Source organism: Nakamurella sp. UYEF19 (assembly GCF_040546275.1).
GTDB lineage: Bacteria > Actinomycetota > Actinomycetes > Mycobacteriales > Nakamurellaceae > Nakamurella.
Window position 1 is genome coordinate 57,672 of sequence record NZ_JBEPNO010000009.1, and the last position, 56,892, is coordinate 114,563.

General features: G+C 68.5%; 51 protein-coding genes, 1 pseudogene and 1 riboswitch (2 of these 53 running past the window's edge). Of the genes and pseudogenes, 28 read left to right on the forward strand and 24 right to left on the reverse strand.

The genetic code is table 11. From position 1 onward, the window contains the following. Together pknB and ABIB25_RS14165 are read left to right on the forward strand one after the other, a co-directional pair. A protein-coding gene (gene pknB / locus ABIB25_RS14160) for a Stk1 family PASTA domain-containing Ser/Thr kinase (RefSeq protein ID WP_354529106.1) crosses the window boundary here: on the forward strand, window positions 1-1,632 show its 3' portion. 735 nt of this gene lie to the left of the window's left edge; 1,632 of the gene's 2,367 nt are visible here — the last part of the coding sequence; the start codon falls outside the window, past its left edge; its stop codon occupies window positions 1,630-1,632. A gap of 125 nt (window positions 1,633-1,757) precedes the next feature. Then, window positions 1,758-3,602 carry a S1C family serine protease gene (locus ABIB25_RS14165; RefSeq protein ID WP_354529107.1) on the forward strand — a complete coding sequence of 615 codons (1,845 nt, stop codon included), beginning with the start codon at window positions 1,758-1,760 and terminating at the stop codon, window positions 3,600-3,602. Window positions 3,603-3,683: 81 nt separating this feature from the next. Here ABIB25_RS14165 and ABIB25_RS14170 read toward each other — a convergent pair whose 3' ends face one another. Continuing rightward, window positions 3,684-4,328: an aminodeoxychorismate/anthranilate synthase component II gene (locus ABIB25_RS14170; protein WP_354529108.1), complete on the reverse strand. Its 645-nt coding sequence runs from the start codon at window positions 4,326-4,328 to the stop codon at window positions 3,684-3,686. Window positions 4,329-4,366: 38 nt separating this feature from the next. Between ABIB25_RS14170 and ABIB25_RS14175 the strand changes: the two genes are divergently transcribed. Next, window positions 4,367-4,939: a TetR/AcrR family transcriptional regulator gene (locus ABIB25_RS14175; RefSeq protein ID WP_354529109.1), complete on the forward strand. Its 573-nt coding sequence runs from the start codon at window positions 4,367-4,369 to the stop codon at window positions 4,937-4,939. Here the strand turns inward: ABIB25_RS14175 and ABIB25_RS14180 are convergent. From ABIB25_RS14180 to ABIB25_RS14190, 3 genes are read right to left on the reverse strand one after another with little or no spacing between them, the layout of a single operon-like run. Next, window positions 4,921-5,076: a hypothetical protein gene (locus tag ABIB25_RS14180; RefSeq protein WP_354529110.1), complete on the reverse strand. Its 156-nt coding sequence runs from the start codon at window positions 5,074-5,076 to the stop codon at window positions 4,921-4,923. The genes ABIB25_RS14175 and ABIB25_RS14180 overlap by 19 nt on opposite strands. 5 nt (window positions 5,077-5,081) lie before the next feature. Further along, complete coding sequence (locus ABIB25_RS14185; protein WP_354529111.1) at window positions 5,082-6,008, reverse strand: class E sortase; 927 nt, start codon at window positions 6,006-6,008, stop codon at window positions 5,082-5,084. Next, complete coding sequence (locus tag ABIB25_RS14190; protein WP_354529112.1) at window positions 6,005-6,733, reverse strand: DUF881 domain-containing protein; 729 nt, start codon at window positions 6,731-6,733, stop codon at window positions 6,005-6,007. The genes ABIB25_RS14185 and ABIB25_RS14190 overlap by 4 nt, the downstream gene beginning before the upstream one ends. Before the next feature lie 157 nt (window positions 6,734-6,890). Between ABIB25_RS14190 and crgA the strand changes: the two genes are divergently transcribed. Then, on the forward strand, window positions 6,891-7,178 hold the full coding sequence (gene crgA, locus ABIB25_RS14195; RefSeq protein ID WP_354529113.1) for a cell division protein CrgA: 288 nt from the start codon (window positions 6,891-6,893) through the stop codon (window positions 7,176-7,178). A gap of 115 nt (window positions 7,179-7,293) precedes the next feature. Beyond that, window positions 7,294-7,740 (forward strand): PH domain-containing protein, encoded by a 447-nt coding sequence (locus ABIB25_RS14200; protein ID WP_354529114.1) that lies wholly within the window; start codon window positions 7,294-7,296, stop codon window positions 7,738-7,740. A 21-nt stretch (window positions 7,741-7,761) separates the two neighbouring features. Here the strand turns inward: ABIB25_RS14200 and ABIB25_RS14205 are convergent, their stop codons facing one another. The 3 genes from ABIB25_RS14205 to ABIB25_RS14215 all read right to left on the reverse strand — a co-directional run bounded on the left by ABIB25_RS14205 (window position 7,762) and on the right by ABIB25_RS14215 (window position 10,309). Beyond that, window positions 7,762-8,745, reverse strand: coding sequence for a rhomboid family intramembrane serine protease (locus ABIB25_RS14205; protein WP_354529115.1), 984 nt, complete (start codon window positions 8,743-8,745; stop codon window positions 7,762-7,764). Window positions 8,746-8,806: 61 nt separating this feature from the next. Next, entirely contained in the window at window positions 8,807-9,346 is a 540-nt protein-coding gene (locus tag ABIB25_RS14210) for a peptidylprolyl isomerase (RefSeq protein ID WP_354529116.1), read from the reverse strand. Between the two features lie 138 nt (window positions 9,347-9,484). Beyond that, window positions 9,485-10,309 (reverse strand): DUF2020 domain-containing protein, encoded by an 825-nt coding sequence (locus ABIB25_RS14215; protein ID WP_354529117.1) that lies wholly within the window; start codon window positions 10,307-10,309, stop codon window positions 9,485-9,487. A 118-nt stretch (window positions 10,310-10,427) separates the two neighbouring features. On the opposite strand from ABIB25_RS14215, the gene ABIB25_RS14220 reads away from it, so the two are divergent. The 5 genes from ABIB25_RS14220 to ABIB25_RS14240 all read left to right on the forward strand — a co-directional run bounded on the left by ABIB25_RS14220 (window position 10,428) and on the right by ABIB25_RS14240 (window position 15,376). Then, the gene (locus ABIB25_RS14220; RefSeq protein ID WP_502919817.1) at window positions 10,428-10,832 is read left to right on the forward strand and encodes a Fur family transcriptional regulator; all 405 of its coding nucleotides are present in this window, start codon (window positions 10,428-10,430) and stop codon (window positions 10,830-10,832) included. A 103-nt stretch (window positions 10,833-10,935) separates the two neighbouring features. Beyond that, window positions 10,936-12,375, forward strand: coding sequence for a cytochrome c biogenesis protein/redoxin (locus tag ABIB25_RS14225; protein ID WP_354529118.1), 1,440 nt, complete (start codon window positions 10,936-10,938; stop codon window positions 12,373-12,375). 108 nt (window positions 12,376-12,483) lie between these two features. Next, window positions 12,484-13,659 carry a cytochrome P450 gene (locus ABIB25_RS14230; protein ID WP_354529119.1) on the forward strand — a complete coding sequence of 392 codons (1,176 nt, stop codon included), beginning with the start codon at window positions 12,484-12,486 and terminating at the stop codon, window positions 13,657-13,659. A gap of 303 nt (window positions 13,660-13,962) precedes the next feature. After that, window positions 13,963-14,607 carry a ferritin-like domain-containing protein gene (locus ABIB25_RS14235; protein ID WP_354529120.1) on the forward strand — a complete coding sequence of 215 codons (645 nt, stop codon included), beginning with the start codon at window positions 13,963-13,965 and terminating at the stop codon, window positions 14,605-14,607. 19 nt (window positions 14,608-14,626) lie between these two features. Further along, window positions 14,627-15,376: a ferritin-like domain-containing protein gene (locus ABIB25_RS14240; protein ID WP_354529121.1), complete on the forward strand. Its 750-nt coding sequence runs from the start codon at window positions 14,627-14,629 to the stop codon at window positions 15,374-15,376. A 265-nt stretch (window positions 15,377-15,641) separates the two neighbouring features. On the opposite strand, the gene ABIB25_RS14245 is transcribed toward ABIB25_RS14240, so the two are convergent. Further along, window positions 15,642-16,280, reverse strand: coding sequence for an N-acetylmuramoyl-L-alanine amidase (locus ABIB25_RS14245; RefSeq protein ID WP_354529122.1), 639 nt, complete (start codon window positions 16,278-16,280; stop codon window positions 15,642-15,644). On the opposite strand from ABIB25_RS14245, the gene ABIB25_RS14250 reads away from it, so the two are divergent. The 4 genes and pseudogenes from ABIB25_RS14250 to ABIB25_RS14265 all read left to right on the forward strand — a co-directional run bounded on the left by ABIB25_RS14250 (window position 16,273) and on the right by ABIB25_RS14265 (window position 19,220). Then, entirely contained in the window at window positions 16,273-16,746 is a 474-nt protein-coding gene (locus tag ABIB25_RS14250) for a hypothetical protein (protein ID WP_354529123.1), read from the forward strand. The genes ABIB25_RS14245 and ABIB25_RS14250 overlap by 8 nt on opposite strands. A gap of 450 nt (window positions 16,747-17,196) precedes the next feature. Further along, window positions 17,197-17,904 (forward strand): annotated as a pseudogene (locus tag ABIB25_RS14255) (fasciclin domain-containing protein); the annotation flags it as partial. A 15-nt stretch (window positions 17,905-17,919) separates the two neighbouring features. Then, window positions 17,920-18,540: a fasciclin domain-containing protein gene (locus ABIB25_RS14260; RefSeq protein WP_354529245.1), complete on the forward strand. Its 621-nt coding sequence runs from the start codon at window positions 17,920-17,922 to the stop codon at window positions 18,538-18,540. 110 nt (window positions 18,541-18,650) lie between these two features. Further along, window positions 18,651-19,220 (forward strand): alpha/beta hydrolase family protein, encoded by a 570-nt coding sequence (locus tag ABIB25_RS14265; protein WP_354529124.1) that lies wholly within the window; start codon window positions 18,651-18,653, stop codon window positions 19,218-19,220. Here the strand turns inward: ABIB25_RS14265 and ABIB25_RS14270 are convergent. Next, window positions 19,175-19,999 (reverse strand): hypothetical protein, encoded by an 825-nt coding sequence (locus tag ABIB25_RS14270; RefSeq protein WP_354529125.1) that lies wholly within the window; start codon window positions 19,997-19,999, stop codon window positions 19,175-19,177. The genes ABIB25_RS14265 and ABIB25_RS14270 overlap by 46 nt on opposite strands. 478 nt (window positions 20,000-20,477) lie before the next feature. Between ABIB25_RS14270 and ABIB25_RS14275 the strand changes: the two genes are divergently transcribed. Together ABIB25_RS14275 and ABIB25_RS14280 are read left to right on the forward strand one after the other, a co-directional pair. Beyond that, a complete protein-coding gene (locus ABIB25_RS14275) occupies window positions 20,478-22,829 on the forward strand; it encodes a putative bifunctional diguanylate cyclase/phosphodiesterase (RefSeq protein ID WP_354529126.1) in 2,352 nt (783 codons plus the stop codon). After that, the gene (locus ABIB25_RS14280) at window positions 22,829-23,530 is read left to right on the forward strand and encodes an SGNH/GDSL hydrolase family protein (protein WP_354529127.1); all 702 of its coding nucleotides are present in this window, start codon (window positions 22,829-22,831) and stop codon (window positions 23,528-23,530) included. The genes ABIB25_RS14275 and ABIB25_RS14280 overlap by 1 nt, the downstream gene beginning before the upstream one ends. Window positions 23,531-23,584: 54 nt before the next feature. On the opposite strand, the gene ABIB25_RS14285 is transcribed toward ABIB25_RS14280, so the two are convergent. Both ABIB25_RS14285 and ABIB25_RS14290 read right to left on the reverse strand, forming a co-directional pair. Then, on the reverse strand, window positions 23,585-24,328 hold the full coding sequence (locus tag ABIB25_RS14285; RefSeq protein WP_354529128.1) for a lysophospholipid acyltransferase family protein: 744 nt from the start codon (window positions 24,326-24,328) through the stop codon (window positions 23,585-23,587). A gap of 106 nt (window positions 24,329-24,434) precedes the next feature. Next, on the reverse strand, window positions 24,435-25,472 hold the full coding sequence (locus ABIB25_RS14290) for an aldo/keto reductase (RefSeq protein ID WP_354529129.1): 1,038 nt from the start codon (window positions 25,470-25,472) through the stop codon (window positions 24,435-24,437). A gap of 70 nt (window positions 25,473-25,542) precedes the next feature. On the opposite strand from ABIB25_RS14290, the gene ABIB25_RS14295 reads away from it, so the two are divergent. Both ABIB25_RS14295 and ABIB25_RS14300 read left to right on the forward strand, forming a co-directional pair. Next, entirely contained in the window at window positions 25,543-26,358 is an 816-nt protein-coding gene (locus tag ABIB25_RS14295) for an SGNH/GDSL hydrolase family protein (protein ID WP_354529130.1), read from the forward strand. 20 nt (window positions 26,359-26,378) lie between these two features. Beyond that, window positions 26,379-26,669, forward strand: coding sequence for a DUF2277 domain-containing protein (locus ABIB25_RS14300; protein WP_354529131.1), 291 nt, complete (start codon window positions 26,379-26,381; stop codon window positions 26,667-26,669). 50 nt (window positions 26,670-26,719) lie between these two features. On the opposite strand, the gene ABIB25_RS14305 is transcribed toward ABIB25_RS14300, so the two are convergent. Then, window positions 26,720-29,980 carry a DEAD/DEAH box helicase gene (locus ABIB25_RS14305; protein WP_354529132.1) on the reverse strand — a complete coding sequence of 1,087 codons (3,261 nt, stop codon included), beginning with the start codon at window positions 29,978-29,980 and terminating at the stop codon, window positions 26,720-26,722. A 65-nt stretch (window positions 29,981-30,045) separates the two neighbouring features. On the opposite strand from ABIB25_RS14305, the gene ABIB25_RS14310 reads away from it, so the two are divergent. From ABIB25_RS14310 to ABIB25_RS14320, 3 genes are all read left to right on the forward strand, one after another. After that, window positions 30,046-31,740: a sensor histidine kinase gene (locus tag ABIB25_RS14310; protein WP_354529133.1), complete on the forward strand. Its 1,695-nt coding sequence runs from the start codon at window positions 30,046-30,048 to the stop codon at window positions 31,738-31,740. Window positions 31,741-31,772: 32 nt separating this feature from the next. Then, window positions 31,773-32,471, forward strand: a complete 699-nt coding sequence (locus ABIB25_RS14315; protein ID WP_354529134.1) for a response regulator — start codon at window positions 31,773-31,775, stop codon at window positions 32,469-32,471. A 102-nt stretch (window positions 32,472-32,573) separates the two neighbouring features. Beyond that, window positions 32,574-33,899 (forward strand): cation:dicarboxylate symporter family transporter, encoded by a 1,326-nt coding sequence (locus ABIB25_RS14320; protein ID WP_354529135.1) that lies wholly within the window; start codon window positions 32,574-32,576, stop codon window positions 33,897-33,899. On the opposite strand, the gene ABIB25_RS14325 is transcribed toward ABIB25_RS14320, so the two are convergent. Then, window positions 33,888-34,844 carry an SDR family NAD(P)-dependent oxidoreductase gene (locus ABIB25_RS14325; protein ID WP_354529136.1) on the reverse strand — a complete coding sequence of 319 codons (957 nt, stop codon included), beginning with the start codon at window positions 34,842-34,844 and terminating at the stop codon, window positions 33,888-33,890. The genes ABIB25_RS14320 and ABIB25_RS14325 overlap by 12 nt on opposite strands. A 25-nt stretch (window positions 34,845-34,869) precedes the next feature. Between ABIB25_RS14325 and ABIB25_RS14330 the strand changes: the two genes are divergently transcribed. Beyond that, window positions 34,870-35,670 (forward strand): PIG-L family deacetylase, encoded by an 801-nt coding sequence (locus ABIB25_RS14330; protein WP_354529137.1) that lies wholly within the window; start codon window positions 34,870-34,872, stop codon window positions 35,668-35,670. Here ABIB25_RS14330 and zwf read toward each other — a convergent pair whose 3' ends face one another. From zwf to ABIB25_RS14375, 9 genes are all read right to left on the reverse strand, one after another. Continuing rightward, window positions 35,671-37,170 carry a glucose-6-phosphate dehydrogenase gene (zwf, locus tag ABIB25_RS14335; protein ID WP_354529138.1) on the reverse strand — a complete coding sequence of 500 codons (1,500 nt, stop codon included), beginning with the start codon at window positions 37,168-37,170 and terminating at the stop codon, window positions 35,671-35,673. An 84-nt stretch (window positions 37,171-37,254) separates the two neighbouring features. Beyond that, a complete protein-coding gene (locus ABIB25_RS14340) occupies window positions 37,255-37,803 on the reverse strand; it encodes a hypothetical protein (protein WP_354529139.1) in 549 nt (182 codons plus the stop codon). Window positions 37,804-37,834: 31 nt separating this feature from the next. Further along, on the reverse strand, window positions 37,835-39,136 hold the full coding sequence (locus tag ABIB25_RS14345) for a glycoside hydrolase family 3 N-terminal domain-containing protein (RefSeq protein ID WP_354529140.1): 1,302 nt from the start codon (window positions 39,134-39,136) through the stop codon (window positions 37,835-37,837). Window positions 39,137-39,173: 37 nt separating this feature from the next. After that, on the reverse strand, window positions 39,174-40,952 hold the full coding sequence (gene recD, locus ABIB25_RS14350; RefSeq protein WP_354529246.1) for an exodeoxyribonuclease V subunit alpha: 1,779 nt from the start codon (window positions 40,950-40,952) through the stop codon (window positions 39,174-39,176). Window positions 40,953-40,978: 26 nt separating this feature from the next. Next, on the reverse strand, window positions 40,979-44,377 hold the full coding sequence (locus tag ABIB25_RS14355) for a UvrD-helicase domain-containing protein (protein WP_354529141.1): 3,399 nt from the start codon (window positions 44,375-44,377) through the stop codon (window positions 40,979-40,981). 16 nt (window positions 44,378-44,393) lie between these two features. Next, on the reverse strand, window positions 44,394-47,768 hold the full coding sequence (gene recC / locus ABIB25_RS14360; protein WP_354529142.1) for an exodeoxyribonuclease V subunit gamma: 3,375 nt from the start codon (window positions 47,766-47,768) through the stop codon (window positions 44,394-44,396). 53 nt (window positions 47,769-47,821) lie between these two features. Further along, a complete protein-coding gene (locus ABIB25_RS14365; RefSeq protein ID WP_354529143.1) occupies window positions 47,822-49,204 on the reverse strand; it encodes a L,D-transpeptidase in 1,383 nt (460 codons plus the stop codon). A 77-nt stretch (window positions 49,205-49,281) separates the two neighbouring features. Continuing rightward, complete coding sequence (locus tag ABIB25_RS14370) at window positions 49,282-49,656, reverse strand: hypothetical protein (protein ID WP_354529144.1); 375 nt, start codon at window positions 49,654-49,656, stop codon at window positions 49,282-49,284. A gap of 159 nt (window positions 49,657-49,815) precedes the next feature. Further along, window positions 49,816-50,643 (reverse strand): SDR family NAD(P)-dependent oxidoreductase, encoded by an 828-nt coding sequence (locus ABIB25_RS14375; protein ID WP_354529145.1) that lies wholly within the window; start codon window positions 50,641-50,643, stop codon window positions 49,816-49,818. A gap of 3 nt (window positions 50,644-50,646) precedes the next feature. Here ABIB25_RS14375 and ABIB25_RS14380 point away from each other — a divergent pair, with 3 nt between their 5' ends. Next, a complete protein-coding gene (locus ABIB25_RS14380; protein ID WP_354529146.1) occupies window positions 50,647-51,591 on the forward strand; it encodes a DNA-3-methyladenine glycosylase family protein in 945 nt (314 codons plus the stop codon). Between the two features lie 39 nt (window positions 51,592-51,630). Here ABIB25_RS14380 and ABIB25_RS14385 read toward each other — a convergent pair whose 3' ends face one another. Next, complete coding sequence (locus ABIB25_RS14385) at window positions 51,631-51,834, reverse strand: hypothetical protein (RefSeq protein ID WP_354529147.1); 204 nt, start codon at window positions 51,832-51,834, stop codon at window positions 51,631-51,633. A 490-nt stretch (window positions 51,835-52,324) separates the two neighbouring features. On the opposite strand from ABIB25_RS14385, the gene ABIB25_RS14390 reads away from it, so the two are divergent. The 4 genes from ABIB25_RS14390 (at window position 52,325) to ABIB25_RS14405 (ending at window position 56,012) form a co-directional block, all read left to right on the forward strand. Next, on the forward strand, window positions 52,325-53,962 hold the full coding sequence (locus tag ABIB25_RS14390) for an HNH endonuclease signature motif containing protein (protein ID WP_354529148.1): 1,638 nt from the start codon (window positions 52,325-52,327) through the stop codon (window positions 53,960-53,962). A gap of 66 nt (window positions 53,963-54,028) precedes the next feature. Continuing rightward, a riboswitch (adenosylcobalamin (AdoCbl) riboswitch) is annotated at window positions 54,029-54,188 on the forward strand. A gap of 4 nt (window positions 54,189-54,192) precedes the next feature. After that, complete coding sequence (locus tag ABIB25_RS14395) at window positions 54,193-54,420, forward strand: CbtB domain-containing protein (protein WP_354529149.1); 228 nt, start codon at window positions 54,193-54,195, stop codon at window positions 54,418-54,420. A gap of 28 nt (window positions 54,421-54,448) precedes the next feature. Continuing rightward, entirely contained in the window at window positions 54,449-55,312 is an 864-nt protein-coding gene (locus ABIB25_RS14400; RefSeq protein WP_354529247.1) for a CbtA family protein, read from the forward strand. Further along, complete coding sequence (locus ABIB25_RS14405) at window positions 55,287-56,012, forward strand: hypothetical protein (RefSeq protein WP_354529150.1); 726 nt, start codon at window positions 55,287-55,289, stop codon at window positions 56,010-56,012. The genes ABIB25_RS14400 and ABIB25_RS14405 overlap by 26 nt, the downstream gene beginning before the upstream one ends. Here ABIB25_RS14405 and ABIB25_RS14410 read toward each other — a convergent pair. After that, complete coding sequence (locus ABIB25_RS14410) at window positions 56,005-56,403, reverse strand: YhaZ family DNA alkylation repair protein (protein WP_354529151.1); 399 nt, start codon at window positions 56,401-56,403, stop codon at window positions 56,005-56,007. The genes ABIB25_RS14405 and ABIB25_RS14410 overlap by 8 nt on opposite strands. Before the next feature lie 3 nt (window positions 56,404-56,406). Here ABIB25_RS14410 and ABIB25_RS14415 point away from each other — a divergent pair, with 3 nt between their 5' ends. After that, window positions 56,407-56,892, forward strand: partial view of a sensor histidine kinase gene (locus ABIB25_RS14415; RefSeq protein WP_354529152.1) — the 5' portion only. It continues 753 nt past the right edge of the window; 486 of the gene's 1,239 nt are visible here — the first part of the coding sequence; its start codon is at window positions 56,407-56,409; the stop codon falls past the right edge of the window.

Here is a 56,892-nt window from a genome sequence, read left to right on the forward strand (position 1 = left end):
CTCGACTCGATCGTGCTCAAGGCGCTCAACAAGAACCCGCTGAACCGCTACCAGACGGCCGCCGAGATGCGGTCCGACCTGGTCAGAGCACTGTCCGGCCAGGCAGTGCTCGCCACGCCGTTGCTGTCCGACGACGAGCGCACCCAGCTGATGAGAGCCACCCCCGAGCGCGTCGGCGTCGGGGTCGTCCCCGGTCCCTCGCTGCTCGCCCCGCCCCGTCGTCCGCTTGCGGACGAGATGTGGGAGGAGGAGGAGCCGAACCGGACCAAGCGGGTCTGGGGCTTCGTCGGCATCGGGGCACTCTGCCTCGCCCTGCTCGCCGGCGCCATCTTCCTGACGCTCAAGGTCACCTCGACACCGCCGAAGACGCCCCAGGTCGCCACCCCGTCGGTGGAGAACCTGTCACTGGCCAGTGCGCGGAAGGCTCTCACCGACGCCGGGCTGATGGTGGGAACCACCACCAGCATCGAGTCCACCACGGTGCCCAGTGGCAGCGTCATCAGCCAGCGGCCGAGCAAGGGCACGCCCATCGATGTCGGCAAGCCGGTCGACCTCGAGGTCAGCAAAGGCGTCCTGACGGTGATCGTGCCGAACCTGGCCACGCTCGGTCCGGATCCGGCCAAGGCGCAACTCATGAGGCTCGGGCTCATTCTCAAGACGTCGCCGGCCGTCTCGACGGACGCCCAGAAGAACACCGTCATCGGTCAGAGCCCGAAAGCCGGTACCTCGGTGCGGCCGGGCACCTCGGTCAGCGTGCAGGTCGGCAGCGGCCCCACCTTCACGAAGGTGCCCACCAACCTCGTCGGTATGTCCTACGAGCAGGCCGTGGCAGCCTTGAAGGAGGCAAAGCTGCAGGCCACCCAGCAGATCATCAAGGGGACCGAACCCAAGGACCAGGTGCTCAAACTGGTCGGGGTCGCACCGGGGGCCGTCTTGCAGGCGGGTACGCCGGTCGCGCTCGCCACCTCGGACAACAGCCTGTTCAGCATGCAGAACCTGGCCAATCTCAGTCCCGATGACGCAGTGAGCGCCTTGCAGGCGGCTGGCTGGGGCGGCAAGTCGACCGCAGACTTCCAGGTCTACGACGTCCAATCCGTCGACTTCACAGTGATTGGCAAGATCGCCGGCAGTCCGCAGCAGGTGCCGAATGTCGGGACCGGCGGTACCACCGAACGTCCTGGTCAGGACCCGGCCGCCGGGGCCGTCATCGACAAGAACGCCCGCATCAGCCTGGTTGTGTACACCAAGAAGACGATCATCCTGCCGTCGTTCACGCCGGGGGTCACCACCACCGACCAGATCAGCGCAGCCTTCTCGGGGCTGAGCGCCTCGAGCGTAAAGCTCGTCCTGAAGACACCGGCCACGCCGCCAGCGGTGCCGTTCACCTTCATCTCCATGGATCCCGGGTACACCGGCGGGCCCATCGACTTCGACACGCCGATCACCGTCGTCGCCTGGGGCGCAGCGCCACCACCGCCGTCCACCCCGAAGACCACCCCGACGACACCCACGGCGCCCACCACACCCACCAGTTCGAGCGCACCGACCACGCCCACCGCGCCGACCACACCCACTGCGCCGACCACACCCACTGCGCCGACAACGCCAACCGCGCCCGCACCAGGAGGCTGACCCGCCGGTCAGGGCGCTGACCCGCCGGTCAGGGCGCTGACTTCACAGCGCCTTGACAGGCATTCACCCGCAGGGCCCAAGACGCGCTCAGATGTTCCACACGCGGGAGGGCGAACGTAGACCCCATGAGCGAGCAGGACTTCCCCAAGGCGCAGCAGCCCGGCAACGACGACACGGCCGGCAACCAACCCATCGAGTCGGGCCAGCACGAGAGCGAGACCCCGGCCGAGCAGACCTACCCGCGGGCGGGCTACCAGACCGGCGAATATCGTCAGGTGGTGACTCCCTCGCCCATCGACCGGGACCCGGTCGACAGCCAGCCGGTCGACAGCCAGCCGGCGGACAGCCAGCCGGCGGACAGCCGACCCGTCGACAGCGAGCCGAGCACCGGCCCGTTGCACACCGCCCAGCCGGTGTGGCAGCCCCGCCCGAGTGGTGCGCTGTCGGCCGAAGCCTGGTCCGCCCCGGCGTCCCCCTCCGCCACGTCCGCCTACCCGGGCGCCGGCGGATACGGCACCGGAAGCTACCCGGTGGACCCGTCGGGCATCTCCCAGCCGACCGGCCAGACCGGCCAGCACCAGACCGGCCAGCACCAGATCGGCCCGGGCCAGACCGGTCAGCAGTCGTCCGCCCCGAACGTCTGGGCGGCCCCGGGCAGCCCGTCGGCGATGGCCTCGAGCCCCACTCAGTACGCCGGATACGGACAGGGCTATGCGGGATACGGGCAGTCCGCCGGACCGACCTATGGGGCTCCAGCCGGCGGATCGGGCTCGCTCGCCACTGGTCTGCCCGTCGCCGGCAGTAGCACCGACACCCTGCCGCGCAAGCGACGCAAGTCCCCTGCACTCCTGGCTGCCGCAGTCGTCGTCCTGCTCGCAACCGCCTTCGGCGCCGGATACCTCGGCTCGCAGGTCGGCAGCAAGACCCTCACCGCCGACAGCTCGCTGAACCAGCAGGCCACCTCCCCGGTCGTCTCCGACACCCAGCCGGTGGTGTCCGGCAGCGTCGAGGCCGTCGCCGCGAAGCTCCTGCCCTCGGTGGTGTCGATCCTGTCGATCTCCTCCTCGGAGGAGGCGGAGGGCTCTGGCATCATCCTGTCGAAGGACGGCCTGGTCCTGACCAACAACCACGTCATCGCCGGTGCCACCGAGCTGACGGTGAAGTTCAACGACGGCACCACCGCGTCGGCGAAGGTGGTCGGGGCCGACGCCACCGACGATCTGGCGGTGATCAAGGTTTCCGGTGTCTCAGGCCTGACGGTCGCCACCCTCGGATCGTCGGCCAACGTGAAGGTCGGCGAGCAGGTCGTCGCGGTCGGATCGCCCCTCGGACTCTCCGCCACTGTCACCTCCGGCATCGTCTCGGCCCTGAACCGGCCGGTCCGCACGGCGGCCGAGCAGAGCCAGACCCAGACCCAGTCCTCGACCACCGCCCAGGACACGGTCCTGAACGCCATCCAGACCGACGCCGCGATCAACCCCGGCAACTCCGGTGGCGCCCTCGTCAACATGACCGGCGCCGTCATCGGGATCAACTCGGCCATCGCGTCGCTGTCCAGCGGGAGCTCCCAGTCCGGCTCGATCGGCGTCGGCTTCGCCATCCCGATCGACCAGGCCCACCGGATCGCGCAGGAGATCATCAACACCGGCCACGCCAATCACGCGGTGCTCGGCGCGTCGGTCGAGGACGCCCCGGACGGCAACACGGCCAACTCCGCCGCGGCGGCCCAGGCCGGACTGAGTGTCGGCGCGAAGATCGCCCAGGTCACCAACGGCGGGGGCGCCGCGGCCGCAGGACTCGCGACCGGCGACGTCATCACCAAGGTCGGCAATACGGTGGTCGGTTCGGCCGACGCGTTGATCGCGACCATCCGGTCGACCGAGCCGAGCAGCAAGGTGACCATCACCTACACCCGCGGGTCGGACACCAAGACGGCCAGCGTCACCCTCGGCACGGCGGTCTCCAACTGAGCCGAGTAGTCACAGCAGAAGGGCCCCGACCATTGGTCGGGGCCCTTCTGTCTGCCCAGAACCGTTGCAGTCGAGCGGCTTTCAGCCGGCCAGCACGCGCAGTCTCTCGACGTCCTCCTCGAGTGGCGGGACCAGCCGACGGGCGTCGTCGTCGCCGCAGAGCGCCAGCCAGTTCGCCAGGATCCGGTGACCCCCCTGCGTCAGCACCGACTCCGGGTGGAACTGCACACCCTCGATCGCGTACTCGCGGTGCCGCAGGCCCATGATGACGCCGCCCTCGGTCCAGGCGGTGACCTCCAGCGCATCAGGGACGGTGCTCTCGACGACGGCCAGCGAGTGGTAGCGGGTGGCGGTGAACGGCTGGGGGAGATCGGCCAGCACACCCCGCCCGTCATGCATGACGGTGGAGGTGCGTCCATGCAGGAGTTCCTCCGCCCGGTCGACGACGCCGCCGAAGACCTCGGCGATCGCCTGGTGCCCGAGGCAGACCCCCAGTACGGGAACACGGCCGGCGCACCAGCGCACCATCTCCTCGGTGATGCCGGCATCGGCCGGGACACCGGGACCGGGCGAGAGCAGCACGCCGTGGACGTCCAGCGCCTCCACCTCGTCGGTGCCCACCTCGTCGTTCCGGCGGACGATGCACTCCGCGCCGAGCTGCTGGAGGTACTGGACGAGGTTGAAGACGAACGAGTCGTAATTGTCCACGACGAGAATCCGGGTCACGGTGTTAGTTTGGCAGATCCCCGGCAGGAGGTGCCCCGATGGATCCGCGCGCACGACGGACCCGCGACATGGTCATGGACAAGGCACGCCTGCTGCTGGCCGAACGGGGCGTCGACGGCCTGACCTTCTCGAGTGTCGGCAAGGCTGCAGGCGTCTCCCGGCAGACTCTCTACCGGCACTGGGCGACCCGCGAGCAGCTGATCAACGACGTGGCCGTCACGATCAACGACCTCGGCTCCGCCCCGACGCCCAACGGCTCCGCGGAGTCGCACCTGCGGGCGTTCCTGATGAGCATGCGCGACCTCGCCCAGGCGCCCGCCATGGAGAGTGCCGGGACCCAGCTGGTGGCCAACGCGGCGAGTGATGCCGACAGCGCCGGCGTCCTCCGTGACGTGATGGACGACCGCATCGCGGTGCTGTCCACGGGCTGGGGACCGGTCGGGGACGACGAGTACGCCCTGATGGTCGGGCCTCTGATGTTCCGGATGCTCGTGCTGCGCGGCACCGTCACCGACGAGTTCATCGACACCATCGTGGCCGAGGCCATGATGCGGCGCGTGCCGACGCCCGGCGGCCAATCACTCCTGCCGGTTCAGCCCGTCGTCACGTGATCGAACGGCAGGTACGGCTCGAGCCAGGGGAAGATCACGAAGAACAGCAGCGCGACCACCGCGAGGAACAGGATCAGCACCTCGAGCAGTTTGACCGAGACCGATCCCGGCAGATGACGCCAGATCCAGGTGTACACGCGGCTCAGCTCTCGTTCAGTTCGGGCGGGGTACCGGCCGACTTCGGGTAGGTCTTGACCAGGACGCCGTGGATGATCATCCGCTGTGCGTCGGAGAACTGCGGGTGGCAGGTGGTCAGCGTGATGAGGCGTTCGGCACCGGCCGGGACGCTCGTCGACTCGACGTGCGGGACCGGGAGGACCTGGGCGTAGTCCGACGGCACGGTGATCTCCCGTCCGAAGGTCTGGGCGTAGGCGCCGGCCTGGGGCGCGACCCCCGTGCAGTGGGCGCGCTGGGTGGTGGTCCAGTTCGCCGCCTCGCCCTGCATCGGCAGCACACGGTAGACGTACCAGCTGGTCTCGGTCTCTATCACCATCGCGTCACACGAGTTCAACAGACCGAGCTCGTTGAACGGCGAGCCCTTGGAGACCCGGTGGCCTGCCACCGAGAAGTTGCCGGGCTCGCCGGGGTACTGGGTGTTCGAGTAGTGGCCGGGCCCGGTGTAGAGGTCCTCGGTCGAGGTGCCCTCGATGATGGTGAAGACGTAGTCGGGCCCGAAACTGGGCACGTAGATCTTCGCGAAGCCCTGACCGTCCGGATGGGCGAAGTTCGCCGTCCGGGTGGACGGGTTGGCCACCACGTTGGGGTCCGTGACGGTGATGACCTTGGTACTGCTGCCGGGCGCGGCACTCGACGTCGCACCGGACGCCGGCGCCGCCGAGAGGAGGGTCGGCGTGCCGGACTGGACCGCGCTGGAGTCGCGTTCCCACTGCTGGTCGAGGGCCGAGGTGGCCTTGTCCTGCTTCTCCTTGCCGAAGAGGTCGGTCACGTAGACCTCGTAGACGACGAAGAGCAGCACCACCACGCCCGCGGTGATCAGCGTCTGTCCGATCCCCCGGGCTGCGGTGCGCACCTTGTCCGCCTTCGGCCGGATCGGTGGTACGTCGGTCATTTCTTCTCCTGATGTGCTGCTGTCAAACGGATCAGACCCGCGTAGGCGGGTAGGTTCGCGTCCTTGACGGGGTCGATCTCGAACCCGAGCTGGAACTTCTGGACATAGGTCTGGAACAACGCGACTCCCGGTTCGGCGTCCAGCGACCTCTCCATCCTGGTCGCGTCACCGATCGCGGTGATGACGAACGGCGGCGAGTAGGTACGGCCCTGCAAGAGGAGGGTGTTGCCGATGCAGCGCACCGCGGAGGTGGTCACCACGCGTTGGTCCATGATCATCATCGCCTCCGCACCGCCCGCCCACATCGCGTTGACGACGGACTGCACGTCCTGTTGGTGCACGACCAGGTCGTCGGGATCGACCCCTGGCGGATAGTTGCCGTCGGAGTTGCGCTGGGCGTCGGACAGCGAGACACGGAGCGCCGGCCCGTGCACGGCGGTCAGGCCGGCGGGCGCACTCAGCCCGTTCGCGGTCTTGCGAGCCGTCGCGACCTGAGGGGACAGGTCAGAGCCTGCAAGCGCATCGATGCTCTGCTGGAGGCCGGCGGCCTTCGCCTCGGCGGTGGCCACCCTGGCACCCGCACCCTGCACGACGACGGAGAGGTCGACCGAACGGTTGCGGATGTCCTCGCCGTGCGAGTAGGACCTGGCGGTACCCATCAGCAGGCCGGCCAGCAGGCAGACCGCGACCGAGCCGACCCGCCACGCAGGGGACGCAAGGGACACGCGGAACGTCCACCCTCCTGCTGTTGCAACTGGTACCCGGCCGCCGGCAAATCAGATCGGTGCCGATTCGGGTGTGGCCGCGGATTCGCGCCGACAACGTAGGCTATAAGCAGAGATGTACGGTCCCGGTTACCCGATGTGAGCAGCGAGGAACGACGTGCCCAAGTCCAAGGTCCGCAAGAAGGTCGCCGTGTCGACGGCCAATTCGTCGGCGCAGGCGAACACCAATTCCTTCACCACGACCAGGGTCAAGGTGTCCGGTCCATCGGGGCCGATCTACATCGGGATCATGCTTGGCCTGATGGTGCTGGGGCTCCTGTGGCTGGTGGTGTTCTACCTCTGGGGCAAGGACATCCCGTTCATGGACTCCCTCGGCAACTGGAACTTCGCGGTCGGCTTCGCGTTGATGATCGGCGGCCTGCTGATGACCATGCGGTGGCGCTGATCTGCGGCGATGCTCCCTCATCGTTGGGCTGTCGTTCATCGGTCGTTCAGTCCGATGACGTCGGCCGGACACCGAACGACAAGCTTGTGATTCATCCCCAATGTGGACAACCGCTGTGAACAACTCTTCTGGGAGCGGCTCTTTCGGGAGCAACCTCCAGGTGTGGGGCGTCCGCTCGCTGATCCCCGCCATCGGTGGGTTGCTGTGCCTGGCGTTCGCCGGCTGGCTGATCGTCGCCGGCTCCCCCGAGGACCGGCTGGTCGCCGGCGCCGGTGTCTGCGTCAGCGCGATCGCCTCGGCCATCCTGCTGACGATGCGGCAACGGCTGATCGCCGATGACGACGGCTTCACCCTGCGCGGCCCGGTCGGCGCCCGTCACGTCACCTGGGGCCAGGTGGTGGCGATCAGCTCCCCGACCCGGCGACGGCGAGGTCTCGCATCCACCTCCGTCGAGCTCGATCTCGACGACGACGGCCTGATCGTTCTGGGCAAGACGGAGTTGGGCGCCGACCCGGTCGATGTCGCACAAGACCTACGCCAGTGGTGGACCGCCGGCCGTTGAGCCGCACGGACCCGACACCGCTCAGGTGCAGTCGACGAAGTATCCCGCAGGGTCGATCCCGCAGTAATGGGTCAGTTGGGTGTCACGGACGATCACGACCAAGACGATCAGGACAAACACCAGGACTACTGTTCCGACCTGGATCTGCGTGCGTCTCGACTGCGGCGCATAGACGAACGCTGCCGTCACCACAGCTCCGACGACGAGTCCACCGATGTGGCCCTGCCAGGAGATACCACTGACTTGAAAACTGAGAAACAGATTGAGCGCCAACACGAACAGCAGCTGGCGCATGTCGTACTTGAATCGTTTGAACGCAACAGCCAGCCCACCGAGCACACCGAAGATTGCTCCCGAGGCGCCGGCGACCGGAGCGAACTGTTCCGACAGAAGCATCACGGCTGCAGCCCCGCCCAGAAGGGACAGCAGGTAGACCGCCAGGAAGCGACTACGACCCAGAATCCGTTCCAGCCCGACGCCGACGAAGTACAGCGACAGCATGTTGAGCCCGATGTGGATCACCGACAGGTGCAGGAACCCGCTGCTCAGCAATCTCCACCACTGGCCACCAGCGACCACGGCCGGAACAAGGCTTCCATCGCGAAAGACGACGGAGCCGGTCATGTCGACACCAGACTTCGCCTGGATCGCGGTGATCAGGAAGACCAGGACGTTGAGACCGATCAGCACGAAGGTCACGATCGGACGCTGGCCGACGGGCGCACCGGTGACGGTCCGGACGCTGCGTTGGGCGGCCTGGCCCTCGGCAACGCAGGCGCGGCAATGGAAACCGACACTCGCCTGGGTCAGGCACTCCGGGCAGGCCGGGCGCCCACATCGCGTGCAATGCAGTCCGGTGGCGCGATCCGGATGGAACGCACACATCTCCTGCCGGGGCTGGCCCGAGTACTGCCCCGGCTGGACCGGATAGCTCGGCCCGGGATACCCCGGCTGGCCGGGACCCGACTGGGGGTCCTGGCCGGCCGGGGGCATGGGGGTCGTCATCTGGTCACGCTGCTCATGTGGTCGTACCGTTCATCTGGTCGTACCTGGTACCGACAAGGCCTCAGGCCTGGTCTGCGCCTTCGACCGTGATCGAGTTGATCACGACGTCCTCGGACGGGCGGTCGAAGCGGTCGGTGGCGGTGGTGCCGATGGCGTCCACGACCGCGCGGGACTCCGCGTCGGCCACCTCGCCGAAGATGGTGTGCTTGTTGTTGAGGTGCGGCGTCTTGCCCAGGGTGATGAAGAACTGCGATCCGTTGGTGCCAGGACCGGCGTTCGCCATGGCCAGCAGGTACGGCTTGCTGAAACCGAGGCCCGAGAAGAACTCGTCGCCGAAGGTGTAGCCGGGGCCCCCGCGGCCGGTGCCCGTCGGGTCGCCGCCCTGGATCATGAATCCTGGAATGACGCGGTGGAAGATCGCCGAATCGTAGAACGGTCCCGTGTCGGTGCCGGTGGCGTTCTTGCCGGTGTACTTACCGGTCCCGTCGGCCAGACCGACGAAGTTGGCCACCGTCTTCGGGGCCTCCGTCGGCAGTAGCTGGATCCGGATGTCGCCACGGTTGGTGTGCAGGGTTGCGTAGAGGTCAGTCACGGTCCCCATCCTGCCACGGCCTATCGACGCTGCTGGTGCTGGACCGCGTGCACACGAGCCGGACTGTGGACGACCCATCCGCACGCTCCTGACGATCGTGGACCATCGCGTCGACCTACCACGCGAATCGGCCACTCGCGGCCCTGGTCAGCCCTGTGCGCCGCCGCAGTAGTCGGGGGTCGGGCCGGTTTCCAGCTTCAGCGCGTAGATCGCGCAGACCGCCATCACCCTGGCCTTGATCGAGGGGCTCTCGTTCTCGGTGGCCACCACCGCGATGTTCCCCTTGGACACCGCGTAGGTCGACCCCGCCGACGAGTCCTGCGTCATCTGGCCGGGGGTCGTCATCGAACCGCCGTTCCAGCCGGCCGGCTGCGAGGCCGGTTGGGAGCCGGCCACCGGGACGTGCTGGTCCACCGCGGCGATCGCCTGCTGCGGGGTCGCCGCCCGGATGATCCGGACGCTGCCCATCAGGCCGCCGTCGGACCGATAGAAGACGCACATCGGATGCGGCTGGAGATCGACGATCTGCGTCTGGCCGTGATGCTGCCCGGTGATGTCGGAGACGACGTCGGCGTCCAGGTACGGGCAGTCACCAACCACCGCGGCCGGGTCGGTGGTGGCCTTCGGGGCGCTGGCGACTACCGTTATCCCCGGCTGCGTCTTCGTGACCGTCGAGGTGACGGCGCTGGGGGTGGTGAACTCGGGGTCGGAGGTGCTGGCCGCGGCGGTGCTCGGCGGGGTGGTGCGCGCGGAACTGGTGAGCGCGGAACTGGTGAGCGCAATGGTGGGGTTCGGTGAGCCAGTCGATGCCGCGCCGGCAGGAGTCGCTGATACGGTCCCCGGTGCGGGGGCGGCGGTCGACGCCGAGGTGCAGCCGGTCAGGAGCGCCGTCAGGACAAGACCCGTCGCCACCAGACCCATCGCCACCAGGCCAGAGCCGGAACGGTCACGGGCAGAACTCCGATCGGACATCACCGGACGACGCTAACCGGCTCCTCATGAGCTCCCCGTGTGGGCCGATGTCCAGCCGGTAACATTGGGAGGTGTTCGGCGGGTCAATGGGTCCGCCCCCGATGGTCAGGAGTTCTCCGTGGTGGTGACGCAGCGCCGCAACACTTCTCAGCGCGCGATCATCACGCAGCTGCTGGCCGGGACCGACGAGTTCGTCTCTGCCCAGCATCTCCACGCCGCTCTCCGCACCTCCGGTTCGACGGTCGGGCTGGCCACCGTCTATCGCGCGCTGCAGGAGATGGCAACGGGGGGCGACCTCGACGTCGTCCGCAACGAGACCGGCGAGGTGCTCTACCGCCAGTGCGAGCAGCCCTCGCACCACCACCACCTGGTGTGCCGGACCTGTGGCCTGACCCAGGAGGTCGCCGCCCCCGGCGTGGAGAAGTGGGCAAGGGCCGTCGCCGAGCAGTACGGGTACGTGGACCTCGATCATCAGGTCGAACTCTTCGGCGTCTGCGCCGGCTGCGCCGCCAAGCGCGCCTGAAAGCTTCCCCTTGGAGCAGGCGTCAGGATCACGTAAGACCTCCCGGCCGCAATAACGGCCACCGGGCGCTGACACTGGAGCAACATCCCCCAGGAGGCGCTCCATGCTGTTGCTGATCGCGATCGGCCTGCTCGCTGGTGTGATCACGGGCGTCTCGCCGTGCGTCCTGCCGGTGCTTCCGGTGCTGTTCTTCGCCGGCGGCAGCACGCAGGTCGAACCGGGCCGGAAGCGAGCCGGCCTGCGGCGTTCCGCCCTCGTCATCGCCGGGGTGGTGGTCAGCTTCTCCGTGCTCACCCTGCTCGGCACGACGATCCTGCGCGCAGTGGGCCTTCCCCTGGACTTCCTGCGGTGGGCCGGACTGGTGGTCCTGGTGCTCGTCGGCCTCGGACTGATCTTCCCGCGGCTGGAGGATCGGCTCCAGCGCCCGTTCCGGAATCTGCCGAAAGCGTTCAGCCGCAACGACTCCCGCCGAGGCAGTGGGTTCGTCCTCGGACTGGCCGTCGGTACCTTGTACGTGCCGTGCGCAGGACCGGTGCTCGCGGCGATCAGCATCGCCGGTTCCAGCGGGCAGATCAGCGGCGGCATCGCCGCGCTGACGATCGCCTTCTCCGTCGGCGTCGCCATTCCGCTCTTCGCATTCGCGATGGCCGGTGCCGGGATCTCGCAGCGGCTGGCTGCCTTCCGCCGCCGCAGCCGAAACTTCCGTGTCGCGGGCGGCACGGTGATGGTGCTGCTCGCCGTCGCACTGACCTTCGACCTGACCGATGGTCTGCAGCGCATCGTCCCCGCGTACACCCAGGCCCTGCAGGACGAGGTGGAGAACAATCCGGCGGCGCAGCAGGCCCTGGCCGGGTTGACGGCCCGGACGCCGACCTTGGCGGCGACACCCGCGCCGGCGCCCGCGACCCGGACCGCATCCACGCAGCCGCCCGCGAGCGGGACCGCACCCACGCAGGCGCCCGCCAGCGGGGCCGCACCCTCGCGGGCAGCCCGGGCGTCCGGACCGGTCGTCACCTGCGTGTCGCACGCGACCACCCTGGCCAACTGCGGCAGGGCGCCGCAGTTCACCGGGATCTCGACCTGGCTGAACACCCCGCAGGACAGGCCCGTCACGCTCGCGTCCATGTCGGGTCATGTCGTGCTGGTCAACTTCTGGACGTTCTCCTGCATCAACTGCCAGCGGGCGCTGCCGTATGTCAAGGCCTGGTACGCCCGGTATCACGCGAGCGGCCTCGACATCGTCGGCATCCACACCCCGGAGTTCTCCTACGAGCACGAGCTGGGCAACGTCCGGGATGCGGTCGGGAGCGACGGGGTGCTCTACCCGGTCGGGCTCGACAACAGCAGCGCCACCTGGCGCGCCTACGACAACTCCTACTGGCCGGCCGAATACCTCGTCGACGCGCAGGGTGTGCTGCGTCACGTGGTCTACGGGGAGGGTGGGTACGCGGACAGCGAAGCCCTGATCAGGGCGTTGCTGCGCTCGCAGAACCCGGCGGTGGTGCTGCCGCCACCGACGGACCCCGCGGTCCCGGTCGGCTGAGGCGGGTCGGTCCACACCGACCACACCCACTGCGGGCGATACTGAGGTGCCTTCGACCCGACAGGCGCACCCAGCACCCGGCACGCCCAGCACCCGGAGGACCAGCAGATGACCGAAGCGTTCATGCCGTTGATGCGTCACGGCCTGGACCCGGTCCCCGGGCTGGCCGAACGGCAGGCCACCGCCCCGGTCAGCAAGCTGGAGTTCCCGTTCGGGATCTCCGCCTGGCTGGTGACCGGCTACGACGACGTCCGCGCGGTGATCGGTGACACCCGGTCGTTCAGCAACGACTTCAGCAACGTGGTGGCCAGCACCGGTGGGCAGGCCACGGCCTCCCAGGATCCGGGCGGACTCGGATTCGCCGATCCGCCCAACCACACCCGCCTCCGCAAGGCGTTGACCCCGGAGTTCACCGTCCGTCGGCTGTCCCGGCTGATCCCGCGGATCACCGAGATCGTCGAGGCGCAGCTGGATGTGATGGAGGCCAACGGTTCTCCGGTCGACCTGGTGGAGAACTTCGCGATGCCCATCCCATCGCTCGTCATCTGCGAGCTGCTCGACGTGCCCTATCCGGACCGCGAGGACTTCCAGCGCCTGAGCGGCTCGCGGTTCGACGTCTTCGGCGGTGCGGGCACCGGCCTCGAGGCGATCAGCGAATCCCTCACCTACATGAGCGAGCTCGTCGCCACCCAGCGCAAGAAGCCCGGTGACGGACTCCTGGGCATGCTGATCCGCGAGCACGGCGACGAGATCGACGACCGCGAGTTGGCCGGGCTGGCCGACGGACTGCTGATCGGCGGCCACGAGACGACGGCCAGCATGCTGGCGCTTGGAGCGATCCTGCTGCTGAACCACCCGGACGAGGCCGCGCGCCTGCGCGAGAACGACGACGCAGCCGGCGCCACCGTGGAGGAGATGCTCCGCTACCTCACCGTGGTGCAGGTGGCCTTCCCCCGTTTCGCCCGGAACGACATGGAACTCGGCGGGCAGCAGATCAAGGCCGGCGAGATGGTTCTGTGCTCGTTGTCCGGCGCCAACCGCGATCCCGCCCTCGGCCCGATGATGCAGTCGTTCGACCCCAGCCGTATCTCACCGCACCTCGCCTTCGGGTTCGGCGCCCACCGCTGCGTCGGCGCCGAGCTCGCTCGAATCGAGCTGCGCATCGCCTATCCGGCGTTGTTGCGGCGATTCCCTTCGCTTCGACTGGACGCGCCGATGGACGAGATCTCGTTCCACGAGTACTCCGTCGTGCACGGCGTGCAGGATCTTCCTGTCGCTTGGTAGTCACTCCATAGCAAACGGGTCGCGCTTTACGCCTTCAGAGTGAACCTGTGATCTGGACGTCACCGCTGCAATCCGCTCCACCCACTGCGTCGAATCGACTACGTGTGGACATCGGGAGCCAGCGTGGCCGGGACAAGTTCCCCGGCCGAACCATCGGCTCCCGTTTTGTCCACCTCGAGGCGGTGGACCGGATCGACCTACTCCCCCTCCGCATCCCGCTCGAGTGCGCCACCCCGAAGGGCCTGACGGCAGCTGCCGAATGGTCACGTTCGCACCACGAGGAACAAGTGAAAGGAACGACCGATGGGAGATCCACAACTCTTCGACGGGAAGCCGGTGCTGCAGTTCAGCACTGAAACGAACCGCCGGAGTTTCCTGAAGTACGCCGGCCTGGTAGGCGTCGGAGCAAGCCTGGTTGCCGGAGGCGTCTTCAGCGCTCCGTACGCCGCGGCCAACGCTCCCGCGGTCGCCAAGGGCGATCTGGACATCCTGAACTACGCCCTGACCCTGGAATACCTCGAGTCGGATTTCTACGCGATGGGTGTGTCGTCGGGCTTCCTGTCCGGTCGTGACCTGGACCTGATCACCCCGATCAGCGATCACGAGAAGGCGCACGTCACCGCGCTCACCTCGACGATCAAGTCGCTGGGCAGCACGCCGGTCACCAAGCCGAAGATCACCTACCCGTCCGGCACGTTCGCCAGCAAGGACTCGTTCCTCAAGACCGCGTCCGTGTTCGAGGAGCTGGGCGTCAAGGCCTACCACGGCCAGGTCCCCCTGATCCAGAGCGGCGACGTCCTCGGCGCCGCGGCCTCGATCGCCGGCGTCGAGTCGCGTCACGCGGCCATCATCGCCAGCCTGATCGGTGGGAACCCGTTCCCGCACCACATCGAAGAGCACGTCGACATGGCGACCGTGCTCGCTGCCGTCAAGCCACTGCTCAGCTGAGACCCGGAGGAGAATTCCTATGACAAGAAGTGATTTCGTAAAGGGCCAGCTGAGTGAAGTCTCGGCCCCCCAGGCACTCTCGGCGCTCAACAACCGCTGGGCGCTGGCTTCCGCGGCTGATTTCGCCAACGACGTCGACGTACTGAACTACGCACTGACCCTCGAGTACCTCGAGGCTGCCTTCTACGTGCAGGGCAACAAGGCCAACCTGCTGTCCGGCACCGAGAAGGAATACCTCGCAGCCATCCAGGCCGACGAGGAGTACCACGTCACCGCGATCACGGCCACCATCAAGGCTCTCGGCGGGACCCCCGTCTCTGCACCGGGTGTCGATTTCGGTGGGGCTTTCGACAGCCGCACCAGCTACCTGACGACCAGCCACACCTTCGAGAACGTCGGCGTCGGTGCCTACCTCGGCGCTGCCGGCTTCATCAAGGACAAGGCTGTGCTGCAGGCCGCTGCCGGCATCTTCGGCGTCGAGGCCCGCCACGCGGCGGTCGTCGGCAACCTGCTGGGACTCAAGGCCGAAGGCGGCGTCTACATGGGCGCCTTCGAGACCGGTGTCGCCAAGGCAACGGTTCTCGCCGGTGTCGCACCGTTCATCACCCAGACCGGCGTCACCCCGACCGGCGGTGCCAACACCGGTGGCGGCTCGACGGCCAGGGACGACAAGACCGGCCTGTACGCGGTCGGCGGTGCGGCCCTCCTGGGTGCGGCCGGCGCTGCGGTCTACGCGGCCAAGCACCGCGCAGCGGACGTGTCCGAGTAGCAGTCCAGCAACACGGCACCACAGCAACACGGCAGTCCATGGGCCGCGGCGGGGGATCAACTCTCTCGCCGCGGTCTGTTTTTCTTGCCCGACCCACCCTTCTTGCAGCGCTCCACCTGCATGAGGGGCGAGAGATGAACTCACGACGGACTTCTCGGCCCGGGCTGGTGCTGCGCCGGGCGAAAGTCCAGGCAGCAGCCGAGATCCGGCCCACTACCGCGCCGAGCGCGCAGCCGGACTCAGGCCCGGTACCGTTCCCGACCGATCAGCCCCGGAGGAACGCGAACACACCCTCGGCGAGCGCCGCGGCATAGCGACGCTGCCCGGAGGTGGACTTCATCAACGCCGCCTCCGTGGCATTCCGCATGTTTCCGCACTCGATCAGGATCTTCGGGCGGTCCGATCGGTTGAGACCGGTGAGGTCGTCACGCTTCCAGAGCCCACCGCTGCCCAAGGTGTTGGACGGTGGGAAACCTCCGTCCTCGGCTGCTTTCGCGATGCAGGCCGCCAGCCGCAGTGAAGCTGCCGCGATGGTGGCGCCGGCTGGTGGACGAGTTGCGGTCAGCACGTAGAACCCCTGCACCTCGGGTGGTGCCCCGTCGCCGTGGATGGAGACGACGGCGTCTGCGTCGGCACTGTTCTCGATACCGGCCCGCTTGTCGGTGCACGGCCCGACGCTGGTGTCGTTGGACCTGGTCATCACCACCTTGATTCCCTCGGCCTGCAGCAGCGCCTTCAGGTAGTTCGCGACATGCCAGGTGAACTCGTGCTCGGTATAGCCGTCGTCGGTCTCGGTTCCCGTGGTGTTGCAGGCGTTTCGCTGGCCGTAGCCGCCGTCGATGAGCTGGTTGATGATCTCCGGGTGATCGCCGTTGGCGCCGTTGTGACCAGGATCGATGGCCACCACCTTGCCGGAGAGCCCACCACCGGACGACCGACGGCTCGAACTTGTCGTCGGTGTCGCACTCGTGGAGCTGCTCGTCGTGGACGATGAAGTCTCGCTCGATGTACTTGCCGGAGAAGTACTGCTGGACGTGGAGGTCTCGCTCGGCTCCGAGGTCGTGGAGGCGGTGGTCCGCGAAGTGCTGGTCGAGCTCGGAGGACTCGGCGTGGTGGGCGGTGCTGTCGTGCTGGGAGGCGCCGCGGTCCGGCTCACCGGCGTCAGCGACAGCGGGGTCCTGGTCGACGGCGCGGAGCTGCTGCCGGCTCCCGAACCGGTGAGTCCCGGAACGGTGACGGGTGCACGGGTGACCGTCGGCACACCCCCCGCGGTGGTCCCCGTCCCGGTGCCCGAGGTGACGGCGGGAGACGGGGCGGACGAGGTCACCGCCTTCCCGCAGGCTGCCAGCAGCAGCACGGTCATGCCCTGACCAGCAACGATCAGGGCCGTTCGACGATTCAGAGGAGAAGACACATCTCCCACCCTGACAGCCGAAGTCGGCAATCCGGCGCAAGGCACGCGGGTCTGGCCAGAAATGGCGGTGGATGTCCGGATTTTGATCTCGTTCGGATAACAGTCGAACTTTCTCCCATCCACTCCACTTCCACCGCCGAACAACTCCTGTCAGATGCGAGAGCGTCTGAACGGCGCCACCAGGAGTGACCAGAAGCTTTGTCGGACAAGCATTCAGCTGTTTTCTCGCCCCGAGGCCTCGGGCGGTTCTCGGCAATGTGGTCCCGGTCACCACGTGCATCTCCCCCACGGATTCCGGTCGTAAGGGAATCCAGTAGGCGTGATCGCCACCGCTTGATCCGCAAGACCAGCAACCCAACCGTGTCCGCAATCGACAACCTCTCCACCCGAAGAAGGAGCACTTCCCATGATCCTCAAGCGCCTCGCGGTACTCACCGCAGCCGGCGGTCTGGCCCTGGCCCTCGCGGCCTGCGGTTCCAGCAGCACGGCCGCCACCAGCACCACCTCCACCTCGTCCCCTGCAGCCGTCTCTTCGCCGGCCATGACCTCCGGCGCCATGACGTCCGGCGCGATGACGTCCGGCGCGATGACGTCCGGCGCGATGACGTCGGGCTCCGCCACCGGTGCCTCGGCGCTGGTCGGCGCCGGTTGTGCCGACTACGCGAAGGCTGTCCCGTCGGGCGCCGGTTCCGTCGGTGGCATGGCCCTGGACCCGGTCGCCACCGCCGCGTCGAACAACCCGCTCCTCAAGACCCTGGTCGCCGCCGTCTCCGGCAAGGTCAACCCCAAGGTCAACCTGGTCAACACCCTCAACAGCGGCGACTTCACCGTCTTCGCCCCGGTCGACGATGCGTTCAAGAAGATCGACTCCGCCACCATGACGAAGCTGACCACCGATGACGCGCTGCTGACCAAGATCCTGACCTACCACGTCGTCCCCGGCCAGCTCGATGCCACGCAGGTCATCGGCACCCACAAGACCGTCGAGGGCGGCAACCTCACGGTCACCGGCTCCGGCAACGACATCAAGATCAACGGCACCTCCGCCGTGATCTGCGGCAACGTGAAGACCAAGAACGCCACGGTCTACCTCATCGACACCGTCCTCACCCCGCCGGCTGACGGTGCCATGTCCTCCGGTGCCATGACCTCCGGTGCCATGACCTCCGGTGCCATGACCTCCGGTGCCATGACCTCCGGTGCGATGACCTCCGGTGCGATGACCTCCGGCGGCGCCACCACCTCCGGTGCTTCGGCCCTGGTCGGATCCGGTTGTGCCGCCTACGCCAAGGCTGTCCCGGCCGGTGCCGGCTCGGTCGGCGGAATGGCTCTCGACCCGGTCGCCACCGCCGCGTCGAACAACCCGCTCCTGAAGACCCTGGTCGCCGCCGTCTCCGGCAAGGTCAACCCCAAGGTCAACCTGGTCAACACCCTCAACAGCGGTGAGTTCACCGTCTTCGCCCCGGTCGACACCGCCTTCGCCAAGGTTCCGGCCGCGACGATCAAGACCCTGTCCACCGACAGCGCCCTGCTCACCAAGATCCTGACCTACCACGTCATCTCGGGTCAGCTGGATGCCACCCAGATCGTCGGCACCCACAAGACCGTCGAAGGCGGCAGCGTCACCGTCACCGGCTCCGGCGACAACCTGAAGATCAACGGCACCACCTCGGTCATCTGCGGCAACGTGAAGACCAAGAACGCCACGGTCTACCTGATCGACACCGTCCTCACCCCGCCGGCCAGCTGATCCTGACCCGCAGCACTACCTGAACCAACAGCCATACCCGAAGGGCCCCGGCGGATCTCCTCCCGCCGGGGCCCTTCGGCCTTGTCGGCAGGTCGGTAGGCTCCTGCTGCATGGACAACTACCCACACGTCGGCGGGTTGCTCCTGACTCCAGGCGCCGGCGGCACCAGGGATCACCGCACCCTGCTGGCCGTGCAGCAGGATGTCGCGCCACTCCCCTGTCTACGGTTGGACTTTCCGGCCCGGATCGCCGGCCGCCGGGCGCCGGACCGGGCGCCGGTGGCAGTCGCCCATCTGGTCCAGAACGCCGCCTGTTTCGCCGCCGAGGTGGGCTTCACACCGGACCGGCTGGTGCTCGGCGGCCGCTCTTACGGTGGCCGGATGTCGTCCATCGCCGTCGCGCAGGGACTACCCGCAGCCGGGCTCGTGCTGCTGAGCTACCCCCTGCATCCGCCGGGGCGCCCCGACAAGCTCAGGGTCGAGCACTTCCCGGACATCGAGATCCCGGTGCTGGTGATCTCCGGCGACAAGGACCCGTTCGGAACCCCCGCGGAGTTCGACGAGCACCTGACGGCGATCCGCGGCCAGGTCACCGTCGTCCGGCTCTCGGGCGGACACGATCCGGCCGGCGGGGATCAGTTGATCGGCACCGCCGTGCGCGACTGGCTCGCGCAGCTCTGATCAGCGCGATCCGGCGACGGGGTACGAAGCGGGCGACGGCAGTCGAAGCTGATGCGTCTCTGCGGCGGAGATCCGCCGGCCGTCGCCGGACTCTCCCGACGTGCCCCCATCCGCACGTAGTAGCTGATCAGATCCTTCGACGCCGGATAACCGACGACCACGGCGTCCTGCGCCTGCCACGACGGGTAGGTCGCCTCCATCAGCACCCGCGCGTGACCGTGGCCGTCCCGCCGCGAGACCAGCGAGGTCAGGACGTTCACCGTACGTCCGTCGGCGCGGAGTCCGCACTGACGCTTGATCGTCAGCCACTCCGGATTGAGCACCGCGAACTCCACCAGGCCGATCAGCTCGATCAGCGCTGGCAGCAGTACCGCGAAGGCCACCACCGCCACCACGATGGCACCGTGGCACACCAGGATCAGTCCGGAAATCCCAGCCAGCCACAGTGTTCCCGCGATCACCGCCATCGTCAGGGCCGGGCGCACCCGCTGCGGAACCGTCCCGTCGTGGAACGAGAGGGATGCGTCCGGGGTGATCCGGATGTGGCCGGCGGTCAATCCGACGATGCCAAGGTGCAACGGCCACAACCACGGCACGACCAGCACACCGACCACCGGCAGCTGACCGAGCAACGTGAGACGTCGGGTGCGGTCCATCGCGACCCTGGCCGCCTGGGCAAGGGTGGTCACCGCCGGCGGCTCCACGACGACACCCGAACCCTGCGTCCGCTGGTCCGGAATGACGCTGAGCAATCTTCCGGTAGCCAGTAATTGCCTCATAGGCTGAATTCTGCGGGCAGAGGAGCGACATACGATGTACGCACGGTAAAGATCAGCCATTCCATTTCACTCGTCTACGAATGCCGAACCACCAACCGACAATCAACGCAATCCGGACACAAGTGGTCTCGGACAGTACATCTCGTGGTTCGACCGCCCGAGTGAAGAGTTCGCTGCGTCAAGCGGACGGGGGCAATGCGAATACGTCGTGTGACGGCGGCACCACCCGATCCGCCGAGCGGCGCGAACGCGACGGTCATTCGCCGCGCTTTGTCGAGAATTTCATTCGGATCATCCGGGCGCCTCCGCCGTGGCGGCACGCAGTCGTGACGGTCGCGCCGATCCGACGGCGGGCGCCGAGCCACGTTCAGCCTTCCGGAGAAAAGTTGATCGAATCGACCCGGGCCAGGAGGCCCCGACGTCGCTACCATCGAAGCCAGGGGCCATTCGTGCACCTGCGACGTGTGGAGAGGGTGCTGTGTCTGCTCGGACCGTCACCCACGGGGCGCGCCCATCGACCGTGGCACTGGCCGCCGGTGCGGTCCTGGTGGTCGCGTCGATCGTTTCCGGGTTCGTCGACCCGGACCAGCCGCTGATCAGGAACATCACCCAGCTGATCGCTGCCGCTGGGGCCGCCCTGACCTGCTGGCGCACCTCGCGTTCGACCGGCGGTCGCATGCGGTCGAGCTGGTCGGCCATCGCCCTGGGCTGCGCGGCCTGGGCCATCGGTCAGCTGGTGTACACCCTGCTCTCGATCCGCACGCCCGAGAGCGCGCTGCAAGGCCCCACCGTGGCCGACATCGGCTTCATCCTGTTCCCGGTCGGAGCCTTCGCCTGCCTGTTGTTGTTCCCGCCCTCCGGCGGGAAGAGCGCCGTCATCAGGTCCTCGTTGGACGGCTGCGCACTTCTCGCCGCCCTGGTGGCCATCAGCTGGCCGATTGCCAGGTCCGCCTACGAGCAGGGCGGCGCCGACACCCACGGCGCGCTGGGCCTGATCAAGACCATCGCCTACCCGTCCGGCGACGTCCTGATCATCGCGCTGGCATTCTTCAGCGTCTCGAGGCCGACCCGACACCGCGTTCCGTTGCTGCTGCTCGCGGCCGGCGTCTCGTTGATCACCCTGGCCGACGCAGCATTCGCCACCGCGACCGGCCCACTGCCCGATGTCGGGTTCGTCACCGCCTTCCTGGCCCTGGCCTACGCCGCCGGAACCGGCGGCCGCATGCTCGCACTTGACCGTGCCCGCGGCGCCAGCCCCACGCCCAGTCAGACCCCCGGCGCCAGCATGCTGCCGTATCTGCCCCTGGCCGTGGCCATCGGCACCCTCTCGCTCCGGGCGATCGGGTCCGAGCCACCCGGTCATCTCGAGATCGCCGCGGTCGCGGTGGCCGTCGTCGCGGTCCTGATCCGTCAGTACCTGACGGTATTGGACAACCGGCAGCTGCTGGAGGAGGTCGCCGAACGGGAGGAACGCCTGCGGCGGCAGGCCTTCCAGGACCAGCTGACCGGGCTGGCCAACCGCGCCCTGTTCACCGACCGGGTGGCGCACGCCCTTCACCTGCACCGACGCGACCTGCGGCCGCTGGGGCTGCTGTTCTGCGACCTGGACGACTTCAAGGCCGTCAACGACACGCTCGGTCACGCGGCCGGTGACCAGATGCTGATCCGGGTCGCCGAACGGCTGCGCGGTGCGCTGCGGGAGGGCGACACGCTGGCCAGATTCGGTGGCGACGAGTTCGCAGTCCTGCTCGAGGACGGCAGCGAACCGACGTTGGTCGCGACACGAATCATCGACGCGCTGCGCGAACCATTCGTCGTCAACGACACCACCGTCAACGTCGGGGTGAGCGTGGGCGTCACCGACCTGGACGGCAAGACGGCCATCCCCACCCTGGACGAACTGCTGGCCCACGCCGACGTCGCGATGTACTCCGCGAAGCGTTCGGGCAAGGGGCAGCTCGCACTCTACGAACCGAGCATGGTGCTGCCGGCCGCCGTCGACCTCAAGCTCCGCGAGCCCCTGCGGGTCGCGCTCCGTACCGGGAAGATCCACGCCGTCTACCAGCCGATCATCGACCTCGCCGACGGGCGGATGTCGGCGGTCGAGACGCTGGCCCGCTGGATGCACGATGGGCTGCAGGTGTCGCCGGTGGAGTTCGTGCCGATGGCCGGCCGGGCCGGACTGCTGGCCCAGCTGACCGACCACATGCTCGACGAGGCCTGCGCGCAGCTGGCCAGGTGGACCCGCCTGTACGGTGATCGTGGCTTGAAGATCGGCGTCAACATCCCACCGCAACTGATCATCGATCTCGACTTCCCGAACCGGGTCGCGGCGATGTTGGCGAAGCATTCCGTCCGTCCTGAGCAACTGATCCTGGAGATCACCGAGGACGCACTGCTGGGCGATCTGACCACGGCCAGAACGGTCACCGCGCGGTTGCGGCGCATCGGGGCGTCGCTCTCGCTCGACGACTTCGGCACCGGGTACTCCTCGCTCCTGCATCTGCAGCAGATCCCGCTGGACGCCCTGAAGATCGACATCAGCTTCGTGGCCAACATCGACCGCGACGCGGAGGGCGAGCGGTTCCTGCGCGCGTTCCTCGCGCTCGGCAAGGACCTCGGACTGGCCGTCACGGCCGAGGGGGTGGAACGCGAGGAGCAGGCGCAGACCCTCCGACGGCTCGGTTGCCCGACGGCGCAGGGCTTCCTGTTCGCCCGGCCCGGCCCGGCGGCCGACCTGGAATCCACCCTCCTGCAGCCGGGCGCCGTGTGGAAGCCTGCGTCGACCGGTTCCTTCCGGCCCCGCCGTGGTGCACCGGGACGGATCTGATGTCCGAGATCGGTTTCGACTACTCGAATCTGAGCGGACGACCGGCCGGGCTGGTGACCCGCGCCCTGTCGGTGGTGATCCCCGGGGTCCGCGAGGTCCAGGACCAGGTGGTGCCGTACGCGGAGCGTTGGCAGTCGGCCAACCGGGCCGCACTGGCCGCCGCCGGTCCCCTCTGGATTGCGCTGGGCGACTCGATGACGCAGGGCATCGGCGCGTCGGCCTTCGACCGTGGCTGGATCGGCCAGCTGGCCGTGCTGGCGAAGGGCGACGTCCCCGGGCGCCTGGTGAATCTGTCCAGCAGTGGGGCCAAGGTGCGTGACGTACTGGACCGCCAACTCCCGGCGATGGCGGGCCTTGGCGTCGAGCCGGATCTGATCACCGTCCTGATCGGCTCCAACGACCTGATCCGTCCCCGCAACCGCAGGATCTTCCCGGAGTCCTTCGCGCAGATGCTCGACGCCCTGCCGGCCGGCACCGTGGTGGCCACCCAGCCCAACCCGTCCAGGGCCGCTGCCGAGGCGAACGGGCTGCTGGAGCGCGCGGCGGCCGAGCGCGGCCTGGTCATCGCCGAACTGCGAGATCGCCGGACGGGGAGCTGGAAGGGCAAACTCGCCGCCGACCACTTCCACCCCAATGACGCGGGCTACGCCGGCATCGCCGCCGTGTTCGCCGATGCGGTGTCCGGGCGCCGGGCAGCCTGAGGCCGGAGCACCATCCCGGCGCTGGAACCCGACGTTGGATCCCGGCGCGGGGAGTCAGCGCTGGATCTTGGCCTCGTCGATCTTTGCGGCCTCCGCCGGGTCCGGCGCGCTTCCGCCCAGATGCCTTGGGAGCCACCAGGTGTCGCGTAGGTTCCGCGGTCGGTCCGGGTAGTCGCGCTGCACACCGTCCAACATCTCGTCCATCACCGCGTGCAGCACATCGGTGAATTCCTCGATCGTCAGGTCAGGTCGCGGCGGGATCGGCGGCCCGATCAACACGGTGACCGGCACGTGGCGGCGGAAGTGCCGGCGTCCGTCCACCGTGATCAGACGTTGCCCGCCCCAGGTGATGACCGGGAGCAGCGGGACGTCCTCTTCGACGGCGAGTGCGGCCGCGCCCCGTTTGAACGGCTTCAGCGTCCAGGCCCGGCTGATCGTGGCCTCCGGGAAGACCCCGACGATCTCACCGCCCTGCAGCGCGCGCTCAGCATGCCGGTAGGCGCCCGCCCCGGATCCGGAAGCGCGCTCGACCGGCACGTGTCCCATCGCGCGCATCAACGACCCGACCACCGGTAGCCCGAAGATCGAGCGCTTGGCCAGGAAACGGACCTTCCGCCCACGGTTGTCGGCGGCGAGGCCGATGAAGGTGAAGTCCAGGTAGCTGATGTGGTTGGAGGCGATGACGGCCGGACCGGAAGCCGGCAGGTACTCCCCCCCGCGGATGTCGAAGCGGATCGCCATCAACCGGAAGAAGCCGCGAAAGATCCGGATGACCACCCGGTAGACCCGGTCCTGCATGGAAAACCCCCTGCCCTCGGCGATACCGTTCCCAGCATGTCCTCAGCATAGGGAACAGGCCGACCCGCAAGAATCCTGCGGAGACCGCGGACGGCGGGGCCGTGGATCAACTGGGTTTCTGGTCCGCCTGGGCCGCCTGGGTTGCCTGAGCCGCCTGGGCCGCCGCCTCGGCGCGACCGATGCTGGACGTCGCCGCGTACCGGGCCCCGACCGCGGCCGGCACGGCCCGGCCGATCTGGTCGAGATCTGCTGCGCTCAGCTCGATGTCGACGGCCGCCAGGTTCTCCTCGAGATACCGGCGGCGTTTCGTGCCGGGGATCGGCACCAGATCGTGGCCCTGCCCCAGCACCCACGCGAGCGCGAGTTGCGCCGGTGTCACCGACTTCTGCGCCGCCAGCTCGCGGACCAGTTCGACGATGCGCTGGTTCTCGACCAGGTTGTCGCCCTGGAACCGCGGGTTGGCGCGGCGGAAGTCGTCGTCGTCCAGGTCTTCCACGCCGGACACGGCGCCGGTGAGGAAGCCACGGCCGAGCGGCGAGTACGGTACGAACCCGACTCCGAGTTCCCTTGCGGTTGGGAGGATCTCGGCCTCGACATCGCGGTACCAGAGCGAGTACTCGGTCTGCAGTGCGGCAATGGGATGCGTGGCGTGTGCCCGGCGCAGCGTGTCCGCGGTGACCTCGGAGAGCCCGAGGTACCGCACCTTGCCCTCCTGGACCAACTCGGCCATCGCGCCGATCGTCTCCTCGACCGGCGTGTTCGGGTCGGGGCGGTGCTGGTAGTAAAGGTCGATGTGGTCGACGCCGAGCCGGGTCAACGAGGCCTCGGCGGCGGCCTTCACGTACTCCGGGCTGCCGTTGACACCACGCGCGGTCGGGTCGGCCGGGTCACGCATGATCCCGAACTTGGTGGCCAGCACGACCTCGTGCCGACGGCCGGCGATGGCCTTGCCGACCAGGACCTCGTTGGTGTGCGGACCGTAGACGTCGGACGTGTCCAGCAGCGTCACGCCGAGGTCGAGCGCCCGCTGGATCGTCGCGGTGGACTCGACATCGTCACCCCGGCCGTAGAACTCGGACATACCCATGCACCCGAGTCCGAGCGCGGACACCTCGAGTTCCGGTCCCAACTTCCTCGTCTTCATGCGGTCCACGCTACCCACCATGCCCAGGACTGCTCTGGCCGATGTCGGTCCCCGGTGGTAGACCTCTTCCATGCGCGGATTCCGGCCGCTGGCCCTGGCCCTGCTCACCGTCCTGCTGACTGCCGTCCTGACGGCCGTCACCGCACTGACCGCGGGTGCGGCGGGTGCGGCGCCACCGCCGGTCCGTTACGTCGCGCTCGGCGACTCCTACTCCTCGGGCCTCGGTGCCGGCAGCAGCTACACCGGCGGTAGTTGCGATCGCAGCGGCGGTGCCTTCTCCGCACTCTGGAGCGCCTCCCACGCGCCGGCGTCCTACACGTCGTTGGCCTGTGCCGGGGCGACCACCGCGACCGTGATGAGCTCGCAACTCCCCAGCGTGGCCTCGACCACCACCCTGATCAGCATCACTGCCGGCGGGAACGACGTCGGCTTCGCGAACATCATGACGACCTGCGCCCTGCACGGCACCTCGGATTGCGTGGCTGCGGTCAACGATGCGGAAAACGCCGCGAACATGTCCTTGCCCGCGCAGCTCGATCGGACCTACTCGGCCATCTCGTCTGCAGCGCCGGCCGCGAAGGTGGTGGTGCTGAGCTATCCGCTCTTCTACCAGCTGCACGTCTGGTACTGCGTCGGGCTGTCGGAGACGTCGAGGACCAAGATCGACGAGGGCATCAACCTGGTGGACGACCTGACGGCCGCCGCGGCCGGGCGGCACGGATTCACCTTCGCCGACGTGCGGTCGGCCTTTGCCGGCCACCAGCTCTGCAGCGGTAGCAAATGGCTGCACGCAGTCGATCTCGCCCACATCCAGGAGTCCTACCACCCGACGGCGAGCGGTCAGCAGAACGCCTACCTTCCGGTCTTCTCGGCGGCCGTCGGCTGACCCGACTAAACTCAGCCGGCATGTGCCGGAACATCACCGAACTCCGCGGCCTCGAGCCGGCCGCCACCTCCGTCGAGATCGAGGCCGCCGCTCGGCAGTACGTGCGCAAGGTCAGCGGGATCCAGAAGCTCTCGGACGCCAATCGCGACGTCTTCGAGGCCGCCGTCGCCGAGGTCACCGCAACCACCCTGCACCTGCTGTCGCACCTCCCACCCCGCAAGCAGCCGCCGGCCACCGTGCCGCCGTTGCGCCGCCCCGAGGTCAAGGCGCGCATCGCCGCGAAGGCCGCCGCAGCCGCCGCTGTGAGCTGAGCCGCCCGGTCGCAGCCACCACAGACCGGCACCACAGCCCGGCAGCCCCATCAGCTGAGCAGGCTGCGGATGTCGTCGGCGGTCAGCGCGCTCGAGGCGGCGCCGTCATCGCTCATCACGCTCGAGAACAGCTTGGCCTTGCTCTCCTTGAGCGCCATCACCTTCTCCTCGATCGTGCCCTTGGCCACCAGCCGGTACACCATCACCGTCTTGAGCTGGCCGATCCGGTGCGCGCGGTCGATGGCCTGCGCCTCGGTCGCAGGGTTCCACCACGGATCGAGCAGGATGCAGTAGTCCGCCTCGGTCAGGTTGAGCCCGAACCCGCCGGCCTTGAGGCTGATCAGGAAGACCGGGGCCGTCCCGGTGCTGAACCGGTCGAGCACCTCCGCCCGCCGCCGGGTCCGCCCGTCCAGGTAGCAGTGATCGACCCCCGCCAGTTCGAGCCGGGTCCGCACCTTGGCCAGGAACGAGGTGAACTGGCTGAAGACCAGCACCCGGTGCCCCTCGGCCACCACATCCTCCAACTGCTCCATCAGGGCGTCGAGTTTCGTCGACGGGATACCTCCGTATTTCTCGTCGACGAGGGAGGCGTCCAGGCTGAGCTGCCGCAGCAGGGTCAGCGACCGGAAGATGACGAACCGGTTCTTGTCCAGGTCGCCGATCAGGCCGAGGACCTTCTGCCGCTCGCGCTGCAGATGGGTCTGGTAGACCTTCTGATGCCGCGGGTTGAGCTCCAGCTCGATGACCTGCTCCTGCTTTGGCGGCAGCTCCTTGACCACCTGTTCCTTGTTGCGGCGCAACATGAGTGGCCGGATCCGTCTTCTCAGCTGACTCAGTCTGTCCTGCTCGCCGTACCTCTCGATCGGCTTCTGGTAGTAGTCGGCGAAGCGGGTCGGGCTGCCGAACAGGCCAGGTGCGGTGATGGAGAACAGCGACCACAATTCCATCAGGTTGTTCTCCATCGGGGTGCCGGTGATGGCGAGCTTGAACCCGGTGGACAGTTTCTTGGCGTTCTTGAAACCGATCGACTGGTGGTTCTTGACGAACTGCGCCTCGTCCAGGATCAGCCCCGCCCATTCCTGTTCCTGGTAGTCGTCGAACTCCAGCCGGAACAGCGCATAGGAGGTGATCACGATGTCTGCCTCGGCCGTCAGGTCGGCGATCGTCGTCCGTCGTCGGGAGTGGGTCTCGTTGATGGTGACGGTCTTCAGGTGGGGAGCGAATCGTGTGGCCTCGGACTTCCAGTTGCCGACGACGCTCGTCGGCGCCACCACCAGGAAGGCCGGTGACCCCGCCGGGCGGGCGACCACCGCCGAGATCAGCGCCAACGCCTGGACCGTCTTGCCCAGACCCATGTCGTCGGCGAGGATCCCGCCGAGTCCGGCGTCGAACAGGAACATCAGCCAGTCGAACCCGTCCTGCTGGTAGGGCCGCAGGGTCGCGGCGAAGTGCTCGGGCAGCGCCTGCCGCTCGATGCGGGTCACCTCCAGCAGCGCGCTCACCCGGCGGTGCCACTGAGCTGCCTGTTCGTCGACCACCCCGAGCACACGCAGTTCGTCCCACAGGCTGGCCTGGAATCGGCTGACCCGCAGGCCCTTCTCGCCCGGATCCTGCAACTGCCGCGCCTCGTCGATCAGCCGCCGAAGCTGCTCGAACCGCTCGGCTTCCAGGGTGAAGTAGGTGCCGCTGGGCAGGATCATGAAGTCCTGGCCGGTGGCCAGCGCGACGAAGATGTCCCGGATCGGCACCTCCTCGCCGTCGACGCTGACGACGATCTGCAGATCGAACCAGTCGCGTCCCTCGCCCGGCTCGCCGGAGATCCCGATGACGGGCAGGCCCTCCGCCGCACGGTAGTTGGCCTCGCCGACCACCTCCACCTGCAGCCCCGGATGCTCGGCCAGCAGCGGTAGGACCCCGGCCAGGAACTGGATCGCCTGCATGCCGAGCAGGGTCGTCTCGCCGACCAGGCGACCGCGGTCCAGCAGGTACTCCTGCTCGGACACCTCCGCCGGCAACGCATCGACCACGGCGTGTTCGAGCACGAGGTCGCGGTAGGCGGCCGGCTGGAACTGCGGCCACAGCGGCTGCTCCCCGTCGGCCCCGTCGTACCGCCACGCCCAGCGCAGCGTCACCCGGTGGCCCGTCAGGCGCGCGATCGTGAGCCAGAGCTGCGGCGGCACGGGAGCCGGCACCTCGAACGTGTCGTTCGAGGAGACCAACCGGACCCGTTGCCGGAGGACGGGCAGATAGGTGCCGAGGAACCTGGCCTCGTCACGGGCGGGAATCTGTTGCGGGCCGGCGGCCGCCAGCGCCAGCAGCTCGCGGCTCGGGCTGGCTTTGAACGGCGTCACCACGAGCGGCCGCTCGCGCAGCGGCAAGGCGTCGGCCCAGGTGGGCCACGACGCCAGCGCCCGGACCGGAGCGCCCAGCATCACCCGGCCGCCAGCGCCGCCGGCGTTAACGGCGGTGACGGTGTCCAGGGTGGCCGCCACCGCCAGACCCTCGTCGGTGCGCACCACATCGAGGACCAGCTCGGCCGGCTCGGCAGCGATGGTCACCGCGTGCTGGTGCCGGTCGGAACCGATCAACGTGACGCCCAGCTCGTCGGCGCGGCCCAGCAGGTCCCAGACCGCAGTGCCGGTGACCGACTCGAGCTGGATCCAGGCCGGCACCGATCCGTAGTAGCGGGAGGAGTTGTTCACCGCGACGGACAGCACCGCCGACAGCCAGTCCAGGTGGGCCGGGTCCGGGCGTGCCCTGCCGTAGCTGGAGTAACCCAGGCTGGACCAGCCGATCCCGGTCCGCACCCAGCGTCCGGCCGCACCCTGCTGCACCGGCCGGATGCCGAGCCGCGCCGCCGTGGGCAGCCCCATCCCACTGGTGCGCGGGCCGGTCTCGCCGACGGCCGCCATCAGCTCGAACTGCAGGCCGATCGGCATCAGCGACGGATCGACCTCGTCCTCGTCGGCCCGCACCAGCGGGGTCAGCATCCGTTCCCAGGACGGCGGCGCCGACGACTGGTCCTCGCCCCGCCGAGACAGTCCCGAGATCACCAGGGCCGCAACATGTTTGCAGTTCATGTGCACCGGACACGAGCAGATGCCGGTGAGGGCCACCACGGACGGCCCGTCGAGCCGCAGCGTGACGCTGACGACGTAGGGCCGGATTCCGCCGCCCTGCACCTGACCGAGGATCCGCAGCGGATCCTCCGTCACCGTCGTCACGACCACAGCCCCGCGGCGCGAGTAGTCCAACCCCTTCTGCAGGGTCAACCCGCCGACGAGTCTGCTCAGCGAGAAGACATCGATCATCCTGGGGAGCCTACGGACGCACCCCGACAGCCGGTTCTCTCATTCACAACCACCCGTAGCATGACGTGATCCTGTTCACACGAGGGTCCACGTCGGCGGTCACCCGTCCCGCCAGAGGGTTGGCCCGGCAGCTCCTGCTGCTCCAGGTCGCCCTGGTGCTGTTCGCCTGCGCGGTCGCCGTGACGGTCGCCGTCGTGCAGGCGAGATCCGACGTCAGGGACCAGGCCGGCCGCCGCTGCCTGTCCATCGCCGAGGCCGTCGCCGGCACCGGCTGGGTGGCCGATCAGGTATCAGCCGATCAGACCAACGGCGCGAGCCCGACGAACACTTTGCAGCCCTATGCGGCCGACGTGCTCGACCGGACCGGGGTCGACTTCATCACCATCATGAGTCCGGCCGGCTTCCGCTACACCCACCCGGATCCGAGCCAGATCGGCAAGCACTACCTGGGCACCATCGCGCCGGCCCTCGCCGGCGGCTCGGTGGTGGAGACCTACACCGGCACCCTCGGTCCGTCGGTGCGGGCCGTCGTCGCCATCCACGCGGGCGCGGACACCGGCACCAACGCGCACGGGACCGTCGTCGCGCTGGTCGCGGTCGGCGTCCGGGTGGACGCCCTCGGGCCCGAGATCGCCTCCCGGATCGGGATCATCGCGTTGGTCGGCGGTTCGCTACTGGTGCTCGCGCTGATCGGGACCGCGCTGATCGGTCGCCGGATGAACCGGCAGACGCACGGGCTCGGCGCCGACGAGCTCGGCGTGATGCACACCTACTACGACGCGGTGCTGCACTCGGTCCGAGAGGGGTTGCTGCTGCTGGACTCCAGCGGCCGCATCCGGCTGATCAACGCCGAGGCCATCCGGTTGCTCGCACTGACGGGGAACCCGGTCAACCTCGTCGGTCGACCGCTGACCGAGCTTTCCCTGCCCGGCGAGCTGGTGGGCGCACTGGCCGGGTCGGAGCCGCTGGTCGACGCCGTGCACCTGGCGGGCGACCGGGTCCTCGTGGTCAGCGCACTGCCGGCCCGGCCCCGGGACAGATCACGGAGCGTCGGCCGGGTGATCACCCTCCGGGATCACACCGAGCTGACCGAACTGACCAGCGAGCTCGGCACCGCCCGGGATCTCACGGAAGCCCTGCAGTCCCAGTCGCACGAATCGGCGAACCGCCTGCACGCGGTCATCACACTGGTCGAACTGGGAAGGGCCGAGGAGGCCATTGCGTTCGCGACCCGCGAGCTGCGCCTGGCCCAGGAGCTGACCGACCAGGTCGTGCGGACGATCGCGGACCCGGTGCTGGCGGCCGTGCTGCTGGGCAAGGCCCAGGTGGCCGCCGAACTCGGCATCGACTTCCGGCTGACCCCCGACTCCACCCTGGACGCGGATGCGCTGGCCGATGCGGGGCTCGAACCCAGGGAGGTGGTGACCCTGCTGGGGAACCTGATCGACAACGCCTTCGACGCGATCGGGCGGGCACCGCGACCGGGTACCGGCCTGGTCCAGGTCACCTTGCGGCGCACCGATCCCGAGGCCGACGAAGTCTTCCTGGAGGTCTCGGACAATGGGCCGGGCCTCGATCCGCAGGACGCGGAGCAGGCCTTCCGCCGGGGCTGGTCGACGAAACGCGACGACGGCGCCCTGCACGGCCACGGCATCGGGCTAGGCCTCGTCGGGCAGGTGGTCCGGCGTCATGGCGGCAGTGTCGGGGTCGGGTCGAACGCCGACGCCGGTGCCGTCTTCACCGTGACGGTCGGTCGGTGACGGTGCGCCCGTGAACAGGAACCGGTGATCAGGTGATTTCTGTACTGGTGGTCGACGACGACCCGATCGCGTGCTCCTCCCATGTCGCCTACGTCGACCGGGTCCCCGGGTTCCGCGCGGTGGCGAGCGCGGTCACAGCCGCCGCGGCGATCCGACGGCTGTCCCAGACCGACGGCCCCGTCATCGATCTCATCCTGCTGGACATGAATCTGCCGGACCGACACGGCCTGGAGATCATCAGGGCACTGCGGGCCGGGCGCCACCCCGCGGACGTCATCGCCGTGACGTCGGCGCGGGAACTGGAGACGGTCCGGGCGGCGATCTCGTCCGGCGTGGTGCAGTACCTGCTCAAGCCGTTCGCCTTCGCCACCTTGCGCGAACGGCTGGAAAGGTATGCGGCGTACCGGCAGTCGGTCTTGGGCAACACCGCCGGGTCGCCCGGCAGGCCGGCCACGGCGGCCGGCCAGAGCGAGGTCGACGCGCTGCTCGGCACCCTGCGGGCCCCCGGAACGGCCGTCCCCGCCGGACTTCTCGGTCAAACGGTAGCGGCCACCGCCCGCGCTCTGCAGTCGGCCGGCGAGCTCTCCGCGCCGCAGCTGGCGGAATCCCTCGGCACTTCCCGGGTCACCGCCCGCCGCTACCTCGAGCACCTGGTCGAGATCGGCACCGCCACCAGGGAACACCGCTACGGCGGGGCCGGTCGGCCGATAGTGGTTTATCGGTGGACATGAACACTCGCCACACATGAACAATATGAACACATGGGAGACAGGGGTGACGACGATCACCCATCCTGGGCCGGCGATCAAAGCCGATCAACCCCAGGAGCAGCCATGACGACGTTTGCGAAACCACCGGCCCCGTCCACCCCTGCCAAGAAGAAGCTCGGCGCCCACTGGCTCTACCTGGCGGTCATCGTCGCCGTGGTGGCCGGAACCGCTGTCGGCCTCATCTTCGGCAAGAACGCCAGCGGCCTTGCGATCATCGGCACCGCCTTCGTCAACCTCATCAAGATGATGATCGGCCCGATCATCTTCTGCACGATCGTGCTGGGCATCGGTTCGGTCCGCAAGGCGTCCCAGGTCGGCCGGGTCGGCGGCATCGCCCTCGCCTACTTCCTCATCATGTCGACGTTCGCCCTGGCCCTCGGCCTGCTGGTCGGCAACCTGATCCATCCTGGCGACGGGCTCAAGGCCGCGGCCGCCACCGCCAAGTACACCGTGCCGCCCACCACCGGCTCCGGGAACTTCCTGATCGACATCATCCCGACGACGCTGTTCTCCGCCCTGACGTTCGGGTCGGTGCTGCAGGCCCTGTTCGTGGCGCTGCTGGTCGGCTTCGCGGTGCAGTCCATGGGCACCAAGGGCGAGCCGATCCTGAACGGCATCGCCATCCTGCAGAAACTCGTCTTCAAGATCCTCGCCGGACTGATGTGGCTGGCCCCGATCGGTGCCTTCGGCGCGATCGCGGGGGTGGTCGGCAGCGCCGGGTGGTCGGCGATCGCCGCCCTGGGCATGCTGGTCGGCGTCTTCTACGCCACCTGTGCGGTCTTCGTCTTCGTCATCCTCGGCACGCTGCTGCGGATCACCACCGGGTTCTCGATCGTCAAGCTCCTGTACTACCTGCGCCAGGAGTTCCTGCTGATCGTGGCGACCTCGTCGTCCGAGACGGCCCTGCCCCGCCTGATCGCCAAGATGGAGCACCTCGGCGTCTCCCGGCCGGTCGTCGGCATCGTCGTGCCGACCGGCTACTCGTTCAACCTCGACGGCACCGCGATGTACCTGACGATGGCCTCCCTGTTCATCGGGAACGCGCTGGGCACACCGCTCTCGCTCGGTGAGCAGCTGTCGTTGCTGGTCTTCATGATCGTGGCCTCCAAGGGTGCCGCCGGAGTGACCGGCGCGGGCCTTGCCACCCTCGGCGGCGGGCTGGCCAGCCACCGGCCCGACCTGGTGCCGGGCGTCGGGCTGATCGTCGCGATCGACCGCTTCATGTCCGAAGCCCGTGCCCTGACCAACTTCTCGGGAAATGCGGTGGCCACGCTGGTCATCGGCGGCTGGGTGAAGGAGATCGACCGGGACCAGGTCAACCGGGTACTCGACCGGCAGGATCCGTTCGACGACTCGGACATGCTGGACGAGCACAAGTCACACCAGTAGTTGGCACCGCTCCCACAGGTGCGCCCGCGCGGCCGGGTCGTCGTGCTGCCAGCGCAGGTAGTAGGTCGGCCGCACCCGGCGGTCGTGCCAGAACTGCCCGGTCGTCGCACTCGGCCCGGTGGGTCCGGCTGCGGCGGCCAGCCAGACGATGGTGTCGGCGCCCTGTTCCGGGGTGCGCAGGATCGGCCTGGTCACCTTGGCGAAGGTGGCGATCGACCCGGTCACGCCGGGGGTCGCCGCCCAGCCTGGGTGCATGCTGTGCACCACCGGATCCCTGTCGTCGGGCCATCTCTCGCCCAGCAACTCCGCCATCGTGACCTGCATGCGCTTCGTCCGTGCGTAGGCCCTGATCCCCTTGTACGGGCCGTCGGTGAACTCCAGGTCCCGGACCAGGGGTGAGGAGTACATGCCGCCGGAGGACACCCAGATCACCCGGGCATCGCCGTCGGCCCGCATCCTCGCCCGCAGCAGGTGCGTCAGCAGGAACGGACCGAGAACATGGGTGGCCAGGGCCATCTCGTGGCCCTGGGCGGAGAGCGCTCGCTCGGGCGGGATCAGCCCGGCGCAGTGGATCAGCGCACGCACCGAGTCCACGCTCCCGTCCAGATCGGCCGCCAGTGAGCGCACGGCGTCGAGATCGCTGATGTCCGCCTCGTGGACCACCAGATCGGCGGCGGGAACGGCCTTCCGGATCCGCCCGGCGGAATCCTCGAGCCGTCCGGCCTTTCGACCCACCAGGTGGATCCGGGCACCGAGGGCAGCCAACGAAGAGGCGGCGGCCTCGCCGATACCGGAACTCCCACCGGTGACGACGATGTCGAGCTTTCCGTCGAAGTGGGCCGCGTCGGCGGGCCACCACCGCTTCCGCAGCCCCGGCCCGATCGCGCTGTAGCCCGGTACCACCAACAGGTCCAGCACGTCGTCGAGAACCGCGTATGCGCCCATGATGATGGACGGTACCGTTCCCTCCATGGCAACCCTGGTCACCTTCCACGCCCACCCCGACGACGAATCGATCGGCTGCGGCGGCATCATGCGCAAGGCAGCCGACGAAGGGCACCGGGTGGTGCTGGTCGTCGCCACCCGCGGCGAGCACGGCGAGGTGCCGGACGGGTTCCTGGATCCCGGCGAGGAACTGTGGCAGCGACGGGTGATCGAGACGAGGGCCTGCGCCGACATCCTCGGCGCCGAGCGGCTGGAGTTCCTGGGGTACAAGGACTCCGGGATGATGGGCGAATCCACCAACGATCTCCCCGGGTCGTTCTGGACGGCCGACGTCGAGGAGGCGGCGCAGAAGCTGGCCGCCATCCTGCAGGAGGAGAACGCCGACGTGCTGACCATCTACGACGACAACGGCGGCTACGGCCACCCCGACCACATCCAGGTGCATCGGGTCGGCAAGCGGGCCGCGGAGATCGCCGGGACCGGCCGCGTCTACCAGGGCACGATGAACCGCGACTACATGCGCCGCGGGATGGAAGCCTTTGCCGCCCAGGCGAAAGAGGCCGGCGTCGAACTCCCGGACGTAGAAGGCGCAGCTGGCGAGACATTCGGCAAACCCGAGGCCGAGCTGACCGGCCGGGTGGACGTCACGGCGTACACCGCCGTGAAGCGGGCCGCGATGCGCGCCCACGCCAGCCAGATCAGCGAGGAGTCGTTCTTCCTGGCCATGCCCGAGGAGGCTTTTCTCTACAGTTTCGGCGTCGAGTGGTTCATCCGCGAGGGGCAGGGCCCCGGCATCACCGAGACCGACCTGATGGTGGGGTTGTAGCTACGCCTTCTTCTCCCGCCACACCCGCTCGAACGGGAGGCGCCAGGCGTGCGGAGCGACCAGCTGGTGGATGGCGTTCGGACCCCAGGTGCCGGGCGCGTACGTCTTGACCGCCGGCGGGTCGTCGAGCAGCGGAATCGAGCGCTCCCAGAGACTCTCGATGCCTTCGGCGGTGGTGAACAGCGTGTGGTCGCCGCGCATCGCGTCGAGGATCAATCGCTCGTAGGCCTCGAGAACGTCTGCGGCGCGGTCGGTCTCCTGGGTGGCGAACTGCATCGACACCTTGTCCAGCCGCATGCCGGGCCCGGGACGCTTGCCGTAGAACGACAACGACACCTTCGAGGCGTCGGCCAGATCGAACGTCAGGTGGTCCGGACCCTGGGAGCCGACCCCGGAGCCGGACGGGAACATCGACTTCGGTGCCTCCTTGAAGGCGATCGAGATGATCCGCTGCCCCTCGGCCATCTTCTTGCCGGTCCGCAGGTAGAACGGGACACCGGCCCAGCGCCAGTTGTCGATGCGGCACTTGAGCGCGATGAACGTCTCGGTGTCCGAGTCGGGAGCGACGCCGTCCTCACCCCGATAGCCGCCGTACTGTCCGCGCACCACGTGCTGCGGTTCGATCGGGAGCAGCGAGCGGAAGACCTTGTTCTTCTCCTCGCTGATCGCGCGGGGTTCCAGCGCGGTCGGCGGTTCCATCGCGACGAAGGCCATCACCTGGAACAGGTGGGTGACGACCATGTCCTTGTAGGCGCCGGTGGATTCGTAGAACTCGGCGCGACGGTCCAGACCGAGAGTCTCCGGGATGTCGATCTGGATGTGGTCGATGAAGTTGCGGTTCCAGATCGGTTCGAACAGACCGTTGGCGAACCGGAAGGCGAGGATGTTCTGCGCCGGTTCCTTGCCGAGGAAGTGGTCGATGCGGAAGACCTGGCTCTCGAAGAACGTCTCGTGGACCTGATCGTTCAGGGCGATGGCGCTGTCCAGATCGGTACCGAACGGCTTCTCCATGACGACTCTCGACCGCTGCACCAGGTCGGCGTCCTTGAGCATGTTGATCACCGCGAGCGCTGCCTTGGGGGGAACGCTGAGGTAGTGCAGGCGTAGCACCTCGGACCCGAGTTCGACCTCGGCCTTGGCCACCGCGGCGGCGAGCGCGTCCGGGCCGGCACTCTGCGGTACGTAGTGGAGCTTGGCCGAGAAGATCGACCACTGGTCGTCGGTCAGCTTGTGGGTGCCGAACTCGGTGACGGCCTGCCGGGCGAACTCCCGGAAGGACACGTCGTCCATGTCCTCCAGCGACGTCCCGACCACCTGGATGTCAGGGGCCAGTGCCGAGAGGGACAGGTGCGTGAGACCCGGGATCAGCTTGCGCCGGGCCAGGTCGCCGGTGGCGCCGAACAGCACCACGACGTGCGGCGAGACGGTCTCCCGCAGGCTCCGCGACGGGCGTGCTCCAGGGGCGGGATAGGCAATGCTCTCAGTGTTCGTCGTAGGCACCCGAACATGTTCCCATCTGCGGCCATGTTTGCCATCGGCGCCCTGGAAGTGTTCATCCCGGTGTTACTTGAATACCGGTTCCGATCAGCCGGTGCCGCAGTTCTTGTCGGTCCAGGCGCTGATGTGATCGGACGCTGCGGTGACGGCGGGGGCGCCGAGGATCTGGCCGGCCTCCTCGAGCGACTTGCCGGTTGCGGCCTTGGCTGCGTCGGCCAGCGTCGCGAAGTCCGCTTTGAGCGCGTCCGGCACATTGCCCTTCAGCCCGGCGATGGCCTGCGTGAGCTGGCCGGCGTCATAGGTGCCGTGACCGCCGGCAAGCGAGGGCAGCAGGGCAAGGGCGATCGTCGAATATGCGCTGAGCACGCCGAGGCAGTCGCCGCTCAAGGCGAATCCACTGCCACCCGACCCGCTGCCACCCGACCCGCTGGCGCCGGGCAGCGCTGCCTCACTGGTGCTGTTGTTGTTGATCAGGTCCTTCAGCACCGAGGCCTGGTTCGGCGTCGGCGAACCGCAACCGGTGAGCAGAATGGCCCCGGCTGCGGCGACGACGACGAGGCGGGTGACGGCACTGCGGAGGGTGGTGCTGAGACGTGACATGGCCATCAGGAGCACCGACGAGAGTCGCTGATACATGCCGGGGACCGTTCCGCCAACAGGCGAGTGCTCAACCACAGGCGAGCAGACCCAACGACTGCTTGCTGGCCAGCACGTGCAGCGCGGCTGCGTCGACCTCTACTCGGAACGACTCGCTGGCCTTCACCTCGGTGGCCAGCGCAGACGTCATCACGACGAGGTCGGACGGTTTCACGGTCAGCGCCATGTCACCGCCGGCCCTGACGAACTCGACGGCCCGCTGTCCGACCGGTACGTCGCTGACGGCGACCGCGCCGCCCAGGTCGTCGGAGATGATCAGCCCGTCGAAGCCGAGCTTGCCGCGCAGCAGGTCCGTCACGATCGGGGCGGAGAAGGCGGCGATGTTGTCCGGGTCGAGCTGCGGGTAGCGGGCCGAGGAGATCATCACCGCAGTGGTACCGGCCTTGATCGCCGCGCGGAACGGGTCGAGCGAATCGTCGGTCGCCGTGGTCTCGTCGTCGACGGCATCCGCCGACGTGTCGGTGTTGGCGGTAACCCGACCCAGCCCGGGGAAGTGCTTGACGGTCGTGCCCAGCTTCTCCCCGAGCATCGCCTTCACCACCGTGACCACCGACTCCGACACCGAGTCGGCGGTCGATCCGTACTGACGGTCCTGCGCCCCGATCGGCGGATTGTCCGAGGCCGTCCCGGCCGGGACGACGTCGGCGACGGGCGCGAGATCCAGGGTGATCCCTGCCTTCACCAGCAATGACGCCCACTCTGCGGTGTTCTGGGCCAGCGCCTCGGACGAATCCTGACCCTGCTGGACCGCCGTCGGGATCGACGGGAAGTCCGGTCCGCGCAGGCCCTGCACGTAGCCGCCCTCCTGATCGACGGCGACGTGCGCCCGGACCCCGGACATCGGGGTGATCGTCTGCTGGACCGCAGCGATGCCGGCCGCCAGGTCCTGGGCGCTCGCGGTCGATCGACCGGACAGGAAGACCCCACCCACCGGCGTCGACCGCAACGCGGCACGCCCGGAGGCCGGGTCGTCGGCCGCGATCCCCACCATCAGCAGCTGACCGATCCGCTGCGGCTCGGTCAGGCCGGCCAGGATCTGGGCCGCGCAGCTCGTCGCTGGTGGCTTGCTCGAGGTACCGGTGGTCCTGCTGGTGGTCGTGGTCGTGCTGAGCGTGGTCCTGCTCGGCGTGGTCCTGCTCGGCGTCGTCGTGGCGGGAGTGGGACGTGGGGTGGACGCCGATGTGCTCGGGATGGCAGTACCGATGGGCGCAGACGTGGGGGCAACAGCACTCGCGGCCGCGACGGTCGTGTCGGTCGTCACCGTCGCGGCGACGGTCGATCCCGACGTACACGCCGTCACCGACAGCAGCACGGCCAGTAATACAGCACATGTCCTACGAGTTTTCACGTCAGGAACCCGACAGCCGGAGCCGCAGGCCACTGGCCCTGGCCGCCGGGCGGTCGATGGCAGCACGGAGTTCCGGCTCCTGGCCGACGAGCCGCACGTGGTGCTGCGCCCTGGTCAGCGCGGTGTAGAGCATCTCCCTCGTGGCCAGGGGGGAGTCGGCCGGCGGCAGCACCACCGTGACGCGCTCGAACTGACTGCCCTGGCTCCGGTGCACCGTCATCGCGTGCACCGTCTCGACGTCCGACAGCCGACTCGGGGCGAAGTCGACCAGTTCGTCGCCTCGCGCGAACACCGCCCGGACGCTGCCGTCCGTCTGCCGCACCACCACACCGGTGTCGCCGTTGAACAATCCGAGGGCATAGTCGTTGACGTTGACCAGCAACGGTCGCCCGACGTACCACTGGCCCTCGGCCGGATCCCCCGGCACCTCGGCCAACCAGCGCTCGATCCGCCGGCTCCAGGAGTCCACTCCGAACGGGCCACTTCGGTGGGCACAGAGCACACGATGCTTCTCCATCTGCGCCAGCGCCGTCCGGCCGTCGCCGGCCTTGGCCGCTTCGCGCACCGCAGCGGCGGCGCGGAGCACGTCCTCGCGGATCGCCGCCTCGGATTCGGAGAGTTCGAGCGCGCTGTCATCGCTGCCGCTGCCGGCCAGCACCGCGACCGCACCGTCGGCGTCGCCGTCGCGGACCGCTGCAGCGAGAGTGGCGATGGCGCCACCGAACCGCCAGGTCTTGCCGAGCACCACGACCCCGTGACGGGCACCTTCGGCCATTTCCGCCACGGGTGGTGTCGCCAGATCGGTGACAGGCCGCGCCAGCAACCCGGCCACCAGATCGGCGAGCACCGCGCCGGCCTCCACCGAGGCAAGCTGATCCGGATCGCCCACCAACACCAGTCGAGCGTCCGGACGGACGGCCTCCAGCAGCCGGGCCATCATCGTCAGGGACAACATGGACGTTTCGTCGACGACCACCACGTCGTGAGGCAACCGGTTGTCGCGATGGTGCCGGAAGCGGTTGCCGCGGTTGCCATCCCCCGGTCGACTGCCCAGCAGCCGGTGCAGCGTCGTGGCGGTGAGAGCGCCGATCCGTTCCCGGTCCTCGTCCCCGAAACGGGCGGCCACCTCCTGCACGGCCTGCGACAACCGGGCCGCGGCCTTACCCGTCGGCGCCGCAAGCGCCACCCGCAGCCCAGGACCGTGTTGTTCGTGCAGAACGGCGAGAAGCCTGGCCACGGTGGTGGTCTTGCCCGTCCCCGGACCGCCGCCGAGCACCGTGGTCCACCGCCCCGCCGCGATCCGCGCCGCCAGCCGCTGCCCGGACTTCTCGTCGAACAGCCGATCCAGGCTCTGCTGCAACAGATCCGTATCGATCGACGGCGGGAGCTGGGTCTCCCGGAACAACAGATCCGCCCGGACCTGGTCCTCCTGGCGCCAGTACCGGTCCAGGTACAGCAGATCCAGATCCCACCGCAGCGGCTTCGACGGCCCGACCAGCGGACTCGCCCGGACCGTGGCCGACCAGACGTGCGGATCCGGCCAGTCCAGGTCGGGATCGATCCGGTGCACGTCCGCCAGATCCACGCACACCGATCCGCCGCGAACCCCGCGAACGACCAGGGCGACCGCCAGCTGGACCTGCTCGTCGGTCTCACCGGCCAGGGCGGACAGACACTTCGCCACGTGCACGTCGGCCGAGGTCAGCACCCCGGCCTGGTTGAACGTCCGCAGGAGACCCGTTGCAGTGCCGGCGAACTGCACGTCAGAGGGGTCGAGCATTCCCTGTTGGAACTGCACAGGCCGGCTCACGCCGAATTCCCGTCCAGCAAGGAATCCCCGTCCAGCAAGGACGACAGATCCTGCACCAGGACCGGCGGCGGCTGCCAGCCGAACACGCCGCAGGGCAGCCCATCGACCACCGGGCTGTCGGCGCCGGACATCCCGCGGACGTAGAGGTACAGCACGCCGCCCAGGTGCACTTCGGGCCGGTACCCCGGCTGACGCCACCGCAGGAACCGGTGCAGCGCAACGGAATACAGCAGTGCCTGGAGGGGATAGTCCGAGTGCGTCATCGCCTTCTGCAACGCCAAAGGGCGATAGTGCCAGGCCGACAACGGCTCTCCATCATCGCCACCGAGCCAGTTGGTCTTGTAGTCAGCGATGACGTAGCGCGGTCCCGGGAGCCGCAGCACCGCGTCCAGGCTGCCCGTCAGGTAGCCGCGCAGCGACTGCCACGACATCTCCGGCGACGCCAGCCGGTCGGCGTAGACGGCGATCGGGTCGTCGGCCGCCAGGTGGCGTCGCAGCAGCGGCGCCAACTCACCCAGGGTGACGTCCGCCGTCGGCCGGTCCCCACCGGCCAGCGGGAGCTCGAAGTCCAGCTCCGTCAGCCGATCCCGTGTCGACAGGTCCCGCAGCGCAAGGTGACCGGCGACCGGCCCGAGCGGGGTGGCCAGCACCGGGAGCAGCGCCTCGGCCAGTTGTTCCGCGGTCATCGTCCCCGAGTGCCGCGCCAGCTGCTCCGCGCTCCGGGTTCGCAGCTCCGCCCGCAGATCGGCCGCCTGGGGATCGGTGTGCTCCAACACCGCGTGCACCAGTGTGCCGAAGGACGTACCGGCCGGCAGGTCCGCCATCGGGGAGAGCACCGACCGGAGTGAATCCGACAGTGGAGCCGACGGAGAACCGGAACCCGAACCCGCGTCACCGGCGATGGTCTCGTCATCCCGCTCGCCCGTCTCCGGTTCGCTGCCGACGCCAGGTGCGGCCGTCTCCCCCGCCGCCGACAGGGCACTGTAGGACGCCCGCCGCCAGGCGGTGTCCAGCGGCCGGTCGAAGACACCGACGGAGAACCGCGGGACCGGAACCGGCTGGTGCACAACTGGTTTCAGGTCGGCTGCTCCCGCATCCTCCACCACCGGACCACCCGCCAGCTGCAGCGCGGCCAACTTCGTCCGGACGTCGTCATCGCTGGGAAGTGTGACATTGTCGGGGATCTCGGCACTGCCGGGAGTACGTCCGAACAGCAGGCGATGCAGTCCCGAGTCGGGGGTGTTGCTGGTGGGCAGCCACCAGGTGACCACCTGCGACTGCGCGCGGGTCAGACCGACGTAGAGCAACCGCAGTGCCTCTCCGGCCAACTCGGCGGCCGCCTTCTGTTCGCGTTCCTGCCGTCCGGTCGAGACGAAACCGCCGACGTCCAGCACCCGCCTCCCGGCATTGTCGTGCAGCTGCAACACCTTCGGTTCGCTGACCACCCAGCGGTCGGCGGCGAACGGCAGGTACACCACCGGGAACTGCAGGCCCTTGCTGACGTGCAGGGTGAGCACCTGCACAGCGGCGGCGTCGCTGTCCAGCCGCCGGATCCGTTCCGCGCTCTGGTCGAAGCCGGCCTCGGCCCGACGACGGCGCAGCCACTCGGCCAGCGCTGCGAGCCCAAGACCTTCGGCGATCGCCGCTGCCTGCAGGCCTTCTCCGAGGTGGGCCAGATCGGTCAGCCGCCGTTCACCGTCGACCTCGGCCAGCATCCGTCCCGGCAGCCCCTGCTCGGCGAAGATCAGTTCGAGAACGGCGGCCACGCCGCGAGCCTGGAGCAGGTCGGCCCATTCGCGCAGCAGCGTGCCCAGTTCGTCCGTCAGCGTCTCCCCGCCCGCATCGAGCTCCGCGGCGGTCCGTCCGAGGAACGGCGTCAGCGCCGCCGCCCGCACGCGCGCCGAACGGTGTGGCTGCTCGAGAGCTTCCAGCAGGACTAGCCAGTGCTCGCCGGCGGGCGTCGCGTAGACGCTGCCGGCGCCACTGGAGACGGACGGAACCCCCTGGGCAGCAAGGGCTTGCCGGACCGTCGCCGCCTGGGCGTGGGTGTTCACCAGCACCGCGACGTCACCCGCCGCCAGCGCAACGGAGTCGAACGTCGCCCCCGAGCGCAGCAGTGCCGCGATGTCGGCCGCCAGATCGGCCACGATGAACGGCCGGGCCTGGTCCATGTACACCTTCGCCCGCGGCCCTTTGCCGAACTGCTCCCTGGTCGCCACCCGCAGCCGCAGCGGATGCGGTGATGGCGCCCCGACCAACCGGGAACCCTGGTGTGCGGCCCGGACGGGACGCACGACGATCTCCCGTTCGCCCAACGCCGCGCCGTCGAACAGCACCCCGAGCGCATCCACCAGAGGTGCGTCGCTGCGCCAGTTCTGGTGCAGCGTCGCACCGATCTCGGCGGTCCGGGCCGCGGCCAGGTAGGTGTGCACGTCACCGCCGCGGAACGCGTAGATCGCCTGCTTCGGATCACCGATCAGGATGAGTGTCGAGCGTTCGTCGGGTGGTAGATCGGCTCCGGCGAACGCCAGCCGCAGCACCTCCCACTGCACCGGGTCGGTGTCCTGGAACTCGTCGATCAGGACGATCTTCCATCGGTCGCGCATCCGCGAGCGAGCGGCAGCCCCGGTGGGTTTGAGCGCATGAGCCAGCCGGCTGAGCAGGTCGTCGTAGCCGAGCAGTCCGCGTTGACGTTTGCGGCGGGCGACCTCGGTCCGGACAGCGCCGGCGAACCGGAACCGTAACGCGGACACCGAATCCGGTGATTCCTGCGATGGTTCCAGCGCGGCGTCCGGGTCGCCGACGGCTCGACGGCCCAGTTCGAGGGCCATCGTCCGGTCGATGGCCGGCGGTTCCGCCCCGGCGGCCCCGAAGCGCCGGACGTAGAGGTCGTCGACCACCTCGACGACCAGATCGTCGAGGTCCTCGACGAGGGTCGAGCCGGGTTCGCTGTCGCCGGCCACGCCGAGTCCGACGAGCACCTGCTGGCAGAACTGGTGTGTGGTCGCGATGGTCGCGGCGTCGAAGTCCGCCAGCGCCCGCCGCAGCCGTTCCCGCCGCGCCGCCACCTCAGCTGCCGGCCCCTCGGCGAGCAGGACGATCAGGTCGTTGTCGTTGCCGCGGGCGGCTTCCGGGTCGGAGAGGGCCCGCTCCGCACCGAGCAGTTGCTCCCGCACGCGCTCGCGAAGTTCCTGGCTGGCCGCCCGACCGAAGGTGACCACCAGCAGCTGATCGAGCGTCGCCACCCCCTCGGCGACGTAGCGAGTCACCAGGGCCCCGACCGTGTAGGTCTTTCCCGTTCCGGCACTGGCCTCGAGCACGGTCGTCACGCCGAGGGGCAGCCGGTCGCGGATGTCGAAGGGCCTTGGGTCCAAGAGGTTCGGCGCAGTAGCCATCACAGCATCACCACATTCACAGCGACACCATCCGGCAGTGCGCGAGCAGGGGCGTCCACAGCCGCAGCGACAGCTGGCCCAGCCGGGTCGGCTCGTCGGTCCAGCGCTCGTCGGCCGGGGCCGGTCCGCTGAAGATCCGGTCGAACGACGCGCCCGGTCCCCAGACCACGGCGTGCGCGGTATCGGCGTCCTCGCCGGGATACTTCCCGGTCGCCCAGGCCATCCGGGCCGCCGCAACGGCCTGATCGCCGCCCTGCATCTTGGCGACCGAGGCGGCGTACCGGTTCGACGTCTTGATGGGCATCGGCAGCGGCTCGCGCAACCCCCGGTCGTAGAGGTCGACCAGAGCGGTCAGGTGCTCCCGCGCCCTGCGTGCGTCCAGCGGAGAAAAGCTCGCGCTCGACGGCCGACCCGGCTTGTCGCGCCCGACGGCCACGGCGGTCCAGGGCCGTTCCGGGTGGGCACAGGCCAGCGCCAGCAACCCGATCCAGGCCGACAACTGTTGCTTGGGGCCCAGTTTGCTGTATCCGATCGACACCAGGGTGGTGCCGTGAATCCCCGCCACGGTCCCCCGCAGCTCCCGCCCGCCGCCCAGCGACACCGACACGTCGACGCTCCGGCGCGGCGCCACCAGCATCGCCGCGGTCCGGTTGACCAACGGCTCGACCTCGGCGAGCACGGTGTCCAGGGTGCTCTGGCCGAGCGGTCCCGGTGGCAGCACTCCGCGCCGCCACTCGGCCTGCCGGCACGCCGCATCGTCGATGCCGGACAACCTGTCCCGTAGCAATCGGTCGCCGACCGCCCACAGCTGGAGGTTGTCGAGTTCGACGGTGAGGCTGTCCGATGGCTCGTCCTCGTCGAAACGTGTGGCCACGTCGAGTCTCTGCCGCAGGAATCCTCGCGCCGGATGCACCAGGAGCGCCGTCAGATCGATGAGATCCACGTCCTCCAGGGGGAGCGCCGGGAGCGGTCCGGTGAGGAACGGCGGCGGTTCGCGCCGGGGACCGGCCGCCGACAGCGCGCCCTGCAGGGCCACCAGGTCGTAGCTGAACGGACCCGGCGCACCCAGCGCGCCTGGTGTCACGTTCACCGGATCGAAGGGCTGCAACGGATGCCGGATCAGCACGCGATCACGCAACGCCGAACCATCTGCGGTGGAACCGGTCTCGTCGAGCACGTCGAGCAGCTCACCGAGCGGGACGGCCGGCGGGCGGGCAGCTCCGGTGCGCTCGTCCGCTCCGGTGTAGGTGATCACCAGATGTTCGGTGGCGGCGAGAATGGCGTCCAGCATCAACTGTCGGTCCTCACCACGCGCGTCCCGCTCACCGACGGCCGGGTTGCGAGCCAGCACGTCGTCACCGTCGGGGCGAGGATTGCGCGGGTACACGCCGTCGTCGAGACCGAGCAGGCAGACCACCCGGTGCGGAACCGATCGCATCGGCACCATGGTGCAGACGGTCAGCGTTCCGGTCCGAAAATTCGCCCTCGTCGGACGGCCGCCCAGCCGGCCTCGAAGCAACGCACGGACGTCGGACAAAGTCAGCTGGGTCTCCGTGACCCGTCGTCCTGCAGCCTCTGCCACGTCACCGAGCTCGCGACGAACCTCGGCCTGCTGCCATTCGTCATCGGTGGCGACCTGGGTCAGCGAATCGATCGCCGCCAGCAGCACGTCGAGCCACTGGGAGAGCGTGCGAGTTCCGGTCAGCCCGTCCACGGCTACCTGCACCCGGTCCAGCAGTTCGGCCAGCCGACCGGCGAGATCGACGTCACCGCTACCGACGTCGTCCAGCGGCAGTGCCAGCCCCAGGCGGTTCTGGTCCTCGTCGGCCATCGCCACCCCGAGCAGGATCCGGTCGAGACCGGTCCGCCAGGTGTTCTGCGGAAAGCGTTGCAGGCCGAAGGGTCCCCGGTGCTTCGCGTCGAGGCCCCAGCGGACGCCGGCCTTGGTCACCCAGCGGGCCAGGCGATCCAGATCGTCGTCGTCGAAACCGAACCGTCGCCGGACCGGCGGCCAGGATGCGAGGTCGAGGATCTCGGAGGCACTCACCCGCCCGTCGGCCAGCTCGAGGAGCCGGGCCAGCGTGGCCAGCAGCGGATTGGTCTGGGTCAGGGCCCGGTCGGCCAGCTTGACCCGAAGACGGTGCGCCGGATGGGCTTTCCCCTCGGGGACCACATCGGCCAACCCGAAGGCGGCGGCGATCAGCGGCGCGTAGACCTCGATGTCCGGACACATCACCAGCACGTCCCGGGGTTCCAGCGTCGGATCCTGCGCCAGTAGTCCGACCAGCACCTCCCGCAGGACATCGACCTGACGCGCCGGGCCGTGGCACGCGTGGACCTGCACGGTCCGGTCGTTGGCACCGATCTCGACCGGTCCGGCGGACCGGTCGTCACGGATGTTCTGCTGCAGGTAACCGAGAAGGGTGCGGGGCAGCTGCGCCCCGCGGTGGTGGACGTCCTCGTGGTCGACGGTGTTGAGCGTCAGCTCGAGTTCGCGGCAGTCCCGGCCGAGCGAGGCCAGCAGCGGATGTTCGGCCGTCGTGACGGTCGGATCCGCCTTCCTCGAGGTGGCCGGTTGCTGACCGTCCAGCCTGTTCCACAAGGCCGGCGAGGGGTGCGAGAGCCACAGGTGCACGTCACGGTGGACGGACAGCGCACTCAACAGTTCGAGTTGACTACCGGGCAGCCGGGTGGGGCCGAACAGCGAGACCCGTTCGGGCAGCGCGGTGGCGGCCGGGTCCATCTTCAACCGGGCGGCGGCGAGCCGGCGACGGATCACCGGGTCGGGCCCGTCGATCCGGTCCCGCACCCGACGCCACAACTCCGCCTGCCAGATCAGATCAGGGGCCAGCGTCGTTCCGTGGCCGTCGGTGTCGAGCTTCTTGGCCCAGTCGGCGAGCATCGTGACTCGGTTGGCGGCATACGCATCGAACAGGCCGGCCAACCGCCGCGCCACCGCATAACGACGGCCGCGCCGATGCCGCTGTTCCTCTTCTCCGCCGCCCTCACCCGGTTGCAGCGCAGCGGTTCCCAGGTGCCGGCCGAGAACCGCGCACCACTCCTGACCGGCGCATTCGTCGATCACCTCGAGCAGCGGCCACACCAATGCGTCCGGCCCCCACTGGTCGAGGTGCCGATCCGGCCCGTTGATCAACTCGTTGACCAGGCCACCCGGCGACGGGAACCGCACACCGGCGCAGATGCCGTCACCACGGCCGTCCCGGCGCCCGAGTCGGTGGGAGAGCTGTTGTGCCAGCCAACGTTCCACCCCGCGGGCCGGCACGGCGACGATCTCCTCCGCGAAGACGTCATCGAGCGGGCGGGCCAGCAACTCGGCCAGGGCGCCCACCAGGGCGTCCGACCGTTCGGCCCGATGCACGAACAACGTCATGCCTCCACCCTGTCAGATCCCCTGCCATCCGGAGAACCTTGTGCACACGCGCGTCAGGCCAGGGCGCTGCCCTTCTTCCAGTCCGCCCAGCTCATGTTCCAGTCCCCGTACCCGTCGGTGACGGCCAATTTGGTCGCCGTGCCGGTCACCGTCAGGATGTCGCCGTAGCTGAAGTTGTCGTAGAACCACCGTCCCGCTTCGGGATTGATGTTCAGGCAGCCGTGGGACACGTTGCGGACACCCTGATCGGCCACCGACCAGGGCGCAGCGTGGACGAAGATGCCCTCGTTGGAGAACCGGACAGCCAAGGGGATCCTGGAGTCGTAACCCAGCGACGAGGCGACCGGGAGACCGTAGGTCGCCGAGCTCATCTGCTTGACGGCGTACTTCTCCTGGCCGACGTAGATCCCGGACGGCGTGACGAACGAGATCTCCTTGCCACCCACGGTGACCTTCTTGTCCATCCCCATCGAGACCGGGATGGTCCGGACCTTCTTCCCGTCGATGAACACCTGCATCTGCTTGGTTGCGTCGTCGACGGTCGCGATCTTCGACCTGCCGACCGTGATCGACAGGGTGCGATCGGTCTCGCCATACGCGCCTCCGCCCAGGGCCACACCGTAGAGGTTGACGTTCACTGTGATCTTCGTGCCGGCCTTCCAGTAGACCTTCGGCCGGTAGTGCAGCGTCCGGTCGTCCCACCAGTACCAGGAGCCCTCGACCGCCGGCACCGTCTTGACGACCAGCGCCTTCTCGGCGGCCACCTTGTCGGCCGGGGCCTTGTCGAAGATGACGACCATCGGCTGACCGACGCCCACGGTCTTCATCTCGGGGTTCGGGAAGAACGACGGATAGATCGTCTCGGTCGGCGACACCGTCGTGAACGTCGTCGAGGATCGCGCCTGCACCCCGGTAGCGCTCACGGCAATCGACGTCACGGAGTACTTGCGGCCGTAGCCCAGCGGCTCGGTTGAAGTCCAGGCTGTTTTGTCTTTCGAGATCGCACCCCTGACGGCACGGCCGTCGGGGTTGGTCATGGTGACCTTCGTCAGCGTGCCCTTCTGCACACGGACGAGGACGGCCCGAATCGGCGATACGTCGTCGGCCCCGTTCACCGGCCAGCTCGACAGGACCGGCGTGATGACGGCCGGCGCGGTGGAAGAACTCGTCGTCGGGATCGGCGAGACCGGCGGCTCGGTGATCGCCGTCGGGGCGGTGGTCCCGGCCTGTCCGGAGGTGCCGGGCTGCACCGGGGTTTCGGGCTCCGCCGAGCCGGCCGGCGGCACCGTCACCACCGGGGAGGAGGTGGTGCTGCCCGGCCGCGCCTGCCCCGACCGGACGCTCGAGGTCGACGTGCAGGCGGAGAGGACCAGGGTGAGGATCACGGGGAGGACGAGCAGGGCGGCGAGTGATCGACCGCGGGAGGGGTCAGGCATGGGGTGCTCCTGGGGATGGGTGGGCGGGACTGGGCGGGTTCGGCGAACGGGGCGGAGGCTGATCGACCGCCTACGCCTCAGATCCGCTCCACGCACAGCACCAGCCGCGAGGTCGGACTCGGCGGTCCGCGCAACACCCCGAGCAGAGCCCGCCGGGCCGCCGGCGAGTCGGTGGCCGAGTCCGTCGGACACCGCTGCCCCAGCAACCCGACTCCCGCGGCCGCCAGCATCAGCAATGCGCACATCTCGAGGGCCGGGCGGTCGGTCACGCCGTCTGCAGAAGGATCAGCCACGGCAGGTGTGGGCACGGCCGGGCCGGCGACGGCGACGTACGCGGACACCGAGGCAGCCTGGGCCACCATGCGATGGCCGGCCCGGCCGTCGTGTGCGCTGAGGAGGTACAGACTCAGCAGCCCCACCATCAGAGCGGCCAGCAGGAGCACTCGTCGCATCTACCCGCCCCCCTGTCGCTGTCGTATCGCTGTCGGATCGCCGTCGTGTCGCTGTCGTGTCTGTGTCGTGCTGGTTGCGATTTCCACCGATTCTACCGGTTCAAGAACAAGTAAAATCGGTGTCAGCGAATCGCGTGGATGCGCTCACCTGCGGACCACTCACAGGCGGCCGAAAGCGGTGACGACGGCTCGCTGCCAGAGTCGGTTCGACAGCGACCCGACCGCATGCCCGAGCCGCGCGTCGTTCCCGACCAGCACCCGCGGCCTGCCTCGCGCGGCTCCCCGCAGGATGATCGCAGCGGCGTCGGCGGCGGAGGTCCGAGCCAGCTTCTCCTCGAACAGATCTGAACGGCCCGAGGGCTCCTCGCCCGCGTTGACCGTGCCGTTGCGCGCGATCGAGGTCCGGACGCCGCCGGGATGTACACATGTGACGGCGACCGGATGACGCGCGATCAGCATCTCCATCCGGAGTGATTCGGTAAATCCCCGGACGGCATACTTCGCGGCGACATAGGCACTCTGCGTCGGCATCGCGACGAGTCCGAAGAGACTGGAGATATTCACCAGATTGCCATGGCCGGAGGCGATCAAATACGGCAGGAAGGCCTTCGTACCGTTCACGACGCCCCAGAAGTCCACCGCCATCACGCGTTCGATATCGGTAAAACTCATCCCCAGCACATCACCGCCATGCGAGACGCCGGCATTGTTGATGACCAGTTCGACCCGGCCGAATTCCAGCCCGACCGATTCGGCATACCTCAGCACGGCCTCCCGATCGGTCACGTCGAGCCGGTCCGATCTCAGCATCGCCGCTACGGCGGGGCTCGTCGAGCGGACCAGGTCCACCGTCCCCGCCAGACCGGCCTCGTCCACGTCGGAGATCACCACCACAGCCCCCGCCGCGGCCAGCGCAACCGCCAGGGCCCGCCCGATCCCCGAACCCGCGCCGGTCACCACAGCCACCCGACCTCGAAAACGACCCATGCGATGAAGAATAGAATCGCTGACGACATGGGCGACCCGATGACCGAGAGAGTGCTCGAATCCGCGCGCCCGGTCGACCTGGCCTCCACCATCGGCCCGCTCCGCCACGGCCCCGGCGACCCGTGCCATTCCGCCGGCGCCGACGGCACGATCTGGCGTACGTCGATGATGCCCACTGGGCCCGTCACCTATCTGCTCGATCAACTCGGCGCGCATCAGATCCGTTGTCGTGCTTGGGGTCCGGGCGCTGCCGAACTGATCGATGGCCTCGGCGACCTGCTGGGCGAAACGGACGATTCAAGCACCTTCGCACCGGAGGACCCCAAGCTGGTCGACGCCCATCGGCGCCACCCCGGACTGCGGATCCCCCGGACCGGCCGGGTCCTGGAGTCCCTGATCCCGGCGATCCTCGAGCAGAAGGTCACCGGGAAGGAGGCGTTCCGGGCCTGGCGGGTGCTGGTCACCCGACATGGGACGGATGCTCCAGGCCCGGCACCCACCGGCATGCGGGTGCCGCCGACTGCCGAGCAGTGGCGCATGGTGCCGTCGTGGGACTTCCACCGCGCCGGCGTCGACCCGAAGCGCTCGTCGACCGTCGTGACGTGCGCGCGGTTCGCGCGACAACTGGAAGGCTGCACCGGCCTGGACTCGGCCGGTGCCCGTGCCCGGCTGATGTCGATCCCCGGGATCGGCGCCTGGACGGCCGCCGAGGTGGGGCAACGTGCCCTCGGCGACGCAGACGCCCTGTCCGTCGGCGATTTCCACCTGTCCGGGGTGATCGGCTGGACGATGCTCGGCCGACCGATCGACGACGCCGAGATGGTCGCCTACCTCGAGCCGCTACGGCCGCACCGTCATCGGGTGGTTCGGTTGCTGGAAGTCAGCGGGCAGGCGTTCAAACCAAGATTCGGGCCGCGGATCACCATCCAGGACCATCGCGGTCACTGAACTCCACCCGCATCTCACCCGTAGCCGTCGTCGACCCGGTCAGAGCACCAAAACCAGGACGACGGCAACGATCACGATCGACAGGATGACGGGGATCAGCAGGCCGGGCCAGACCCAGAGCCGCTGCAGCCCGGTCCTGGCCTCTGTCTCGGAACCCGATCCCTGGGGACCTGACTCCACGAACCGCCGGAACATCTGGGTGTCCGCGATGTCGTGGGGATCGTCCGCGCCGGGGCTCGTCATGGGTACATCCAACACCACCGGCGCCGCTGACGGGTCGACGTACGAGCTCGATCCGTCGACTCCGCTGGTCGCTTCCCGGAATTCCGTCGGGGTGGTCGGCCGCCACCGGTCTTTCGGATGGCGGGGGCATGTCCGTTTTGTCCCATAGCCGTTCCGGGCTGGAACGTCCGACCCCGTCCGAACCCGGCCCTCTGGCGCCCGCCGTGCATGGTCCGGTCTCGGCATGGGCCGGTCTCGCGACGGTCCGGTCTCGCGACGGTCCGGTCTCGGCATGGGCCGGTCTCGGCAGATCAGGGGCTCTCCTGCATGTCCGATTCGTCCCATGAGCGTTCCGGGCTGGAACGTCTCCGATCGCCTCGACAGCCCTCCCGCGTCCTCTTGACCAAGGACTGTCGGTGGTCCGGACTAGCCTCGAACGTACGTACAAACAGTGTCGGTGCCCCCCTCCGACCAGCAGTGATCATCCCATGTTCGAACCGAGAGGCAGCCCGTGAATGTGCTCAGCATCGATCCGAAGGCCGACCCGCCGAGTTTAATACCGACCTCGAAACCGACCGACCTAGGTCACGACGAGCTGGAACTGATCCGCGTCCGGTTGAGCGCAGCTGCCGGCCGGATGGCGTCTGCCGAGTGCTGGTGGCTCGATCTGGTCGCCGAGTGCGACGAGACGCTGGCCTGGTTCGGCTACGGCGTCCGCGACTGCGCTCACTGGGTCGCGTATTCCTGTTCGATGAGTCTCGGCACAGCCCGCGAACACGTTCGTGTCGCGCGGGCGCTCCGCACGTTGCCGCTGATCCACGGCGAGTTCGCCGCCGGACGGTTGTCCTATTCCAAGGTCCGTGAGGCAACTCGGATCGCGGGCCGTGTCGAGGAAGCCACCCTGCTCTCGCTGGCCCAGACCCTGACCGCCTCGCAGTTCGAGACCTCCACCCGAAAGTTCCGCAAATATGATCCGGATCGGGTGGAGCAACAGAAACGACGCAAGGCCCGGTGGTTCGTCGACGACGACGGGATGGTGGTCCTGACTGCCCGCCTGCCGGCCGAGGAGGGGGCGGAACTCATCGCGGCCCTTGATTCGTCGGCGCACCAGCTGTCAGCGCAGCGCGCCGACGCCACCCCTGGCACATCATCACCATCAGCAGATTCCACGCAGCCGCCCGGTGCCGGAGCCCCTTTCGGCATCTTCGACAACTGCACTGTGGAAGCCTCCGCGGTTCGGCGAGCACCCGATCCATCGGTGAGCTGCGTCGATGCGCTGCTCCGCGTCGCGCGCGGGTTCTTGGCCGGCAGCCCCGCGGATCCGTCCGGCGAGGATCGCCATCTGGTCGTGGTGCACGTCGATGCCCGCCTTCTCGCCGAGACGGTCGGACTGCCGGTCCCCGAGTCGGTGGCGCCTGAATCGGTAGCGCCTGAGCCACTGAGTTCCCCATCGGAGGCGCCGCCGGCGGCCGAAAGGCTGCGGGCCGCAGACGAGCACGAGCACCTGGACGTCTCGGCGGTCCCCGCGGAGAAATGCTGCGAGGTCGCCCGCATCGGTGGCGTCGCACCGGGAACGGCGGCGAGGCTGGCGTGCGACGCGATGGTCGTCGCCATGGTCCGCGGTCACGCGGGCGCGGTCCTGAACTACGGCCGCAGGCGACGGCTGGTTTCGCCGCACCAACGGAGGGCCCTGATGGTCCGGGACGGCAGCTGTCAGTTCCCGTCCTGTGCCCGGACGACGCACCTCGTGGCCCACCACGTGCAGCACTGGGCCGCCGGTGGTACGACGGATCTCGGCAATCTGGTTCTGCTGTGCCAGCTCCACCACATGGCAGTCCACGAAGCCGGTTTCGGCGTCGCAGCCGCGGCGGACTCGACGAAGTCGGTACCCCGGTGGCAGTTCACCGACCCCGGAGGCATCGTGCTCGAGCCCGGTCGCTTCCGTGTCGATCAAGGCGACGGGTCCGGGTTCAGGACTACCTTCCCGTTGGACCGGGATCTGGACGAGATCACCCGGTGGACAGATCGTGGGTCCGAAGCCATCCGCCCGCGGTGGGCCGGAGAGAAGGTCAGCATCGGTGACATCGTCGACGTCCTACTGCGAAACACTCTTGACAGCAACCCCATCGACCGTCAGAAGGCGGCGTGATCGGACCGTTGTGGGGCCATGGCCCGGGGGCGCCCGTGGGGCCATTGCTCTGCGCGCACCCGGGGGGCTACGGTTTGGGCTCGTGAAGGTGTGAGGAAGCCGGTGTAAATCCGGCACGGTCGCGCCACTGTGAGCAGCGTTCGGGGTCTCCCCGGTTTCTGTGAGTCAGGTCTTCCGCCTTCACGTGCCCCCTCGATCACGGGACGCAGAATCCCGGAAGGAGCTCCACCATGACCACTGCTGCCACCAGCGTGGCGTCACCGACGGCCATCCCCACCCAGGTCGTCATCCCACTGTCCAAGGCTGCAGCCTGGCTGATCACGGCCACATCCCTGGCGCTCGCCGTGTACTACTTCGTGGGCATCGACCAGGGCGCCACCTCGGTCTTCGGGAGCAACACCGCCATCCACGAATTCGTGCACGACGCACGCCACTTCCTCGGCTTCCCCTGTCACTGAGCCGATCTCAGTCACCGAGCCCGTGAACATCGCAGCCAAATTGATTCTCAGAGGCCTGCTGGTCGGCGCCATCGCCGGCCTGTTGGCGCTCGCCTTCACTCGCATCTTCGCCGAACCGGTGATCAACAGGGCGATCGACTACGAATCCGCACGGGACGAGGCGCAGCACGCCTTGGACAAGGCTGCGGGCCTGCCCGTCGACGAACACGGCCACGACATCTTCAGCCGGACGATCCAGGCCAATCTCGGCATCGGAGTGGGGATGATCCTCTTCGGTGCTGCCGTTGGCACCCTGTTCGCGGTGGTCTACACCGTGTCCCTCGGCCGGGTGGGCGCGCTCCGGCCTCGGACGCTCGCAGTCCTCGTCGCAGGCGGAGGATTCCTCGCGCTCTACCTGGTGCCGTTTCTTGCCTATCCGGCCAACCCTCCGGCCATCGGCCACAAGGACACGATCAAGGAACGCAGCGTTCTGTATCTGCTGATGGTGGCCGCCGCAATCGTGTTCCTCGCGTTCGCCGTGCTGCTCGGCAAGCGGCTGACGGCACGCTTCGGCCACTGGAACGCGCCACTGATCGCCGCGGCGGCCTATGTCGTCGTGATCGGCGCGGCGACAGCCCTGTTGCCGTCATTCGGGATGCTCGCCACGAACGTCCAGCACTACGGGGCGCAGGCCACCGAGACGCCACTGCCCCTGCTGGATACCAAGGGCACCATCGTCTTCCCCGGTTTCCCGGCCGACGATCTGATCCAGTTCCGACTGTATTCGGTGGGCGCCCAGCTCGTCCTCTGGGCGGCCATCGGGTTGCTGTTCGCTCCGCTGGCCCACCGGGTGCTGGAACCGACGGACCGTCTTCGACAGGCGTCAGGTGATCGGGAGAAAGCGGCTGTCTGACGACGTCATCGACGAGATCGCTGATCTCGGACCGCATTTCGCAATGGAGATCAGCGATCCCGATAGCGGCGACGGCAACAACAGCAGCAACAACGGTGATCCCTGGCAACCGATTGGTGCCTTGATCGATGGCTCCGCAACTCTTCTGACGCGCTACCGGCAGGTCCAGGACGCACTGACCGCGATGTCCGGGGCACCGGTCGAACTGCGGGTCGCCGCCTCGGTGGGTCATCTCGGTCTCGTCGCCAGGTTGGTCTGCCCGGCGTTCGGAGCTGCGCTCCTCGGCTACCGGCTCGACCTCACCGGGGTGAGGTGGCAGCCGGTGGTGGGCGGAATCCTGCCGCTCTCCGTTCCGCGCTCCGCGCTGACACCGGGGATCGGGACGACCCAAATCGTCGGTGCGCCGATCATCGACCTGCTCGACCGGACGAACGGACTTTCTGTCTCTCGGAAAGTACTGTGGGGCAACGTATTCTCGGCCGTGAACGGGGCCGCTAACACCGTCTCCAGTATCCGACCCGATCTGGCCGACCGAGCTCGCGCGCTCGCCGGCGAAGTGCTTGCCGGATCACCCCTTCGCGACACGTTCGTCGGGACCCCGGGCCGCGACGGCCGCCGGCGGAGCTGCTGCCTGATCTACCGGATCGCCCCACCGAACAGTGGAAGTTATTGCGGCGACTGCATTCTCGCGGTCAACTGAGCAAATCGACCGCGGCACTTCCGGACGGTCTTCCGTTGATCTGCAACTCGATGCGGTGTCTACCGGGGTAGTGCACGCGAGTGGTGATGGGCCGGAACGAATGTCGTTTGACGATGGCCAGATCCTGCCCACCCGGAAGATCACGTACCGCGAGCTTGAAGACCTTCGGCGACGTGGAGCCATTCGCCTTGACGAAATGCACCACGTAGTCGATAGCCAGGTGGACGATTTCCGGTCCGTCGTGACGAAGGCCGAACGACAGTTCCACGACCTCGCCCATCGTCACTGCCGACCGATCGAGCACCAGCGGCGAGACCTGCAGACCTGCGACCTCGGGAAAGCCCATCAGCCGCAACGCCTCCGGATGTCCCTGCTTGATCAGCGTCCGCATCGCATGTCGGACGAGTCGTGCGGTGGTCAGGGCCGGCGCACCCAGCCATCGCTCAGCCGTGCGGAGCGCGAGATCGGCCTCGAGCCGACTGAGATCCCGGTGCTGGCCCTGTCCCCGGTGTCGGCCACGGCCGCCGCCGTGGCCGGCGTCCGCGAGGCCGGTTACGTGGTCTGGGTGACGATGCCCGGTTCGCCGACGATCGGCACGGATCCCGCCGTCGGCGCTCTCGACGGCCCGGATTCGAGGACTGCGCAGGTCACCGAGGTCGCCGCCGCCGCCGGGGCTCCCGGCGGCGTCCTGATCGTCCAGCCGGTCGCCAGATCCGAAGGGGAATCGGTGATCCGGCTGCTCGTCACCGATGACGACCTGTCCGCCGGCGTGCGCCGGATCTGGCTGCTGCTGGGCGGGATCGGCCTCGTCCTCTTCCTGCTGTCGATCTTCGTCGCCGATCGGCTGGCCCGCGCGATGACGAGGCCTATCACCCGGCTC

What these genes read in the sequence shown, in the direction of transcription:
- ABIB25_RS14165 (WP_354529107.1), top strand. Translation starts at nt 1,758, where the DNA reads ATGAGCGAGCAGGACTTCCCCAAGGCGCAGCAGCCCGGCAACGACGAC.
- ABIB25_RS14175 (WP_354529109.1), top strand. Translation starts at nt 4,367, where the DNA reads ATGGATCCGCGCGCACGACGGACCCGCGACATGGTCATGGACAAGGCA.
- ABIB25_RS14185 (WP_354529111.1), bottom strand. Translation starts at nt 6,008, where the DNA reads ATGACCGACGTACCACCGATCCGGCCGAAGGCGGACAAGGTGCGCACC.
- ABIB25_RS14205 (WP_354529115.1), bottom strand. Translation starts at nt 8,745, where the DNA reads ATGACGACCCCCATGCCCCCGGCCGGCCAGGACCCCCAGTCGGGTCCC.
- ABIB25_RS14210 (WP_354529116.1), bottom strand. Translation starts at nt 9,346, where the DNA reads ATGGGGACCGTGACTGACCTCTACGCAACCCTGCACACCAACCGTGGC.
- ABIB25_RS14215 (WP_354529117.1), bottom strand. Translation starts at nt 10,309, where the DNA reads ATGTCCGATCGGAGTTCTGCCCGTGACCGTTCCGGCTCTGGCCTGGTG.
- ABIB25_RS14225 (WP_354529118.1), top strand. Translation starts at nt 10,936, where the DNA reads ATGCTGTTGCTGATCGCGATCGGCCTGCTCGCTGGTGTGATCACGGGC.
- ABIB25_RS14230 (WP_354529119.1), top strand. Translation starts at nt 12,484, where the DNA reads ATGACCGAAGCGTTCATGCCGTTGATGCGTCACGGCCTGGACCCGGTC.
- ABIB25_RS14235 (WP_354529120.1), top strand. Translation starts at nt 13,963, where the DNA reads ATGGGAGATCCACAACTCTTCGACGGGAAGCCGGTGCTGCAGTTCAGC.
- ABIB25_RS14240 (WP_354529121.1), top strand. Translation starts at nt 14,627, where the DNA reads ATGACAAGAAGTGATTTCGTAAAGGGCCAGCTGAGTGAAGTCTCGGCC.
- ABIB25_RS14250 (WP_354529123.1), top strand. Translation starts at nt 16,273, where the DNA reads ATGGCCACCACCTTGCCGGAGAGCCCACCACCGGACGACCGACGGCTC.
- ABIB25_RS14260 (WP_354529245.1), top strand. Translation starts at nt 17,920, where the DNA reads ATGTCCTCCGGTGCCATGACCTCCGGTGCCATGACCTCCGGTGCCATG.
- ABIB25_RS14265 (WP_354529124.1), top strand. Translation starts at nt 18,651, where the DNA reads ATGGACAACTACCCACACGTCGGCGGGTTGCTCCTGACTCCAGGCGCC.
- ABIB25_RS14270 (WP_354529125.1), bottom strand. Translation starts at nt 19,999, where the DNA reads ATGAGGCAATTACTGGCTACCGGAAGATTGCTCAGCGTCATTCCGGAC.
- ABIB25_RS14280 (WP_354529127.1), top strand. Translation starts at nt 22,829, where the DNA reads ATGTCCGAGATCGGTTTCGACTACTCGAATCTGAGCGGACGACCGGCC.
- ABIB25_RS14285 (WP_354529128.1), bottom strand. Translation starts at nt 24,328, where the DNA reads ATGCAGGACCGGGTCTACCGGGTGGTCATCCGGATCTTTCGCGGCTTC.
- ABIB25_RS14290 (WP_354529129.1), bottom strand. Translation starts at nt 25,472, where the DNA reads ATGAAGACGAGGAAGTTGGGACCGGAACTCGAGGTGTCCGCGCTCGGA.
- ABIB25_RS14295 (WP_354529130.1), top strand. Translation starts at nt 25,543, where the DNA reads ATGCGCGGATTCCGGCCGCTGGCCCTGGCCCTGCTCACCGTCCTGCTG.
- ABIB25_RS14300 (WP_354529131.1), top strand. Translation starts at nt 26,379, where the DNA reads ATGTGCCGGAACATCACCGAACTCCGCGGCCTCGAGCCGGCCGCCACC.
- ABIB25_RS14305 (WP_354529132.1), bottom strand. Translation starts at nt 29,980, where the DNA reads ATGATCGATGTCTTCTCGCTGAGCAGACTCGTCGGCGGGTTGACCCTG.
- ABIB25_RS14320 (WP_354529135.1), top strand. Translation starts at nt 32,574, where the DNA reads ATGACGACGTTTGCGAAACCACCGGCCCCGTCCACCCCTGCCAAGAAG.
- ABIB25_RS14325 (WP_354529136.1), bottom strand. Translation starts at nt 34,844, where the DNA reads ATGGGCGCATACGCGGTTCTCGACGACGTGCTGGACCTGTTGGTGGTA.
- ABIB25_RS14330 (WP_354529137.1), top strand. Translation starts at nt 34,870, where the DNA reads ATGGCAACCCTGGTCACCTTCCACGCCCACCCCGACGACGAATCGATC.
- ABIB25_RS14340 (WP_354529139.1), bottom strand. Translation starts at nt 37,803, where the DNA reads ATGTATCAGCGACTCTCGTCGGTGCTCCTGATGGCCATGTCACGTCTC.
- recD (WP_354529246.1), bottom strand. Translation starts at nt 40,952, where the DNA reads ATGCTCGACCCCTCTGACGTGCAGTTCGCCGGCACTGCAACGGGTCTC.
- ABIB25_RS14355 (WP_354529141.1), bottom strand. Translation starts at nt 44,377, where the DNA reads ATGGCTACTGCGCCGAACCTCTTGGACCCAAGGCCCTTCGACATCCGC.
- recC (WP_354529142.1), bottom strand. Translation starts at nt 47,768, where the DNA reads ATGACGTTGTTCGTGCATCGGGCCGAACGGTCGGACGCCCTGGTGGGC.
- ABIB25_RS14365 (WP_354529143.1), bottom strand. Translation starts at nt 49,204, where the DNA reads ATGCCTGACCCCTCCCGCGGTCGATCACTCGCCGCCCTGCTCGTCCTC.
- ABIB25_RS14370 (WP_354529144.1), bottom strand. Translation starts at nt 49,656, where the DNA reads ATGCGACGAGTGCTCCTGCTGGCCGCTCTGATGGTGGGGCTGCTGAGT.
- ABIB25_RS14375 (WP_354529145.1), bottom strand. Translation starts at nt 50,643, where the DNA reads ATGGGTCGTTTTCGAGGTCGGGTGGCTGTGGTGACCGGCGCGGGTTCG.
- ABIB25_RS14380 (WP_354529146.1), top strand. Translation starts at nt 50,647, where the DNA reads ATGAAGAATAGAATCGCTGACGACATGGGCGACCCGATGACCGAGAGA.
- ABIB25_RS14385 (WP_354529147.1), bottom strand. Translation starts at nt 51,834, where the DNA reads ATGACGAGCCCCGGCGCGGACGATCCCCACGACATCGCGGACACCCAG.
- ABIB25_RS14395 (WP_354529149.1), top strand. Translation starts at nt 54,193, where the DNA reads ATGACCACTGCTGCCACCAGCGTGGCGTCACCGACGGCCATCCCCACC.
- ABIB25_RS14410 (WP_354529151.1), bottom strand. Translation starts at nt 56,403, where the DNA reads ATGCGGACGCTGATCAAGCAGGGACATCCGGAGGCGTTGCGGCTGATG.